This window comes from Kitasatospora sp. NPDC004723, assembly GCF_040609255.1.
Lineage (GTDB): Bacteria > Actinomycetota > Actinomycetes > Streptomycetales > Streptomycetaceae > Kitasatospora.
On the sequence record NZ_JBEXJT010000014.1, the window covers coordinates 1 to 57,671 of the forward strand.

The 57,671-nt window shown below is 74.2% G+C and carries 35 protein-coding genes (1 of these 35 running past the window's edge); 16 read left to right on the forward strand and 19 right to left on the reverse strand.

Features of this window, described 5'->3' with window-relative positions:
* Together ABZW10_RS16445 and ABZW10_RS16450 are read left to right on the forward strand one after the other, a co-directional pair.
* On the forward strand, positions 1 to 2,091 hold a 2,091-nt coding region (locus ABZW10_RS16445), incomplete at its 5' end, for a M28 family peptidase (RefSeq protein WP_355365271.1).
* A gap of 214 nt (positions 2,092 to 2,305) precedes the next feature.
* Positions 2,306 to 3,580: a cytochrome P450 gene (locus ABZW10_RS16450; RefSeq protein ID WP_355365643.1), complete on the forward strand. Its 1,275-nt coding sequence runs from the start codon at positions 2,306 to 2,308 to the stop codon at positions 3,578 to 3,580.
* A gap of 44 nt (positions 3,581 to 3,624) precedes the next feature.
* On the opposite strand, the gene ABZW10_RS16455 is transcribed toward ABZW10_RS16450, so the two are convergent.
* The gene (locus ABZW10_RS16455) at positions 3,625 to 4,083 is read right to left on the reverse strand and encodes a nitroreductase family deazaflavin-dependent oxidoreductase (RefSeq protein ID WP_355365274.1); all 459 of its coding nucleotides are present in this window, start codon (positions 4,081 to 4,083) and stop codon (positions 3,625 to 3,627) included.
* A gap of 185 nt (positions 4,084 to 4,268) precedes the next feature.
* Between ABZW10_RS16455 and ABZW10_RS16460 the strand changes: the two genes are divergently transcribed.
* Together ABZW10_RS16460 and ABZW10_RS16465 are read left to right on the forward strand one after the other, a co-directional pair.
* On the forward strand, positions 4,269 to 4,889 hold the full coding sequence (locus ABZW10_RS16460; protein WP_355365277.1) for a DJ-1/PfpI family protein: 621 nt from the start codon (positions 4,269 to 4,271) through the stop codon (positions 4,887 to 4,889).
* A gap of 203 nt (positions 4,890 to 5,092) precedes the next feature.
* A complete protein-coding gene (locus ABZW10_RS16465; protein WP_355365280.1) occupies positions 5,093 to 5,536 on the forward strand; it encodes a hypothetical protein in 444 nt (147 codons plus the stop codon).
* Between the two features lie 115 nt (positions 5,537 to 5,651).
* Here the strand turns inward: ABZW10_RS16465 and ABZW10_RS16470 are convergent, their stop codons facing one another.
* Together ABZW10_RS16470 and ABZW10_RS16475 are read right to left on the reverse strand one after the other, a co-directional pair.
* Complete coding sequence (locus tag ABZW10_RS16470; RefSeq protein ID WP_355365283.1) at positions 5,652 to 6,326, reverse strand: response regulator transcription factor; 675 nt, start codon at positions 6,324 to 6,326, stop codon at positions 5,652 to 5,654.
* Positions 6,327 to 6,438: 112 nt separating this feature from the next.
* Positions 6,439 to 7,713: a histidine kinase gene (locus tag ABZW10_RS16475; protein WP_355365286.1), complete on the reverse strand. Its 1,275-nt coding sequence runs from the start codon at positions 7,711 to 7,713 to the stop codon at positions 6,439 to 6,441.
* Positions 7,714 to 7,879: 166 nt separating this feature from the next.
* Here ABZW10_RS16475 and ABZW10_RS16480 point away from each other — a divergent pair, with 166 nt between their 5' ends.
* The 4 genes from ABZW10_RS16480 (at position 7,880) to ABZW10_RS16495 (ending at position 10,709) form a co-directional block, all read left to right on the forward strand.
* Positions 7,880 to 8,812, forward strand: coding sequence for an ATP-binding cassette domain-containing protein (locus ABZW10_RS16480; RefSeq protein ID WP_355365289.1), 933 nt, complete (start codon positions 7,880 to 7,882; stop codon positions 8,810 to 8,812).
* A complete protein-coding gene (locus tag ABZW10_RS16485; RefSeq protein ID WP_355365292.1) occupies positions 8,802 to 9,563 on the forward strand; it encodes an ABC transporter permease in 762 nt (253 codons plus the stop codon). The genes ABZW10_RS16480 and ABZW10_RS16485 overlap by 11 nt, the downstream gene beginning before the upstream one ends.
* A gap of 274 nt (positions 9,564 to 9,837) precedes the next feature.
* Positions 9,838 to 10,275 (forward strand): hypothetical protein, encoded by a 438-nt coding sequence (locus tag ABZW10_RS16490; RefSeq protein ID WP_355365295.1) that lies wholly within the window; start codon positions 9,838 to 9,840, stop codon positions 10,273 to 10,275.
* The gene (locus tag ABZW10_RS16495) at positions 10,272 to 10,709 is read left to right on the forward strand and encodes a hypothetical protein (RefSeq protein WP_355365298.1); all 438 of its coding nucleotides are present in this window, start codon (positions 10,272 to 10,274) and stop codon (positions 10,707 to 10,709) included. The genes ABZW10_RS16490 and ABZW10_RS16495 overlap by 4 nt, the downstream gene beginning before the upstream one ends.
* 85 nt (positions 10,710 to 10,794) lie before the next feature.
* Here ABZW10_RS16495 and ABZW10_RS16500 read toward each other — a convergent pair whose 3' ends face one another.
* Entirely contained in the window at positions 10,795 to 13,098 is a 2,304-nt protein-coding gene (locus tag ABZW10_RS16500) for a transglycosylase domain-containing protein (protein ID WP_355365301.1), read from the reverse strand.
* Between the two features lie 233 nt (positions 13,099 to 13,331).
* On the opposite strand from ABZW10_RS16500, the gene ABZW10_RS16505 reads away from it, so the two are divergent.
* Entirely contained in the window at positions 13,332 to 14,276 is a 945-nt protein-coding gene (locus ABZW10_RS16505) for an ROK family protein (protein WP_355365304.1), read from the forward strand.
* A 259-nt stretch (positions 14,277 to 14,535) separates the two neighbouring features.
* Here ABZW10_RS16505 and ABZW10_RS16510 read toward each other — a convergent pair whose 3' ends face one another.
* The 3 genes from ABZW10_RS16510 to ABZW10_RS16520 form a co-directional block, all read right to left on the reverse strand.
* Positions 14,536 to 15,153, reverse strand: coding sequence for a thioesterase family protein (locus ABZW10_RS16510; protein WP_355365307.1), 618 nt, complete (start codon positions 15,151 to 15,153; stop codon positions 14,536 to 14,538).
* Positions 15,150 to 15,455 (reverse strand): hypothetical protein, encoded by a 306-nt coding sequence (locus ABZW10_RS16515; RefSeq protein ID WP_355365310.1) that lies wholly within the window; start codon positions 15,453 to 15,455, stop codon positions 15,150 to 15,152. The genes ABZW10_RS16510 and ABZW10_RS16515 overlap by 4 nt, the downstream gene beginning before the upstream one ends.
* 259 nt (positions 15,456 to 15,714) lie before the next feature.
* Positions 15,715 to 16,707, reverse strand: coding sequence for a DUF6528 family protein (locus ABZW10_RS16520; RefSeq protein ID WP_355365313.1), 993 nt, complete (start codon positions 16,705 to 16,707; stop codon positions 15,715 to 15,717).
* A 157-nt stretch (positions 16,708 to 16,864) separates the two neighbouring features.
* Here ABZW10_RS16520 and ABZW10_RS16525 point away from each other — a divergent pair, with 157 nt between their 5' ends.
* Positions 16,865 to 19,255: an excinuclease ABC subunit UvrA gene (locus tag ABZW10_RS16525; RefSeq protein ID WP_355365316.1), complete on the forward strand. Its 2,391-nt coding sequence runs from the start codon at positions 16,865 to 16,867 to the stop codon at positions 19,253 to 19,255.
* Between the two features lie 55 nt (positions 19,256 to 19,310).
* Here the strand turns inward: ABZW10_RS16525 and ABZW10_RS16530 are convergent, their stop codons facing one another.
* Positions 19,311 to 20,684, reverse strand: a complete 1,374-nt coding sequence (locus ABZW10_RS16530) for an FAD-binding oxidoreductase (RefSeq protein WP_355365319.1) — start codon at positions 20,682 to 20,684, stop codon at positions 19,311 to 19,313.
* 268 nt (positions 20,685 to 20,952) lie between these two features.
* Positions 20,953 to 21,435, reverse strand: coding sequence for a cysteine/serine endopeptidase inhibitor (locus ABZW10_RS16535; RefSeq protein WP_355365322.1), 483 nt, complete (start codon positions 21,433 to 21,435; stop codon positions 20,953 to 20,955).
* Between the two features lie 130 nt (positions 21,436 to 21,565).
* Between ABZW10_RS16535 and ABZW10_RS16540 the strand changes: the two genes are divergently transcribed.
* The 4 genes from ABZW10_RS16540 to ABZW10_RS16555 all read left to right on the forward strand — a co-directional run bounded on the left by ABZW10_RS16540 (position 21,566) and on the right by ABZW10_RS16555 (position 24,861).
* Positions 21,566 to 21,823 (forward strand): hypothetical protein, encoded by a 258-nt coding sequence (locus ABZW10_RS16540; protein WP_355365325.1) that lies wholly within the window; start codon positions 21,566 to 21,568, stop codon positions 21,821 to 21,823.
* Between the two features lie 254 nt (positions 21,824 to 22,077).
* Positions 22,078 to 22,713, forward strand: coding sequence for a 4'-phosphopantetheinyl transferase superfamily protein (locus ABZW10_RS16545; protein ID WP_355365328.1), 636 nt, complete (start codon positions 22,078 to 22,080; stop codon positions 22,711 to 22,713).
* Positions 22,714 to 23,015: 302 nt separating this feature from the next.
* Positions 23,016 to 23,573, forward strand: coding sequence for a hypothetical protein (locus tag ABZW10_RS16550; RefSeq protein ID WP_355365330.1), 558 nt, complete (start codon positions 23,016 to 23,018; stop codon positions 23,571 to 23,573).
* Positions 23,574 to 23,604: 31 nt separating this feature from the next.
* Positions 23,605 to 24,861 (forward strand): histidine kinase, encoded by a 1,257-nt coding sequence (locus ABZW10_RS16555; protein WP_355365332.1) that lies wholly within the window; start codon positions 23,605 to 23,607, stop codon positions 24,859 to 24,861.
* Positions 24,862 to 24,889: 28 nt separating this feature from the next.
* Here ABZW10_RS16555 and ABZW10_RS16560 read toward each other — a convergent pair whose 3' ends face one another.
* Together ABZW10_RS16560 and ABZW10_RS16565 are read right to left on the reverse strand one after the other, a co-directional pair.
* A complete protein-coding gene (locus ABZW10_RS16560; RefSeq protein ID WP_355365334.1) occupies positions 24,890 to 25,549 on the reverse strand; it encodes a hypothetical protein in 660 nt (219 codons plus the stop codon).
* Between the two features lie 163 nt (positions 25,550 to 25,712).
* A complete protein-coding gene (locus ABZW10_RS16565) occupies positions 25,713 to 26,690 on the reverse strand; it encodes a polysaccharide deacetylase family protein (protein ID WP_355365336.1) in 978 nt (325 codons plus the stop codon).
* A 192-nt stretch (positions 26,691 to 26,882) separates the two neighbouring features.
* On the opposite strand from ABZW10_RS16565, the gene ABZW10_RS16570 reads away from it, so the two are divergent.
* Complete coding sequence (locus tag ABZW10_RS16570; protein WP_355365339.1) at positions 26,883 to 28,493, forward strand: CehA/McbA family metallohydrolase; 1,611 nt, start codon at positions 26,883 to 26,885, stop codon at positions 28,491 to 28,493.
* 278 nt (positions 28,494 to 28,771) lie between these two features.
* Positions 28,772 to 29,215, forward strand: a complete 444-nt coding sequence (locus ABZW10_RS16575) for a hypothetical protein (RefSeq protein ID WP_355365342.1) — start codon at positions 28,772 to 28,774, stop codon at positions 29,213 to 29,215.
* Positions 29,216 to 29,466: 251 nt separating this feature from the next.
* On the opposite strand, the gene ABZW10_RS16580 is transcribed toward ABZW10_RS16575, so the two are convergent.
* The 8 genes from ABZW10_RS16580 to ABZW10_RS16615 all read right to left on the reverse strand — a co-directional run.
* Entirely contained in the window at positions 29,467 to 30,081 is a 615-nt protein-coding gene (locus tag ABZW10_RS16580) for a sigma-70 family RNA polymerase sigma factor (RefSeq protein WP_355365345.1), read from the reverse strand.
* Between the two features lie 252 nt (positions 30,082 to 30,333).
* Positions 30,334 to 31,860, reverse strand: coding sequence for a S8 family serine peptidase (locus ABZW10_RS16585; RefSeq protein WP_355365646.1), 1,527 nt, complete (start codon positions 31,858 to 31,860; stop codon positions 30,334 to 30,336).
* Between the two features lie 83 nt (positions 31,861 to 31,943).
* Complete coding sequence (locus ABZW10_RS16590) at positions 31,944 to 35,321, reverse strand: right-handed parallel beta-helix repeat-containing protein (protein WP_355365348.1); 3,378 nt, start codon at positions 35,319 to 35,321, stop codon at positions 31,944 to 31,946.
* 87 nt (positions 35,322 to 35,408) lie between these two features.
* Positions 35,409 to 36,923 carry a hypothetical protein gene (locus ABZW10_RS16595; RefSeq protein WP_355365351.1) on the reverse strand — a complete coding sequence of 505 codons (1,515 nt, stop codon included), beginning with the start codon at positions 36,921 to 36,923 and terminating at the stop codon, positions 35,409 to 35,411.
* 106 nt (positions 36,924 to 37,029) lie between these two features.
* Positions 37,030 to 56,262, reverse strand: coding sequence for an EndoU domain-containing protein (locus ABZW10_RS16600; RefSeq protein ID WP_355365354.1), 19,233 nt, complete (start codon positions 56,260 to 56,262; stop codon positions 37,030 to 37,032).
* Between the two features lie 57 nt (positions 56,263 to 56,319).
* Positions 56,320 to 56,634, reverse strand: coding sequence for a hypothetical protein (locus ABZW10_RS16605; RefSeq protein WP_355365357.1), 315 nt, complete (start codon positions 56,632 to 56,634; stop codon positions 56,320 to 56,322).
* On the reverse strand, positions 56,627 to 57,067 hold the full coding sequence (locus tag ABZW10_RS16610; RefSeq protein WP_355365360.1) for a YbaB/EbfC family nucleoid-associated protein: 441 nt from the start codon (positions 57,065 to 57,067) through the stop codon (positions 56,627 to 56,629). Before ABZW10_RS16610 ends, ABZW10_RS16605 begins: the two co-directional genes overlap by 8 nt.
* Before the next feature lie 81 nt (positions 57,068 to 57,148).
* A protein-coding gene (locus ABZW10_RS16615; protein WP_355365363.1) for a hypothetical protein crosses the window boundary here: on the reverse strand, positions 57,149 to 57,671 show its end. The gene runs 1,652 nt beyond the window's last position; the window shows 523 of its 2,175 coding nt (coding positions 1,653–2,175); its start codon lies beyond the right edge, outside the window; its stop codon occupies positions 57,149 to 57,151.

The window sequence follows — 57,671 nt, forward strand, 5'->3', positions numbered from 1 at the left end:
AACCAGCCCGCCCCGTACGACAGCCCGGACTACCTCGTCGGCGAGATGATCAACCTCGTCGGCAGCGGCCCGATCCGCAACATGTACAACCCCTCACTGGTCAGCAACAACCCCAACTGCTACTCGGCCTCGATCCCGAGCACCGAGGTGCACGCGGCCGCCGGCCCGCTCAACCACTGGTTCTACCTGCTCGCCGAGGGCTCCAACCCGGGCGGCGGCAAGCCCACCAGCCCCACCTGCAACAGCTCCAGCGTCACCGGCGTCGGCATCAAGGACGCCGGCCGGATCTTCTACGGCGGCATGCTGCTCAAGACCAGCGGCATGACCTACAAGCGCTACCGCACCACCACCCTGACCGCCGCCAAGAACCTCGACCCGAGCTGCAACCTGTTCAACCGCACCAAGGCCGCCTGGGACGCCGTCAGCGTCCCCGCCCAGACCGGCGACCCGACCTGCACCGGCCAGGTCAGCGACTTCTCCCTCGCGCTGAACCCGGGCTCCGGCCAGGTCCAGCCCGGCTCCTCGGCCACCGCGACGGTCGGCACCCAGGTGACCCAGGGCAGCGCCCAGAGCGTCAACCTGACCGCCTCCGGCGCCCCGAGCGGCGCGAGCGTCAGCTTCAGCCCGTCCTCGGTGCAGACCGGCGCCTCCGCCACGATGACCGTCTCCACCAGCGCGACCACCGCGCCGGGCAGCTACGTCATCACGGTCACCGCCACCGGCCAGGCCACCCACACCGCGCAGTACACGCTGACGGTCGGCGGCGGCAACCCCGGCGGCAGCGCGCCCGACATCAGCGTCACCAACGTCCAGGCGCACCTGGCCCAGCTCAACAGCATCGCCTCGCAGAACGGCGGCAACCGGCGCACCGGCACCAGCGGGTACAGCCAGTCGCTGGCCTACGTGAAGGCCAAGCTCCAGGCGGCCGGCTACCAGGTCAGCGAGCAGACCTGCGGCACCTGCAGCTACACCGCCAACAACCTGATCGCCGACTGGCCCGGCGGCCCGTCCGACCAGGTCACCATGTTCGGCGCGCACCTGGACGGCGTCAGCGCCGGCCCGGGCATCAACGACAACGGCTCCGGTTCGGCCGTCCTGCTGGAGAACGCGCTCGTCCTCGCCCAGCAGAACCCGACCCTGACCCGCCACGTGCGGTTCGCCTGGTGGACCGGCGAGGAGCAGGGCCTTCAGGGCTCGCAGTACTACGTGAGCCAGCTCAGCTCCGCCCAGCGCAGCGCCATCAAGGGCTACTACAACTTCGACATGGTCGGCTCGCCCAACGCCGGCTACTTCATCAACAACGTCAACTCCACCACCTCGGCGCCGATGAAGGCGTACTGGGACTCGCTGAACCTCCAGCCGGAGGAGAACGTCGAGGGCCAGGGCCGCTCGGACGACGCCTCGTTCCAGTCCGCCGGCATCCCGACCTCGGGCTACGCGGCGGGCGCCAGCGCCACCAAGACCTCGGCCCAGGCCGCGAAGTGGGGCGGCACGGCGGGCCGCGCGTACGACTCCTGCTACCACTCGTCGTGCGACACCACCAGCAACATCAACGCCACCGTGCTGGACCGCAGCGCCGACGGCGTCGCCTACACCCTCTGGAAGACCTCGGTCGGCGGCGGCCCGAACCCGGGCAACGACTTCTCGGTCTCGGTCAACCCCGCCACCGGCAACGTCAAGCCGGGCGCTTCCACCACCGCCACGGTGAGCACCCAGACCACCTCCGGCTCCGCCCAGACGGTGAACCTCGCCGTCTCCGGCGCGCCGGCCGGGGTGACCGCCTCGGTCAGCCCGTCCTCGGTGCAGTCCGGCGGCTCCGCGACGCTCAGCATCGCGGTCGGCTCGTCGGTCCCGAACGGGACGTACAACCTGACCGTGACCGGCACCGGTTCGGTCTCCCACACCAGCAGCTACTCGCTGGTGGTCACCTCCGACCCGGGCCCCGGTGGCGGCACCTGGACCCCGGGCACCACGTACCAGGCGGGTGACGTCGTCACCTGGAACGGCGTGAGCTACCGGTGCCTCCAGGGCCACACGGCCCAGGTGGGCTGGGAGCCCAACATCGTCCCGGCCCTCTGGCAGGCGATCTGAGCGGACCGGATCGTCTCCGGGACGGGATAAGGGCGGTGCCGCGGTTCGTCGAGGGGGACGGGCCGCGGCACCGCCGCACGTTCGGGCGGCGGTTCGGCGGGAGCGCGGCGGGAGCACGGCGGCTGACGTAGAGTCGGCGCGGGCCGTCCGTCGCCGACCGAGGAGAGCTGCTGTGACCACGACCGCGAACCCCGGCTCATCGCCCGCAGCGCCCATGCCCGAGCTGGCGCCGGCGGAGGTCGCCCGGTGGCGCGCCGAGGAGGCCGAGCTGATCGAGCTGCTGACCCGCACCCGGCAGCGGCTCGGCGGCGTCGCCGCGTTCCGGATCGGCCCGCGGCCCACCGTCCTGGTCACCGACCCCGAGGCCGTCCAGCACGTGCTCGGCCGGCACCCCGAGCGCTACGTCAAGCGCTCGCACCGCGCCCGGATGCTCGCCGGGGACGGCGTGCTCTCAGCGAGCGGCGACGCCTGGAAGCGCCAACGGCGCATGCTACAGGCCCAGTTCACCGGCCCAGGGATGCGCCGCTACGAGCAGCGGATCGCCGCCGCGGCCCGCCGCACCGCCGACCGCTGGGCCGGGTACGCGCAGAGCGGGGAGCGCGTCGACATCGGCGAGCAGATGCGCCACTTCGCCCTCGACACCATCTGGCGCGCGCTCACCGGCCACCCGCTGGACGCCGCCACCGAGCGCGAACTCGACCGCATCCCCGTCGTCGTCGCCGCCCTCCCCCAACTGCCCGACGGCGCACGGGCCCACGACGCCGTCGCCGGCGACCTGGCCCGGATCGACGCCGTCGCCCACGCCGCCGTCGACGCCGCCCGCCGCCGCGAGGACGGCCCCGACGGCCCCGGGGTGCTGCGCGACCTGCTCGACGCCGCCGAGCACCACCCCGAGTACACCGACCGGCTGATCCGCGACGAGCTCGTCACCCTGCTCGTCGCCGGCCACGAGACCACCGCCACCACCCTCACCTGGCTGTACCTGCTGCTCGACGCCCATCCCGACGCCCGGATGTGGGCCCTCGCCGCCGGCCCGGAGGGCTCGCCCGAGCGGCGCGAGGCGGTGCAGGCGCTGGTCAGCGAGACACTGCGGCTCTACCCGTCCGCGTGGATCCTCCCCCGGCACGCGCTCACCGACGACACCCTCGCCGGCCACCACGTCGAGGCCGGCACCGACCTGCTGGTCTGCCCCTACCTCACCCACCGCGACCCGGCCCTGTGGCCCGACCCCGAGCGCTTCGACCCCACCCGCTTCACTCCGGGCGGAACCCGCCCCGCCCACCTCGGCGCCTACTTCCCCTTCGGCCTGGGCGCCCGCGCCTGCCTGGGCACCCAGTTCGCCCTCCGCGAGTCCACCGCCCTGCTCGAACTCCTGCTCCCCGCCCACACGGTGGACTTCCGGAGCACCCCGGCGGGCGCCGTCTGGGGCATCACCGTCCGCCCCGACGGCCCGACCCCGGCGGTCCTGACGGCAGCCGCCGGCGGCTGAGCAGCACAGCAGGGACACCGACGGGGCCCTCGCCGGCGGCGGGGCTACGCCGGGCCGGCCGGGTGCCCGGGTTCGAGGACGAAGACCGGGATCACGCGGTCGGTCTTCTCCTGGTACTCGGCGTACGGCGGGTACGCGGCGACCGCGCGCCGCCACCACTCGTCCCGCTCGTCCCCGGTGATCTCACGGGCCGTCATGTCCCGGCGTTCCGGGCCGTCCTGGAGCTCCACCCCCGGGTTGGCCTTGACGCTGAAGTACCAGTCCGGGTGGCTCGGGAAGCCGCCCTTCGAGGCCACCGCCGCGTACCGCCCCCCGTGCTCCACGCGCATCACCGGGACCTTGTGGATCCTGCCGCTCTTCGCGCCGCGCATCGTGACGATGACGACCGGCAGGCCGGTGTCCCGCAGCGTCGTGCCCCGGGTTCCGCCCGAACTCTCGTACAGCTCGACCTGCTCGCGCACCCACTGCGCCGGACTCGGCTCGTACTCGCCCTCAAGCGGCATGACCTTCACTCCATCATCGTGAGCGGACTGCCTCAAGTGTGACGGCAAAGCGCCGGTGCCGCACCCGTTCCGGTGTCCGTGCAGGTCGCGGTGGTCACTGCAGCCAGCGGCGGCGACGTCGGGCGCCGCGTCCTGCTCGACGGCTGACGGACGGGCCCGACCGGTCGGTCGCTATGCTGCGGAGCATGGACATCGTGATCCCGCTCTTCGAGGGCTTCGAACCGCTCGACGCGATCGGACCCTACGAGATTCTCGCGCTCGTGCCCGGTGCCACCGTCCGTTTCGTCACCGCCGAACCCGGCCTGGTGCGGGACACGTTCGGCGCGCTGCCGGTGCAGGTCCCGACCGCGTACTCCGAGGTGGAGCGCTGCGACGTCCTGCTGATCCCGGGCGGGGGCGGCATCCGGCCCATGCTCGCCGATCCCGCCTTCCTCGACTGGGTGCGCCGGATCCACGCCGGCACCCGGTTCACCACCTCGGTCTGCACCGGTTCCGTGGTGCTGGGCGCGGCCGGTCTGCTGAAGGGCCTGACCGCGACCACGCACTGGGCGGCGACCGCCGAACTGGAGTCCCACGGCGCCGTCTACACCGCCGACCGGGTGGTCCGCCACGACCGGCTGATCACCGCGGCCGGGGTCTCCTCCGGCATCGACATGGCCGTCCGGCTGGCCGCCCTGCTCACGGACGAGGTCACCGCCCAGGCGATCCAGCTCTGCACCGAGTACGACCCGCAGCCCCCCTTCGACACCGGCTCGGTGGAGAAGGCCCCGGCCGAGGTGCTCGCCCGCGCGCAGGAACTCGGCTAGGCGCCGCCGGACCCGCTGTTGCGCCCCTACGGCGCGCAGCGGGAGCGCGCGCCCCGGGCGCACGCCCACACCTCTCCCGCCGAGGAGGCGTAACGCGGGCGGCGGGTGGAACAGTGGGAGACCGGGAGCGGCGGCCGCGTCACACGCGCCGCTCCCCCCGACCGCTGTCCCGCAAGCCCCACCGTTCGCACAAGGACGTGCCCATGAGCGACGACCCCGCCGGCCTCGCCGTCACCGACCAGATCAGGGCCGCGGGCGATCACGCCGAACGCCTGCTCATCGCCTCGGGACGCCCCGCCCCCGTCCGGACCACACCCGACCGCGCCGCGCCGTGGTTCCACGAGACCCGGGCGGTGATGCTCCGCGCCGAGGCGGACGGCACCCTGCGCCACTGCGACCACCTCGCCGCCCCGCAGCCGACCGCCATCCTGGCGGAGGCGGCGGACCGGCTGGTCTGCTGGGACTGCTACACCAGGGCGCAGGCCCTGCGCAGCTGCCACATCTGCGGCGGCCCGGCGGGGACGAAGTCGCTGTACGGCGGCGTCGAGGCGGTGATCCGCGGCCCGGCGGCCGTCTACTCGCGCGTCGTCTGCCGGTCCTGCGCCGAACCGGCGGGCCCCCGCGGCACCTTCGGCAACGGCGGCTGACCCGCGGGGACGAGCGCGCCCGGGGCGCCGGGAGGCTTCCTCCGAGCGCCCCCGTGCCCACCGGATCTCCCGTGGAACGGCGCTGACGTGCCGTCCGGGACGCGGCGCGGACCGGTCAGACCCGGTGGCGCGGGGTGAGCAGGCCGCTCTCGTAGCCGATGATCACCAGCTGGACCCGGTCCCGGGCGTCCAGCTTGTCCAGCAGATGACCCAGGTGCGTCTTCACCGTCGCCGCGGAGACGTGCAGTTCCTGCGCGATCTCCGCATTGGACCGCCCGGCGCCCACCAGTTGGAGCACCTGCCGCTCCCGGCCGGTCAGACCGTCCAGCGCGGGCGGCGGACCGGCCGGTTCGGTGGCCGGATGCCGGCAGAACTCCGAGATCAGCCGCCGGGTGACGCTCGGCGAGAGCAGGCTCTCCCCCGCGGCCACCACCCGGATCGCGTGCAGCAGGTCGGCCGGCGGGATGTCCTTGAGCAGGAAGCCGACGGCTCCGGCCCGCAACGCCGCGAAGACGTGCGCGTCCAGGTCGAACATGGTGAGCATCAGGACGCGCACGCCCGGGTGCCGCTCACAGATCGTCCGGGTGGCCTCGATGCCGTCCGTTCCGGGCATCCGCACGTCCATCAGCACCACGTCGGGCCGCTGCTCGGCGACCAGCGCGATCGCGGCGGCCCCGTCCGATGCCTCGCCGACCGCGGTCAGGCCGGGTTCGGCGTCGATCAGCATCCGGAAGCTGCCGCGCAGCAGCGCCTGGTCGTCCACCACCAGGACACGGACGGGCTCGGTCACACGGTCCTCCACACGATCGTCGTTCCACCCCGGCCGCGGGGCGATGGGCAGCGCAGCCGTCCGGCCGGTCCGGCGCGCTCCGGACCCGGGCGGTCCGGAGCGCCGGTCCTGGTCAGGGCTCCTGCCCCACCGGCACCAGGGCACGGTAGGGCAGGTCGGCCCGGACGGCGAAGCCGCCGCCGGCCAGCGGCCCGGCCTCGAAGCGTCCGCCGAACAGCTCCACCCGTTCCCGCATGCCGATCAGACCGTGGCCGTGGCCACTCCGGTGCCCGGCCGCCTCGTCGCTCCCGTGCCGGGCCGGGTGCCCGCCGCCGCGGCCGGAGCGCCGGGCACCGCGGACCGCGGCGGCGCCCTCGTCGGTCACCTCGATCCGCAGCTCCCGCCCGTCGGCGACCAGCTCGACCCGGCAGCGGGTCGGCCCGGCGTGCTTGAGCACGTTGGTCAGGGCCTCCTGCACCACCCGGTACGCCGAACTCTGCACACCCTGCGGCAGGTCGGCGGTTCCCTCGGTGCGCAGGTCGGCGGTGAGCCCGGCCGCGGTGGCACCGGCCACCAGCTCGGGAAGCGCGGCGAGCCCGGGCGCCGGCCGCAGTCCGTCCAGGCCGTCGGCCTCCGGTCCGGACTCGCCGGCCCGCAGGACGCTGAGCATCTGCCGCATCTCGCTCAGCGCCGAGCGGCTGGAGGTCTCGATCACCCGCAGCGCGTCGCCCGCCCCCTCCGGGTGGGTGGCCAGGAGGTGATTGGCCACCCCGGCCTTCACCGCGATCACCCCCACGTGGTGCGCCACGATGTCGTGCAACTCCCGGGCGATCCGCAGCCGTTCCTCCGCCACGGCCTCCACGGCAACCCGCCGGGCCGATCGGGCGGCGTGCGCGCGCCGTTCGCGGACCGCACGGCCCAGCACCCAGGCCATCCCGGCCACGGCCAGGCCCGCCAGGTGGAGCACGAAGTCCTGCCCACCACCGCTCGGAACGCCCGAGACCAGGAGCAGCAGCAGCACACCGCCGCTCACCGCGCCGATCGCGGGGGTGGGCACCCGCCGGACCGGACTGGTGACGGCCACCTGGTAGAGCGCGAAGGCCACCCCGAGGAACGGCTCCCGGACGGTACCGGCCGCCGAGGCCACCACCGAGGCAGCCGTGACCACGGCGCAGACCGCCGCCGGGCGGGCCCGGCGCAGGACCAGCGGCAGTCCCATCGCGGCCGCGAGGGCGAGCCGGACCGACCATCCGCCGTGGGAACTCCACGCCGGCCCCGGCAGGGCCAGGAAGAGCGCCGTCAGCGCCACCGCCACCAGGCCGTCGGCGGTCGCCAACTCGCCTCGGCTCAGCGGGCGGACAGCGCCGTCGCGGTACAGCGTCCGCCAGGGAGGGGGGAGTCGGGCCATGCGCCCACCGTATCCGCCCGAACGGGCCTGCGCCTCGGCCCCGGGAATGACCGACCGTGGTAGGAGACGGCGGCGGTGGAGCCCGCCGTCTCCGCCTCCCGGTGGAGGCCGTGACTCGGAGCGCCGGCCGATGTGCCGCGGCACCGCCGCACGGCAGCCTGCCGTCGTGATCGAACTACGGCAACTGACCAAGCGCTATCGCGACACCGTCGCGATCGACGGGCTCACCTTCACGGTCCGGCCCGGCCGCGTGACCGGCTTCCTGGGCCCGAACGGGGCCGGCAAGTCCACCACCATGCGGATGATGCTCGGCCTGGAGCGCCCCGACGAGGGCGACGTCCGCTACCACGGGAAGGCCTACCACGAGCTGTACGAGCCCCTGCGGCACGTCGGCGCGCTGCTGGAGGCCAAGGCGCTGCAGAACAGCCGCACCGCGTACAACCACCTGTTGTGGCTCGCCCGGACCAACCGGATCGGCCGCGCCCGGGTCCACGAGGTGCTCGCCATGGTGGGCCTGGAGTCCGTCTCCTCCCGGCGGACCGGCGGCTTCTCGCTCGGCATGGGCCAGCGGCTGGGCATCGCCGCGGCCCTGCTCGGCGACCCGGAGGTGCTGCTGCTGGACGAACCGGTCAACGGCCTCGACCCGGAGGGCGTGCGCTGGATCCGCACGCTGCTCCAGGGGCTGGCCGGCGAGGGCCGCACGGTCCTGGTGTCCAGTCACCTGATGAGCGAGATGGCGATCACCGCCGAGCACCTGGTGGTGATCGGGCGCGGCAGGCTGCTCGCCGACACCAGCACGGACGACTTCATCGCCGACAACTGCCGGCCCCGGGTCCTGGTCCGCACCTCGGAGCCGGACCGGCTGCTGGGCGTCCTGGACCACGCCGGGCTGACGGCCTGCCAGGAGGAGCCCGGCACCGTGGTCGTCGACGGCACCGGAACGGAGCAGGTGGGTCGGATCGCGGCCGAGGCCGGGCTCGTCCTCGGGGAGCTGGCCACCCGGACGGCCTCGCTGGAGGACGCCTTCCTCCGGCTCACCGGCGACGCCGCCGAGTACCGGAGCGAAGCCTTCACGGGAGGGAACCGTCATGTCCTCTAACGCGGCGACGGCCGTGGTCCAGGCCGAACTCACCAAGATCAGGACGGTCCGGTCGACGGTCGTCCCCCTGCTCATCACCCCGGTCGTCAGCATCGGGATCGGCATCCTGAACGGCGCCTCGGCCCGCTCGGCGATCGACAGCGGCAACGACCCGCTCCTCGCCGACTTCGATCCGGTGGAGGCCGGATTCGTCGGCATCGAGATGGGCCAGCTGGCGATGATCTCCTTCGCGGTCCTGCTGGTCTGCACCGAGTACGGCAGCGGCATGATCCGCACCTCGCTGGCCGCGGTGCCCCACCGCGGCCTCTTCTACCTCTCCAAGATCGTCGCCGCCGCCGCGGTGGCCCTGCTGGTGGCCGTGCCGACCGCACTCCTCTCCTTCTTCGCCGCCCAGGCGGCGCTGGGCCCGCACGGCATCGGGCTGAGCCACCCCGGGGCGCTGCGCGCCGTGCTCGGGGCCTGCCTCTACCTGACCCTGATGTGCCTGTTCGCGCTGGGCCTCGCGATGATGCTGCGCAGTACGGCGCTGGCGCTCTCGCTGTCGTTCACGTTCGTCTTCGTGCTCTCTCCGGTGGCCAGCGTCATCCCGGCGCTGCGCACGGTGGCCCGCTATCTGCCCGAACACGCCGGCGCCCAGGCCATGAAGGGCGATCCGGCCCTCAGCCCGGTGACGGCCCTGCTGGTCGTCGCCGCCTGGGCGGCGGCGGCCCTGCTGGCCGGCCATCTCACGCTGCGCAGCCGCGACACCTGACCCACGGCCGCCGACGCGGCAGGCCGCTCCCACCCTCCGGTGGAAGCGGCCTGCGGCCTCGCGCGGGCGGTTGCACCGAGCACGAGCAGTTGCTCGCCGCCGTCCGCGCCTGCGCGCTCACCGCCCTGGCGAACGGCTGGGGGAACGGCGGAGCGGACCGCCCGCCCCCCAGGGTTCTGGGATGGGCAGCGACGCTCCCGGCCACCAGAATTGGCGTAGACCACTGGACCCCCACCGCCGGGCCCCCGCGGCGTCCGGCCGACCGGAGGCACGCATGCTGCGAAGACTCACCTGGCTCCTCGCCCTACCGACCCTCGTCCTCGCCCTGGTGACGGGGGTGGCGGTGGGCCCGGCCAACGCCGCCTACGAGCACGAGTTCCTCACCGGCTACGGCCAACTGGTACCACTGCCCGCCCCCGTGACCCCACCCCAGCAGTGCACCACCCGCCAGCTGCACCTGAACCCCGGCACCTACGCCTGGACCCTCAGCACCCCGGGCGGCTACGCCCCCAGCGAGGACATCCAGGTCCAGGACGGCGACTACACCTGGAGCATCTGCGTGTTCCCGCGCGCCACCATGTGGGGCGCGTTCACCCGTCTCAGCAAGGTGGGCGGCGGAGCGTACTGGGAGCGCCAGACCTCGTTCGACATCTCCCGTACGTACACCTACTACTGGGAGTCCATGCTCTACAACTGGGGGCCGCTCAAGTGAAGTCGCGCGCGATCACCCGCATCCTCGCCCTGCCGGCCCTCGCGCTGGGCCTGCTGGCCGGCCCGGCGGTCGTCCCCGCCAACGCCGTCACCGAGCACGAGTTCATCACCGACTTCGGGCAGGTGGGACCGCTGCCCGCCCCGGTGACCCCGCCCCAGAAGTGCACCTACCGGCGGCTGCACCTGGACGCCGGAACGTACTCCTGGACCCTCAACAGCCCGGGCGGCAGCGCGCCCGGCGAGGACATCCGGGTGAACGACGGCGACTACGACTGGTCGCTCTGCGTCTACCCGCTCTCGCTGGTCTACCAGATCGACACCAAGCTCCAGCCCGTCGGGCAGAGCGGCTACTACGTCAAGATGAACACCTTCTCGACGTCCTTCGTGCACACCGCCACCTGGGGCTCCGCCCTCTACCGCTGGGGTCCGCTCTAGCCTGCCGCGACGCGGCGCCGCCGCCGCGTCGCGGACGCCCCCCGCCCGGGACGGACGGGGGGCGTCGGCGTACGGCGACCGGCCGTCAGTCCTGGTCGGTCGACGGTTCGCCGGTCGGTGCGGTGGACTTGCCGCCCGACGGCGCCTTGGACCTGCCGCCGTTCGGCGTCGCGGCCCGGCCGCCGGACGGGGCACCGGAGGGCGCACCGGACGCGGCACCGGTCGGCGAGCCCGTGGCGCCCGGGGTGGCGCCCGGGTCCGGCCTGGGCGCCGGGTCGGGGATGTCCGCCATCGGCATCGACTGCTTGGGCGCGCCCCGCAGCGCCTGGTTCATGGCGTCGCGCCAGATCGGGCCGGGCCCGTCCGCGCCGAACACCTCGGTGTGGTACTTGCCGTTGATGGTGATGTTGCGCATCTCCACACCCCCGGCGGGGCCGCCGAGCCAGACCGAGGTGGCGAGCTGCGGGGTGTAGCCGCTGAACCAGGCGGCCTTCTTGTGGTCGGAGGTGCCGGTCTTGCCGGCGATCTGCCGGTCGCCCTCCAGACTGAGCGCCGAACCGGTGCCGCCGCTCTCGGTCACCCCGTTCAGGATGGTGTTCAGCACCCGGGCGGTGTTCTCCGAGAAGGCCCGGTCGCAGCGCGCGGGCGGGACGTTGACGTCCGTGCCGCCGACGGTGGTGATCTTGTTGACGGCGACCGGGGCGCAGTACTTGCCACCGGCGGCGAAGGTCGCGTAGACGTTCGCCATGGTCAGCGGGCTCACCTCCTCGACGCCCAGGGCCATCGCGGGGACCTCGTCCAGCGCCTTTCCGCTGGCCCGGGAGGTGATGCCGAGCTTGTTGGCCATCTGCTTGACCGCGCAGAGGCCGATCTCCTCCTCCATCTGCACGAAGTAGGTGTTGACCGAGAGGGCCATCGCCTGCTTCAGCTGGTACGGCCCCTTCTCGCTCGCGGACTCGTTGGGCACCGCCACCTTGGGCTTGCCGGTGTTCTTCCAGGTGCCGTCGCAGGTCTTCATCGTCGGGTAGTCCATCTTGTTCGGCGAGGAGTACTCCTGGGTCGACGACAGCCCCGCCTCCATGGCCGCGGCCGCGACCACCGGCTTGAAGGTGGAGCCCGGCTGGAAGCCGTTGCCGCCGCCCATCGCCGCGTCCACGTTGAGGTTGACGACGGTCTGGTTCTTGGCCGGCTCCAGGCCGTACGGGCGGGTCTGGGCCATCGCCAGGATCTTGCCGGTGCCCGGTTCGACCATGGTGGCGGCGGCCGAGACGCTGTCGGTGACCCGGACGTTGGAGCTCACCGCGTTCTGGGCGGCGGCCTGCTTCTCCGGGTCGAGGGTGGTGTAGATGTTCAGACCGCCCTGGTCCCAGAACTTCTTGCGCTCGGCCGCGGTGGCGCCGAACACCGGGTCCTGCTTGACCACGTGCCGGATGTAGTCGCAGAAGAAGCCCATGCCCGCCTGGGCGGTGATGCAGCCCCGCTGCGGGTCCTTGTACTTCAGGCCCAGCGGGGCGGCCTTGGCCTCCTTGGCCTGCTCCTCCGTGATGTGCTTGTTCTCCAGCATCTTGTCGATCACGGTGTTGCGGCGGTTCAGCGCGGCCTGCGGGTGCGCCTTCGGGTCGTACTGCGAGGGGTTCTGCACCAGGCCGGCCAGGGTGGCGGCCTCGGCGACGGTGAGGTCCTTGTCGGACTTGCTGAAGTAGCGCTGGGAGGCGGCCTCCACGCCGTAGGCGCCGTTCCCGTAGTACGTGATGTTGAGGTAGTTGGTGAGGATCTGCTCCTTGGTCAGGTCCTCCTCCAGCTTGATCGAGACCTTCAGCTCCTGGATCTTGCGGCCCAGGGTCTTGCGCATCGCCTCCCGGACGGCGTCCTGGTCGTCGCCCGCCTTCTCGATGTTGACGTTCTTCACGTACTGCTGGGTCAGCGTCGAGGCACCCTCGGAGGCGGTGCCGCTCTCCGCGTTCTTGCTGATCGCGCGCAGCACGCCCTTGAGGTCGACGGCGCCGTGCTCGTAGAAGCGGGCGTCCTCGATGTCGACCTGCGCCTGCCGCATGTACGGCGACATCTGCTCGGCGGCGATGACGGTGCGGTCGCGCTCGTAGACCTTGGCGATCAGCCCGCCCTTGGCGTCGAAGACCTGGGTCGCCTGGGTGAGCGGCGGGGTCTTGAAGTCGTCCGGGATGTCGTCGAACCCCTCGGCCGTGCTCTTGGCGGTCAGCCCGAGCGCGCCGGCGGCGGGCAGGGCCATGCCCGCGAGCAGCACACCGGACACCACGCTGACGCCCAGGAACGTCGCGCTGTGGCGGACGTACCGGAGCGGCGACTTCCGGGAAGGTCCGGTTGCTTCGCCGTCGGCCCGGTCCTCGGTCGGGAGAAGATTCGATTCCATACTTCCTGGATGTCGTGGAGGTTGCGAATCGTTGCACGCATACGCGAATTTCCGCTCCGGTTCGGGCAGGAACAGCCCAAAAGGGCACATCCGGGCCGCTTCCGGCTGCCCCGGCCCCCGGTTCGGGCCGACGGGCCGGCGGCCCCGCGCCGCGCTCCGCCGGTCCGATCCTGTTTGCTGTCCCTGTCCGACCCGCTCGCCCGCACCTTCACCCCCGCCCGGAGCCACCCGCCATGACCGCACCCTCGCCCACTGCCGCCGGCCCGCTGTTCGCCGCCGTCGACATCGGCGGCACCAAGATCGCCGGGGCGCTCGTCGACTCCGCCGGAACGCTCGCCGACCGCGTCCGACTTCCCACCCCGGCACAGGAGTCGGGCAGCAAGGTGCTGGCCGTGGTGCACCGGGTGCTGGACCACCTGGCGGCCGCACCGCGCTGGGCCGGGGTCACCGCCGTCGGCATCGGCAGCGCCGGACCGGTGGACCTCGCCCGCGGCACGGTCAGCCCGGTCAACATCCCCGGCTGGCGGGAGTTCCCGCTCACCGCCGAGGTCGCCGCCCATCCCGCCGTCGGCGCCCGCCCGGTGTCGCTGGCCGGCGACGGGGTGGCGATGGCCGCCGCCGAGCACTGGCGCGGCGCGGCCCGCGGCGCCGACAACGCGCTGTGCCTGGTGGTCTCCACCGGGGTCGGCGCGGGCCTGGTGCTGGACGGGGCCGTGCGCCCCGGCCCCAGCGGCAACGCCGGCCACCTCGGCCACATCACCGTCGACCTGGACGGCGAACCGTGCCCGTGCGGCTCACGCGGCTGCCTGGAAGGCATCGCCGGCGGCACCGCGATCGCCCGCCGGGCCCTGGCCGGGGGCTGGCGGCCCACCGGGGACGACCGCTCGGCGCGCGCGGTGGCCGAGGACGCGCTGGCCGGGCACCCGGTGGCGCTGGCCGCCTTCGACCGGGCCGCCAGGGCACTGGCCGCCGGGATCGCCGCCACCGCCGCCCTGGTCGACCTGCGGCGGGTGGTGATCGGCGGCGGGGTGGCGACGGCCGGCCCGGTCCTGTTCGAGCCGCTCGCCCGCCATCTGGACCGCTACGCCGCGCTGCCCTACGTCCGCGGGCTGGACGTGCGCCGCGCCAGACTCGGCACCGACGCCGGACTGATCGGCGCTGCCGCGCTCTGCCGCTGACCGGCCCGGGCACCCCGGTCCGGCCGGCCGGTGGCCGACGGCACCTGATCCACGTCCGAATTCCCCGCCACTGCCGCCGGGTTCAGCCTCCGACGGCTCCGCCCCCAGTGCGCCCCCAGGTCCGCCCCGTCCCCGTCCCCGTTCCCGCCCTCGCGCTCGTGCTCGCCCTCGCGCTCGCCCTCGTTCGCCGCCCGCACAACCAAGCAGGATCCTGCCCCAGCAGGATCCTGCCGCTCATCGATCGGGGTCGCGGCGGGGGTCAGCGGACGCGACGCCCGTCCGGAATCACCGGAACGCCCCTGGTGAGGGCAGCGGGGTTCGACGGGCGCCGACGGGCCGGGTGGTGCCCGGAGGACGCCGCGGACAACGACCCACGGGGCGCGGCGAACGCCACCCGGGGCGGTACCACCGGAGCCGCGTCGTCGGCGAGGAACCCGGAGAGGAACCGTCGCTCCGACGGGCTGAGCGTGCGGGAGCGGCCGGAGACCGCATCCCTGGCGACCACGACCGTCCGCGCCCGCATGAACGTGTTCGCGTCACGACACACCTTGACCACCACGTGCGCGGAACTGCGCCCCAGTCGGGCGACCGTCAGCCGCACCAGCAACGGTTCCGGCCGGTGGTACAGCTGCTCCAGATAATCGATCTCGTGCCGGGCGATCAGGAATCCGGACGGGAATAGGGATTCCCGGACGGCGACCGGGTGGTGGCAGCACAGGTCGTAAATTCCCTCCTGAACGTAGGAGACCAGCCGGGCGTTGTTGATGTGCCCGTTCTCGTCGACGTCGCTCCACCGGGTGGGACAGACCACCACGTGTGCGTCGACGTCCACCAGGGGTGCGTCGACGTCCACCGCCTGGGTGGCTGCCGCGTTCACCGCTGCTCTGCCGTGGAACCGGTGAGCAGCAGCGCCCGGCGCAACCGCGCGTAGTAGACGGCGTGTTCGGACGCCATCCGGGCCGCGGTCCAGCCTTCCTCGGCCGCTTCGGCGGCGGCTTCGACGACCAGGCTGTCGAGCACGCCGTCGACCGCCCGGCACAGATCGGCCACCGCCGAGAGGCGGTTGGCGACCTCGGCCCCGCCCGCGGCGTGGCGGGCCGGGAAGGCCGCGAGCGATTCCAGTGCGAGCCGCAGCTCGTCCACGGTCTCCGACCGTGATTCCGAAACGAAATTGCGCACAGTTCTCTCCCTGAATGGGTAGGGCATTTCTGGATGGTGCGGACCCGCTGAGCGGGCTCGGTTTCCCCCGGCGCCATGGACGCTATCCCAGCCCGGGGCGCTACCGGGAGGTATACGGAACCAGAGCGGAAACTGACCACTATTGGAGTAGTTTGGCGTTGCATAAAATCAGCCGCATCCTCCGAATGCCAGCCCGGCCGGTCCCGTCCCCCGCCCCTCCCGCCGCCCCTCCCCCCGGTCCTGCCACCGACCCACCGGGTCATCGCCCGATCCCCCAACTGGTCCACCAGCGCGCCTTGTAGAGGTGCGTGCCGGGCAGACTGCGGCTGCCGTCGGGGCGGTGCAGGGTCAGCACCGAGGTGCACCAGGTGCAGGGGCCGGCGTGGTCCGGGGCGGTGGTGAGCAGCCGCCCGGTGCCGGGTTCGTCGCCCACGCTCTTGATGTCCCGCTCGGCCTCCTCGCCGCCCAGCCGGATCCGGGTGAAGCGGTCCGCCGTCGGGTCGAAGCGCCACAGGTGCTCCCCGGTGCTCACCCAGAGCCGGCCGGGCTCGGCGAGCACCGGCGACAGGTCGTGGCCGCCCGGCTCGGGCAGCGGCACCGCGCGTTCGACGCCGAGCAGCGGCGCGGCCGCGGTACCGCCCACCCGCAGTGCGGTGAGGGTGTCGTCGCCGAGTGCCCAGAGCAGCCCGGCGCGCCCGTCCCAGTGCACCCCGTGCGCGCCCGGCAGCCGGTACTCGGCGTGCGCGGTGGTGCGCGGGCCGAGGGAGGCGGCGTACAGCCGCACCCAGCCGCCGGTGGAGGCGGCGACGGCGACGTTGCCGTCGGGGAGGAGTTCGGCGCTGTGCGGGTTGGCGTGCTCTCCGGTGTCCGTGGCCCACGCGGTGGCGCCGGTCGCGGTGTCGACGACGGCGGCCAGCCCGCCGGAGGCGGTGACCAGCAGGTACCGGCGGCCGTCCCGCACCCGGCTCTTGGCCTCGTCCGGCGCCCCCCAGCTGCGGTGCGGGTCGAGGTCGTCGAGGTCGCCGGCGGTGTCCGCGGACCACGACCAGACCACCGGCTGCCGGTCCGGGCCGCGGTAGGCCATCAGCTCGTCCGCGCTCTGCACCACCAGCACCCGCCGCGAGGCCTGGTCCACCACGGCCACCGCCCACCCCGGCCGCACCCCGGCGGCCGTCGCCGGCACCGCGCCGGCGCCCACGGCCAGGGCCGCCAGGCCGGCCGTCGTCCGCCACAGCCGTGCCCGCTTCGACACCGCCGGCACCTCCCGTCGTCCGTCCCCCGCAACCACCGTGCGGTGCGGGCCCGCCGGCCGCCAGCGCGCGGCATCCGACCGGCGTAAGCCCCCCGCTTGTCGTACCCGGCTGGTTAGATCGGAAGCTGCGGGCACGGCGAGAGGAACCGGAGAGACGATGAGCACGGGCACCAGGAACGGCGCGCAGGCACCGGAGCCGCACGCGGCGGACACCCACGACCTGATCCGTGTGCACGGCGCGCGCGAGAACAACCTCAAGGACGTCAGCATCGAGATACCCAAGCGCCGGCTGACGGTGTTCACGGGCGTCTCCGGCTCGGGCAAGAGCTCCCTGGTGTTCGACACGGTCGCGGCGGAGTCGCAGCGGCTGATCAACGAGACCTACAGCGCGTTCGTCCAGGGCTTCATGCCGTCGGTGGCCCGGCCGGACGTGGACGTGCTGGACGGCCTGACCACCGCGATCATCGTCGACCAGCGGCGGTTGGGCGCGGATCCGCGCTCCACCGTGGGCACCGCGACCGACGCCAACGCGATGCTGCGGATCCTGTTCAGCCGGCTCGGCCGGCCGCACATCGGCTCGGCCAAGGCGTTCTCCTTCAACGTCGCCTCGATCAGCGGCGCGGGCGCGGTCACCGTGGAGCGCGGCGGCCGGACGGTCAAGGAGCGGCGCAGCTTCACCATCACCGGTGGCATGTGCCCGCGCTGCGAGGGCCGGGGTTCGATCTCCGACATCGACCTCGCCCAGCTCTACGACGACACCAAGTCGCTCGCCGAGGGCGCGATCACCGTGCCCGGCTACACCGGGGACGGCTGGATGACGCGGGTCTTCAGCGGCTCCGGCTTCCTCGACCCGGACAAGCCGATCCGCGACTACAGCGAGCGGGAGCTGCGGGACTTCCTGCACCGCGAGCCGACCAAGGTGAAGATCGGCGGCATCAACGTCAGCTACGAGGGGCTGATCCCGAAGGTCCAGAAGTCCATCCTGTCCAAGGACCGGGAGGCGATGCAGCCGCACATCCGGGCGTTCGTCGACCGCGCGGTGACCTTCGCCTCCTGTCCCGAGTGCGACGGCACCCGGCTGACCGAGGCCGCCCGTTCGTCCAAGATCGGCGGGGTCGGCATCGCCGACGCCTGCCGGATGCAGATCAGCGACCTCGCCGCGTGGGTGCGCGGCCTCGACGAGCCCTCGGTGGCGCCGCTGCTCGCCGCGCTGCGGCAGACGCTGGACTCCTTCGTCGGGATCGGCCTCGGCTACCTCTCGCTGGAGCGGCCGGCCGGCACCCTGTCGGGCGGCGAGGCGCAGCGGGTGAAGATGATCCGCCACCTCGGCTCCTCGCTCACCGACGTCACCTATGTCTTCGACGAGCCCAGCACCGGTCTGCACCCGCACGACATCCAGCGGATGAACGGCCTGCTGCGGCAGCTGCGGGACAAGGGCAACACGGTGCTGGTGGTGGAGCACAAGCCCGAGGTGATCGCGATCGCCGACCACGTGGTGGACCTCGGCCCGGGTGCGGGCTCGGCGGGCGGCACGATCTGTTACGAGGGCGCGCTGGAGGGCCTGCGCTCGGCGGGCACGGTCACCGGCCGGCACCTGGACGACCGGGCCTCGGTGAAGAAGGCGGTGCGCACACCCACCGGCAAGCTGGCGGTCCGCGGCGCCCGCGCGCACAACCTGCGGGACGTCGACGTGGACATCCCGCTCGGCGTGCTGGTCGCGGTCACCGGCGTGGCCGGCTCCGGCAAGAGCTCGCTGGTGCACGGCTCGATCCCGGCCGGGGAGGGCGTGGTGTCCGTCGACCAGAGCCAGATCCGCGGCTCGCGGCGCAGCAACCCGGCCACCTACACCGGTCTGCTGGAGCCGATCCGCAAGGCGTTCGCCAAGGCGAACGGCGTGAAGCCGGCCCTGTTCAGCGCCAACTCCGAGGGCGCCTGCCCGACCTGCAACGGCGCGGGCGTCGTCTACACGGACCTGGCGATGATGGCCGGCGTGGCCACCACCTGCGAGGACTGCGAGGGCCGGCGCTTCGACGCCTCGGTGCTGGAGTACCGCTTCGGCGGCCGGGACATCAGCGAGGTGCTGGCGATGCCGGTGACCGAGGCGGAGGCGTTCTTCGCCGCCGGCGAGGCCCGCACGCCCGCCGCCCACCGCATCCTGACCCGCCTGGTCGACGTCGGCCTCGGTTACGTCAGCCTCGGCCAGCCGCTGACCACCCTCTCCGGCGGCGAGCGGCAGCGCCTCAAGCTGGCCACCCACATGGGCGACAAGGGCGGGATCTACGTCCTGGACGAGCCGACCACCGGCCTGCACCTGGCCGATGTCGAGCAGCTCCTCGCTCTGCTGGACCGCCTGGTCGACTCGGGCAAGTCCGTCATCGTGGTCGAGCACCACCAGGCCGTCATGGCGCACGCCGACTGGATCATCGACCTGGGCCCCGGCGCCGGCCACGACGGCGGCCGCGTCGTCTTCGAGGGCACGCCGGCCGAGTTGGTCGCCGCCCGCTCGACCCTCACCGGCCGGCATCTGGCGGAGTACGTCGGCGCCTGAGTGCCTCCGTTCCCCGGGCCGGCCGGTTCTGCCCGCCGGCCCGGGGCTTCTGCGTCTACCGCCCGGCGATGGTGTCGGCGAGGCGGGCGAGGGGGGAGGTGGTGGCGCGGCGGCGGGCGGCCTCCTGGCGGTCCGCGGTGTGGTAGGCGGCGTAGAGGGCGTGCACGCCGAGCCAGCGCAGGGGTTCGGGCTCCCAGCGGCGGACGGTGTGGCCGACCCAGGGCAGCCGGGTGAGTTCGGTGTCGTGGCCGAGGACGAGGTCGCGCAGGGTGCGGCCGGCGAGGTTGGTGGTGGTCACGCCGCTGCCGACGTAGCCGCCGGCCCAGCCGAGGCCGGTGCGGTGGTCCAGGTCGACGGTGGCGCACCAGTCGCGGGGCACGCCGAGCACCCCGGCCCAGGCGTGCTCGATCCGGGCGGTACGGGCGGCTGGGAAGAACTCGTGCAGGATCTCGCGGAGTTGGCGGATGGTGGCGGGCTGGGTGGCGCCGTCGGTGTCGGTCCGGGAGCCGAAGCGGTAGGGGACGCCGCGTCCGCCGAGGGCGATCCGGTCGTCGGCGGTGCGCTGGGCGTACATGTAGGCGTGGGCGAAGTCGCCGAGCACCTCGCGTCCCTCCCAGCCGGCCTCGGCCCAGAAGGACGGCGGCAGCGGCTCGGTGGCGATCATCGCCGAGTTCATCGGCAGCCAGGTGCGGCGCTCCCCGGCGAGGCCCGAGGTGAACCCCTCGGTGGCGCGCAGCACGTAGCGGGCGGTGACGGTGCCGTACGGGGTGACCGCCCGGGGCTTGCGGCCGCCGCGGATCCCGGTCACCGGGGTGCTCTCGTACAGCTCGACGCCCAGCCGCTCGACCGTCGCCGCGAGGCCGGCGGCGAGCTTGGCGGGCTGGACGCGGGCGCCGTACGGGCTCCAGACCCCACCGAGGGTGCCGGCGACGCGCAGCCGTTCGGCGGTCTCGCCGGCGCTCAACTCGTGGACGCGGTCGGGTCCGTAGCTGCGTTCGGTCTCGGCGAACTCGCGCAGCCGGGCCAGTTGGGCGGGGGTGCGGGCGACCTCCAGGACGCCGCCGCGCACCAGGTCGGCGTCGATGCCCTCGGCGTCCAGGGTGTCGGCGACCTCGCCGACCGCCGCGTCCATCACCCGCTGCATCGCGGCGGCGCCGGCCCGGCCGTGACGGCGGGCGAAGGCGCCGCGACCGGCGAAGCCGTTGTAGAGCCAGCCGCCGTTGCGTCCGGAGGCGCCGTAGCCGCAGAAGCGCTGTTCCAGCACGGCGATCCGCAGTCCGGGGTCGGCCTTCTTGAGGTGGTACGCCGTCCAGAGGCCGGTGTAGCCGCCGCCGACCACGCAGACGTCGACCTCCCGGTCGCCGGGCAGCGCCGGCCTCGGTTCGGGCAGCCCGAGCCGGCCCCACCAGAAGGACACCCCGCCGTTCACACCCCTGCCACCGGATCCCACGGACCCCGACCTCCACTCGCGTTGATCGTTTCCCGGGACGGTACGCCCGCGTGCCGTTCGGGAACCACCGACAGCCTGGAAGAATCCGCGCCCCGGCCCAGGCAGCCTGTCAGGCCGGCGGCCGTTCGAGGACCTCGCCGGCCGTCCACCCCTTCGCCGGTCCTGTGGCGCCGGGTGCGCGGGGCCGGTTCCGCCCGCCCCCGCCGACCGTCGCGGCGGGGACGGGCAGGGCGTCGCGGGGCGGGCGTCAGCCGAGGGTGGAGGCGGTGACGGGCTCGCCGATCGGGATGGTCCGGCCGGCCAGACCGGTCTTGACGAACTGCCAGGTCAGGCCGTTGATCACGCCCTGGCCGAGGGGCGCGAGCCTGGCGAAGGCGGGCTGACTGAGGTCGATGTGGGTGGAGTCGCAGGACGGACACTGGTCCTTGACGGGGACGGTGAGGGTCTTGCCCTGGTAGCTGACCTTGACCGAGATCCCCTGGCAGACCGGGTCGTTGTTGGGGTTGGCGGTGGTCCACCAGGTGTGCGAGACGGCGACGAGCAGTTGGGTGGCGGCATTGATCTGGGTGCCGCAGGCGCCGTAGCCGGCGTCGTTGTAGTAGGTGGCCTTGCCGGTCATGGGTTTGTTGATCGGTATCGCGGCACTCGCGGTTCCGGCGCTCAGGGCGACGATCGCGGCGGCGGCCAGCGGAACGCCGGCCAGGATCCGCAGCTTCGGGGCAACGCGCATGTGGGCCCTCCCAGTCGGGTCGATGGGAAGGACGGTAGGCGGGATCGGAACGCATGGTACAGACATATGACATGTTGTCATGAACACAATCCGAGAATCTTTACCCGCACGACCGAAGGGGGGACGATACGTGACCGCACCACTCCCCCGCGCGTTCAGCAGGGCACCCGCTCCCACGCCCTCGGAGGCCCCCGTGCGCACCCTCGCCCTGCTCGTCGTCCTCACCGCCGCGCTCACCGGAGCCCTTGCCGGACCGGTCGCCGCCGCCCCGGAGGTCCGGGAGGTCAACCAGGGTTACAGCATCCCGGTCGGCGCCGTCACCGACCTCGGCGCGCTGCCCGTGCTCGGCGGGCTCGGCCTGGACTTCGCCCGCCTGCTGGGAGCCTGACGAACCCCGGCCCCGGACCTCGAAGGGCCCGCCCGGACAGGCTCCTTCCGCTACAGCGGCGCCCTGCGGGCCGTCACCTACCTGCCCGGCGACCCCGCCCCCGACGACCCCGAGACCGTCGCCCGTGCGCTGCGGGAGGCCGCCGCCGCCTTCGAACAGCCGATCAATCAGCCGATCAGTCAGCCGATCGGCGCGCTATCCTCCGGAAGGCTCGTGGCGTCCGCCACCCGTCGTCCGTCCTGTCCGGGGGAACAGTGATCAGCGAACTCCTGCCCGAAGCCGTCGTCGTCGAGACCGCCTACTCCGACCCGCCCGAGGCCCGCCTCGAACCCGAGGAGCAGGCGGCCGTCGCGCGCGCCGTCGAGTCCCGCCGCCGCGAGTTCACCACCGTGCGCCACTGCGCCCGGCTCGCCCTCACCCGCCTCGGGGTCCCCTACCGCCCGCTCCTCCCCGGCCTGCGCGGCGCCCCCGGCTGGCCCGACGGCGTCGTCGGCTCCCTCACCCACTGCGCCGGCTTCCGCGCCGCCGCCGTCGCCCGCGCCGAGCACGTCCTCTCCCTCGGCATCGACGCCGAACCCGCCCTCCCCCTCCCCGAGGGCGTGCTCGACGCCATCGCCCTGCCCGCCGAACAGCAGCGCGACGCCGCCCTCACCACCGCCCACCCCGACACCCCCTGGGACCGCATCCTCTTCAGCGCCAAGGAATCCGTCTACAAGACCTGGTTCCCCCTCACCCAGCGCTTCCTCGACTTCTCCGAGGCCGACCTCACCCTCCACCCCACCGGCACCTTCACCGCCACCCTCCTCGTCCCCTCCCCCCTCCCCACCCTCACCGGCCGCTGGCGCGTCCACAACGGCCACCTCGCCACCGCCATCACCGTCCTGCGGTAGCGGGCCGTGTTCAGCCCGCGGCCGGTGAGGGTGGGGAGGCGCTCGGTCATGCGGTTCAGCCTGTCAGCGGCCCCGGGGGGACAGAAGTGCGCGCACTCACCGAGGGTAGTGAGCATTCCCATGGGAGGCCCGTGACAAATGTCATGACGGAGCATCACCACATGGGGGCGGAAGCGGGAGTCCGCAGGTCGGGGCAGAGGTGGGGCCGGAGACTCATGCTCCTGGGACAACGCTGGAGGGAGGGTGGTGGTACGTCGCCCGCAGGGCTGGAGTGCGGGCGGAGATGATCACGAGGTGTCACTATGAGTAGCCATTCTGTGAGCGAGGTTCCCGCGCTGGCGGTCACCGTGCACACGAAGGAGGACGGTGGCTCGGCCGGCGATCTGCTGGGGCACGGGCTGCTGACCAGTACGGCGACCGTGCTGGTGCCGGATCCGGTCGAGGCGCTGGCCAACCCGTGGCGGAGATTCGTCGCCCGGATATCGCGCTCGCCGGGGGACGGGGCCGTGGAGGTTCCGGTCGGCGGCGTCAGTGTGGCGGCGCTCGACGGGGACGGGATCACCACGGCGGCGGCGGTGCTGACGCTGGTCTGGGCCGAGCCGTTCGCGGTGGCGGCCGTGCAGGTCACCCGGGCGCAGTTGGCGGACGCCCTGCTGCGCAACCACGGTGACCAGTGGGCGACGTACGCCGAGCTGGGGTTCCGGGTGGTACCGCCGGAGAAGGACGGTCCTCCGGACACCTGGTGGCTCGGGGCTCCCGAGTCCACCGTCGGGGTCGCGGGGAGTGCCGGCGGCTACGCGGGAGGCACCTGTTGCAGCAGCCGGCTCTGCTGCAAGGCGCCGCAGACGGCAGCGGACTGATGGCGGCGGTGGCGTGATGGTGGCGGCGGCGGTGGCGCAGGGGCAGGCGCAGGCACAGGTGCAGGTACAGGGCCGGGCGCGGCGGCAGGGGGCGGCGCGGTGGCTGCGGTCGGTGTGGCTGCAGGACACCGCGCTGGCCGTGGCGGCGGTCATTCCGGAGCTGTTCTACTTCGGCACGTTGATCGCCCCGTGGGCGGACTGGCAGCAGCGGATGTGGATGCTGCTGCTCGCCCTCGCCGAGGTGCTGGCACTGGTGGTGCGGCGCCGCCGACCGCTGGCGGTGTTCGCCACCGTGTGGGTCATCGCGGTCACCTCCGACCTGCTGTCGTGGGCGAACACCATCGACTACACCCCGTGCTTCGGCCTGCTGATCGCCCTCTACACGGTGGCCGCGCAGTACCGGCGGCCGGTGGCGCTGGGTGTCCTGGTGGCGAGCCTGATCCCGATGGGGATGGCGATCGCCGAGACGATCGGCGATTACGAGGGCCCGCGGACCACCCCCGTCCTGGTCGCGAACATCGCGTTCTACGCCCCGGTGACGCTGGTGGTGTGGGGGTTCGCCCGGTGGAGCCTGGCGACCAGGACGGAGGCGGAGCGGCACCGGCAGGAGGTCGCCGAGGCACGGTTGCGGGTGACCCAGGAGCGGGTGCGGATCGCGCGGGAGCTGCACGACATCGTCGCGAACGCCGTCGCGGTGATCGTCATGCGGGCGGAGACGGCCCGGGCCACGGCGCTGGAGGACCCGGCCTGCTCCGAGGCGTTCGCGCACATCGAGGACCTCGGCCGGTCGACGATGGCCGAGCTGCGGCACATGCTGCGGCTGCTGCGCGGCTCGGACGCGGCCACCGAGGACGGCTACAGCCACGGGCTGGGCGATCTGGAGCAGCTGCTGGCGGACGTCCGCAAGGCCGGCGTCCGGATCGCGCTGGAGATCCGGGGCACGCCGCTGCGGGTCGACGACAGCGTCGGTCAGACGGCCTACCGCCTGGTCCAGGAGGCCGCCACCAACATCACCAAGCACGCCGGCCCGGGGACCCGCGCGGTCGTGCGGATCACCTGGGACCGGGCGCTGCTCATCGAGGTGGTGGACGACGGTGCGGGGCGCCCGCCGGACGGGGAGCGCGAGGAGGGCCGGGAGCTGTCGACCGGGCACGGGCTGCTGGGGCTGCGCGAGCGGGTGGCGCTGTACGGCGGGCTGCTGAGCGCGGCCCCGTACGGGCCCGGGTTCCGGGTGGCGGCGGCACTGCCGGTGTCCACGGCGGCCGGTCCGGCACCGGTACCGCGGTGACACGGCGGCCGGACCCGGGACCGGCGGGTCAGCAGCCGAGCCGGACCTGGGCGGCGCGGCGCAGCGTTCCGGCGGCCTCGGTCTGGGCGCAGCGGACGATGCCGTTCTCCACGGACCCGTAGGTGATGAACGTCCCCGTGGTACCGCTGCCCGGGACGGCGCTGACCCACTCGCCGGTGTCGGGGCCCGTCCGGACGCAGACGTACTTGACGTACTCGCCCAGGACCTTGCGGGTCCCCCGGTAGAGGCCGTAGCGGTCGGGCTGGTTGTAGCTCCACGTGGTGGTGAGGGTGGAGCCGCCGGTGGACGAGGTGGTCTTCTGGACCGGGAAGCCGACCCAGGCCTCGGCCTTGAGGAGGATCTCGCTCTCCGCGGCGGTGATGGTCGGGTTGCCGTCGACGGAGGTGGTCACCGAGGCCACCCGGGGCAGGGCGTCGGTGCGCGTCCCGGATCCCGCGCCGACGACGACCATCGTGAGGTAGTCGGTGACGACCGGGTCGACCTGGGTGTGGATCACATCCACCCAGGGGGCGTCCACGGCGGGGTTGCAGCTCGACCGCAGCGAGCGGGTGTCGGCGTGGGCGGTGGCGGCCCCGACGCCTCCGAGTTCCAGCAGGGCCAGGGCCGTCATGGCGGCGGCCGCGGTCGCGGCGGTGCGGCGGCGGCGCGGGCTGTGGGCGGGGGTCATCCGTACTCCTCCGTCGGTCGTGAACCGGGCCGGGCGCGGGCGCGCCCGGGCGGACGTGCGCGGGGGTTGCGCGGGGGTTGCGTCACGCATCCTCACCGAGACGGCGGGGGCGCCGGTATCCCAGATTTGTTGGGTGGTTCGTTCCTTCAAACGGAACGTCCGCCTACCGGAAGGCGTCGGAGAGGCGGGTGAAGGTGCGTCCGGCGGCCAGGAGGGCGGGGAGGGCGGCGGCGACGCCGCGGGCGGTGCCGGAGGCGGGCCGGTTCATGTGGGCGATGACGATGCCGCCCGGCTCGGCGTCGGCCAGCTCCTGCTGGACCTGGGCGGCGGGGAGGGTGGCGCCGCCGTCGGCGTTGGTGCTGAATCCGGCGATCCGCTGGCCGAGGTCGGCGGCGATGCGGGTGGCGACGTCGTCGTAGTGGGCGGTGCCCGAGCGGAAGAAGCGGGGCGGGCGGCCGAGGAGGGCGGTGAGCTTGGCGAGGTTGCCGGCGACCTCGTCGTAGACCTCGCCGGGGTCGCGGGTACCGGCGATGCCGTACGCGGAACGGCCGGTGACGGAGAGGGGGCGGTGGGCGGTGCCGTGGTTGGCGATCTCGAAGAGGGGGTCGGCGGCGAGGTTCTCGAAGACCTCGGGGTTGGCGTCGATCCAGCGGGCGTTGAGGAAGAGGGTGGCGGGGACGGCGTGGGCGCGGAGGGTGTCGATCAGAGCGGCGTCGTAGCCCGAGCCGCCCGAGCCGCCGCAGGCGTCGAAGGTGAGGGCGACGGCGCGGGCGGCGCCGGGGAGGGTGGTGAGCACACCGGGGACGTCCAGGCCCCAGGTGGTGGGCGCGGCGTCGGCGTAGCGGGCGGTGACGGCCGCCCGGGTGGGCAGGGTGGTGGCGGGCGCGGAGGCCGGCGGGGAAGCCGCTGCGGAGGACGCCTCGGCGGAGGGAGAAGGGGTCGGGGAAGGGGCCGCGGACGGCGGCTCCGACGCGGAGGGCGCGGGCGAGGACGGGAGCAAGGGCGGGGCCGAGGACGGCGGCGACGCTGTCGGCGGCCGGGTGGTCGGCGACCGGGTCGGCGGCGCGCCCGGAGTGGGCGCGCAACCGGCCAGCGCGGTGCCGGCCGCGGCCGCCAGGAGGGTCCGCCGACTGAGTGCCATGAAAGCTCCGAACCTGTCCGTCCGTCAGAGATCACCGATCCACGCCCCTCCATTCAGGGCCTCCGCGCCCGCCCGTGCAAGCCGACGCGGCCTTCACGGGGCTGCCGCACGACCGTGGGGCCCGGCTCACCCGGGGTTCACCGGGGAGGGTACGAGACTCCGCTGACATCCCGGCGAGAGCGGAGGCTTCCGATGGCTGAGGACATGCACGAGGACGGCAAGGCGCGGCCGGCCCGACGCGGACTACTGGCGGCGGGCGCGCTCGGGGCGGTGGCGGCGGCCACCGCGACCGCGGGCGTCGCCCGGGCGGCCGACGGCGAGACCGCCAACGGCGCGGCGGGCGGCGGCGCGGCGGCCGGCAGCGCGGCGGGCACCGAGCGGACGATCACCCTGACCGGCAAGCTGCCGACCGGCGCGCCCGACTTCGTCCACCTCCCCTTCGACGTCCCCGGCGGCGTCCGCGAGATCGCCGTCTCCTACCGGTACGACAAGCCGACCGTCCCGCCCGGCACCCCGGGCAACTCCTGCGACATCGGTCTCTTCGACGAGCGCGGCACCGAGCTCGGCGGGCGCGGCTTCCGCGGCTGGTCCGGCGGCTTCCGCACCGAGTTCGCGGTGAGCCGGGAGCAGGCCACCCCCGGCTACCTGCCCGGCCCGGTCCGTCCGGGCCGCTGGCACGTCGTGCTGGGGCCGTACCAGGTGGCGCCGCAGGGCCTGGAGTACCGGGTGGACGTGACGCTGCGGTTCGGCGCGCCCGGGGGCGAATTCACCCCCGCCTACCCGCCGGAGCGCGCCCGGGGACGCGGGCGGGCCTGGTACCGGGGCGACTGCCACCTGCACACGGTGCACTCCGACGGGCGCCGCCAGCCCGCCGAGGTGGCCGCCGGCGCGCGCGAGGCGAAGCTGGACTTCATCGTGTCGACCGACCACAACACCACCTCCTCGCACGGCGTGTGGGGCCCGCTGGCCGGACCGGACCTGCTGATCGTGCTCGGCGAGGAGGTGACCACCCGCAACGGCCACTGGCTGGCGCTGGGCCTGCAGCCGGGCCAGTTCGTCGACTGGCGCTACCGCTCGCGCGACGAGGCCTTCCCCCGGTTCGCCCGCCAGGTGCGGCGGCAGGGCGGCCTGGTGGTGCCGGCCCACCCGTACTGCCCGTACGTCGCCTGCCAGTGGAAGTTCGGGTACGAGGACGCGGACGCCGTCGAGGTGTGGAACGGCCCGTGGACGTACGACGACGAGTCGGCCGTGGACACCTGGGACGCCCAGCTGGCGGTGGCGCTGCGCGACGGGCGGTCCTGGCTGCCGGCGATCGGCAACAGCGACGCGCACAGTGTCCCGCAGGTGATCGGCTCGCCGCACACCGTGGTCCTCGCGGAGGACCTGAACCGGGACGCCGTGCTGGCGGGCCTGCGCGCCGGCCGCAGCTGGCTCGCCGAATCGGCGGCGGTCCAGCTGGACTTCACCGCGACCGGCAACGGCCGGCAGGCCGGGATCGGCGAGGAGCTGGCCGTTCCGGCGGACGCGCCGGTGGATGTGCGGCTCGCCGTCTCCGGGGTGCCGAACGGCACGGTGCGGTTCCTGACCGACGAGGGCCAGCTGCACCAGGAGTCGCTGCCGGCCGACGGCGCGGGCACGGTGGTGTGGCGGACCACGGCCTCGCTCGCCGCGTTCGTCCGGGCCGAGGTGCGGCACCCGAAGGCGGACGGGACCCCGGGCCGGGGCAACTCCATGGGCCCGGACCTGCCGTGGGGGCCGATGGCGGCGCTGACCAATCCGATCGTGCTGCGGACCCGGAGGTAGCGGGGAGGCGGCCGGGAAGCGGGGGGACGGCGAGGGGACGGCGGGAGGTCCGGGGAGGGGAGGACTCCGGGGTGTGCGGTGGACTAGGTTGATCTCCGACAGCAGTCAGTCGATATGACGAGACGGTCGGCTGTCCGTCGTATGGCCGGATTTGCCCGCGCGCTCCGGCCGTCCCGCCCCGGCCCCCCGTCCGTCCCCGGCCCGTGAAGGGATCAGCAGCTGTGAACCGTACGACCGTAGGTGGGCCGGAGCTCGGGGGCGGACGGGGGGCGGGCAGTGTGGTCGTCCTCTCCGACCCGGCCGCCGGTGCCGGGAGCGGCGCGGTCGCCCCGCTGGTCGCGGACGCGCTCTTCCCGAGCGTCCACCTGCGCGCGGAGGACTTCCGGCGGGCGGTCCGGCAGGGCTACGTGGAGGCGGACCGCCCGGAGGCGCGGCGGCAGAACGTGACCGCGCTGGCGGCCACCGCGCAGGCCGCGTTCGCGTTCGCCTCGGGCGGCTACCAGGTGGTGGTGGAGGGCTCGGTCGCGCCGACGGCGCTGGACGCCTTCCGCCGGGAGAGCCGGGCGACGGGGGCGGCGCTGCACTACGTGGTGCTCAACGGGGGCGCGGTCGCCGGGGGCGCGGTCGCGGAGGCGGACGGCGCGGGCGGCGACGACGCCGAGGCCACGGCCGACACGGTGCTGGCCGGACTGCGGCGGGGGGCCTACCTGCTGGGGTGGTGACCCGGCGTCGAACGCGGAACGCGAAAGGCGGCCCGCCGGTCCGGGGGTGACCGGCGGGCCGCCGCTGCGGCCGGTCGCCCCGGTGTCCGCCGCTCCCACAAGGGCGGAGACCCGGGCGGCCGTTGGCCCGGCGCTCGCCCGGGGGACGAGCGCCGGTGGCGGTGCCGCCACCCTGGACTACGGGTGGCGGGGCGGGAACGGTTCACGCCGTTCCGCTTCCGCGCTCTCGGGGCGCCCTCGCGGGCGGGCCGTCACCCGGCGCCGGCCATGCCGTGGGCCTCCAGGATCGGCCGCAGGGCGCGGACGGCGTAGAAGTTGCGGGACTTGACCGTGCCGACCGGCACCCGCAGCACCCGGGCCGCCTCCACCATCGACCGGCCGTTCATGTGCAACTCGACCAGGACGTCCCGGTGGTGGGGCTGGAGCTCGGCCATCGCCGCCGCCACGTCCTGGGCGACCAGCACCTCGTCGTACGGGTCGTGGGTACCGGCGTGGTCCTCCGGGGCCTCGTCGGCGACCTCCTGGGCGCGGGCGGTCTGCATCCGGTAGTGGTCGATGGCGATCCGACGCGCCACCGTGAACAGCCACGGGCGGCTGTGCTCGGGACCCCGGTGCATGGCCGCCGGGTTCTGCCAGGCGCGCAGCAGGGTCTCCTGGACGATGTCCTCGGCCTTGCCGCGGTCGCCGCTGGTCACCCGGAGCATCGCGCGCAGCAGGTAGCCGCCGTGCAGCCGGTACAGCTCGGCGAGGGTGTCCTGGTCCAGGGTGGGCCGGGCGGACCGGTCGGGCCGGGTGGCCGCCGGGGCGACGGGCCCCCGGGCGTCCTCGGTGGTCGTCCCGGCGTGGGCGGTAGCGTCGATGGCCACGGCTGTTGAGCCCCTTACGACATTCGTCATTCGTCGGCACCCCGGTCGTGCTGCGGGACCTGGGGCGATCGCTGTCTCGGCGCGGGGGCGGGCCACGGCGGGCGAGCCGCTCTCCCGGGCGCTGCCACGCTTGCAGCCGCCGCCAACGGCGGGCCAACGCGGGGCCGCCGACGACGTTGGCGTGACGTTGGGGGCGCGTTCGGGGGCGCCGACGGGCGCTCGCGGGCGTCGGCGAGCCGCCGCGGGGGGCCGTCACTCCGGGCGGCGGCCGTCCCGGTCCCGGCCGGCGCGGTTCCGCCCGGCGCGCACCGCGGCCGCGGCCAGTCCCACCAGCGCCGCACCGCCCAGGCTCACCCCGGCCAGCGCCGACGCCAGCCGCCGGGCCGAGGGGTCCGCCGGCGGCGGAACGACGACCGGCTCGGGGGACGGCGGTGTGCCGGCACCGGCCGGCCCGGCCCCGGACGGACCTCCGGCGGCCACCGCCGTCACCGGGTCCACCGTGCCCCAGCCGACGGTCTGATCGGGCAACTCCGTACCGGGCCGGTAGGCGGTGGTCCGCAGCCGCTCGGCCAACTGGTCCACGGTCAGCGACGGCGACCGGCCGAGCACCAGCGCCGCCGACCCGGCCACCAGCGCGGCGGCGTAGCTCGGTCCCGAGGCGATGAACGAGCCGCCGCCCGGTCCCGCGGCCACCAGCCCCTCGCCGGGGGCCACCAGGTCCACCCGCGAGGCCCGCCCGCCGGCGGCGCCGGACGACGGGGCCTCGGGGGCGGCGGACGCCGAACGGTCCGCCGGGGCACCGTCGGCTCCCAGCGCGGCCACCGCGAGCACGCCCGGATACCCGGCCGGATACACCGGGGCCGCCACCGACTGGCCGTCCGGGCCCGCCGGCGCGACCAGCAGCATGCCCTTGGCGGTGGCGTAGCCGACCGCCTCGGCCAGCGCCGGCGCCGCCTCCGCGATCGGCGCCGCGACCACCGCGATCCGCGCACCGCCGTCCGCCGCCGCGCGGATGCCGCGGGCGAGCAGGTCGGCATTGGTGCTCCCGGCGTCGTCGGTGACGGCCACGGACAGCACCTTCGCCCCGGGCGCGATGCCCGCCGGACCGCCGTCGGCCGTCCGGCGGCCGGCGATCAGGCTCGCCAGGAAGGTGCCGTGTCCGACGCAGTCCCGGCCCGCGTCGCCCTCGCCGTGCAGGCGCGGCCCGAGCGTCAGCCGCCCGGCCAGCGCCCCGGTCCCGGCCCCGGCCGAGGCCTCCACCCCGGACCCGATCACCGCCACCGTCACCCCCTCCCCCCGGCTCGACGGCCACACCGCCTCCGGCCGCAGATACGCCTGTGCCCACCCCGCCCGCTCCGCCACCCGCCCCGACGGCTTCCGGCACCCGTTCTGCCGCACATCGGACAGGGTCTGCCCCATCGCGGGAATCTCCGCCGCCCCGCCGGCCGGCGCCGGCGACCCCACCGCCCGCACCGGCCCCGAAGCCACCGAGGGACCCGCTGCGGCGGAAACGACCGACCCGTCGGCGGCGGCCGGCAGGGACCGCGCCGAGGAGACGAGCCCGGCCGCCACCGGCCGAACCCGTCCCGCCACAGCAGAAGAACGCGCCCCGTCAGCCACTGGCCCGGCGGCCGTGGACGGCGCGGGCGGGGCCGTCCCGTCGGCCGACCGCACGGACGACGCCGAGGGCTCCGGCACGACCGGCCCGGCGGACGCCGAGAACACGGGCGCGCCACCGGCAACCCGCACGGCCGCCGCCGAGGGCGCGGGCACGGCCATGCGCCCCACGGCCGGGGCAAGGGCGGTCAGGGCCGCGAGGCCGGCTGCCGCCGCGGCGGCGCCGGGGCGGGTGCGGGTGGTGGTCACGTGGGGCTGCCGGGGCGGTCCAGGGCGATGTCCTCGGGCAGCAGGAGGCTCAGCTCCGACAGGTCCGCGACGTCCAGGCGGCTGAGACGGCCGGCCTGGCGGGTGATCATGCCTTCCAGGGTCTGCCGGGCGAAGCGGCCGTTGCCGAAGGTGCGGTCGCGCGGGACGGCGGCGAACAGGTGCTCCAGGGTGGCCAGGGTCTCCGGGGCGCACGTGTACCCGGCGGACTCGGCGTGGTTGCGGACGATGGTGACCAGCTCGGCGTCGGCGTAGTGGCCGAAGTCGATCTGGCGGGAGAACCGGGAGGCGAGGCCGGGGTTGGAGGACAGGAAGTGCCGCATCTCGTCGTCGTAGCCGGCGACGATCACCACCACCTCGTCGCGGTGGTCCTCCATCAGCTTCATCAGGGTGTCCACGGCCTCCTGGCCGAAGTCGCCGCCGCCCCCGTGCCGGGGTGTCAGGGTGTACGCCTCGTCGATGAACAGCACGCCGCCGCGGGCCCGGTCGAACGCCTCCTTGGTGAGCTGGGCGGTGTGGCCGACGTAGCGGCCGACCAGGTCGGCGCGGGCGGTCTCGACGAGCTGGCCGCCGGGCAGCACGCCCAGTTCGGCGAGCAGCCGCCCGTAGAGCCGGGCGACCGTCGTCTTGCCGGTGCCGGGCGGGCCGGCGAAGACCAGGTGGTGGCTGATGGTGGCGGTCGGCAGCCCGGCCTCCTCGCGGCGGCGGACCTGGCGGATCAGGTTGACCAGGTCCTCGACCTGGGCCTTGGCGGCGGGCAGGCCGACCAGTGCCCGCAGCTCGGCGAGCGGTTCGGTGCCGTCGGCCTCCTTGACGGGCGGTTCGAGCTCCACGCCGACGTCCTCGGGGACGAGCAGCGCGAGGTCCTCGTCGCTGATCTCGGCCTGCTCGGCGAGCCGGGTGGCCTGCCGGTCGACCATCTCCTCGAAGACCTTGCGGGCCGACCGGCCGTTGCCGAAGTCCTCGCCGCGCGGCATCCGTTCGAAGAGCACGGTGAGCGCCGCGCCGGTGCCCTCGGCCAGTTCGTAGCCGTGCCCGCCGGCGGCGCGTTCGACGATGGTGACCAGCTCGTCGACCTCGTAGTTGGCGAACTCGACGGTCCGGCTGAACCGGGAGGCGAGGCCGGGGTTGGAGGCCAGGAAGTCGCCGATCTCGGCGGAGTAGCCGGCCACGATCACCACGATGTCGTCGCGGTGGTCCTCCATCAGCTTGACCAGGGTGTCGATCGCCTCGCGGCCGAAGTCCGGGCCGGAACCGGAGCCGGACCCGGCCGAGAGGGTGTACGCCTCGTCGATGAACAGCACGCCGCCGAGCGCCTGCTGGAACACCTCGGTGGTCTTGATGGCCGTGCCGCCGATGATCGAGGAGACCAGGTCGGCCCGGGCCACCTCGGTCAGGTGCCCGCTGCGCAGCACGCCCAGCTCGGCGAGGATGGCGCCGTAGAGCCGGGCGACGGTGGTCTTGCCGGTGCCGGGCGGGCCGGCGAAGACCAGGTGGCGGCCCATCGGGAGGGCCGGCATGCCGGCCAGTTCGCGGCGGCGGGCCAGCTTGTTGAGGTTGACCAGGGTGGCCACCTGCTCCTTGACGCCGGCCAGGCCGACCAGCGACTCCAGCACCTCCAGCGGGCCGGGCGGCGCCGCCGGAACGGGCGGGCGGGCGGCTTCCGCGCCGGGTCCGGCGCCGGGCCCGGCGTCCCCGGCGGGGGCGGGCGGACCGTCGGTGCGCCCGGTGCCGTTGCCGGTGGCGGCGGTGGCGGTGCCGTGCGCGTCGGGCAGACCGTTCTCCTCGCTGGTCAGCTGCTCGACGGCGAGCCGTTCGTTGGGCGCCGTCTGCCGCAGGCCGGAGCCGCGGTTGCGGGCCAGGGTGCAGCCGGTGAGCCGGACCGCGTCGGTGGAGTCGAGGCGCACGCCGTCGCCGATGTTCTCGACCGCGTCGACCTGGGCCAGGACGGCCCGGCCGCCGGCGCCGATCCGCACGCCGTGCCGGCGGTTGCCGTGGGTCCGGACCCGGGTGCAGGTCAGCTCGCCGCCGTCGTCGACCGCGAGGCCGTCCTCCCCGGAGCCGATGACCTCGCAGTCGCGCAGCGCGGCCCGCCCCACCTTGCCGACCAGCACCCCGGTGCCCTTGGCGCCGCGCACCACGGCCGCGCCGAGGAAGGTGTCCGCGCCGTCGGCGATCCGCACCCCGGCGCGTCCGGCGTCCACCACCTCGACGCCCTCCAGCCGGCCCCGGCCGTCGCGCAGCGCCTCGACGCCGTCGGCGCCCGCGCCGGTGACGGTCAGGTGCCGCACCCTCGGGTTGGCGCCGCCGCCGATCGACAGGCCGGGGCCGGTGACGTCCCGGACCTCCAGCCGGTCGATGTCGGCGGCGCTCTCCTCCGCGAGTTCGACGCCGGCCGCACCGCAGTCCCGGACGACGGTGCGGGTGAACACCGGTCCGGCGGACTCCCCGACCCAGATGCCGGTGCCCTCGGCGCCGGACACCTCGCACTGCTCGAACTTCCCGCGCGAGCGGCCGGTGATGTGGATGCCGTGGCCGGCCGTGCGGGCGGTGGTGCAGCGCAGCAGCTCGGGGTCGGTGCCGCCGGCCAGCGCGATGCCGTGCCCGGTGGTGGCGCTGACCGTGCAGTCCTCCAGCACGACCCGCGCGGCGGAGCTGATGTAGACGCCGATGGTGGTGTCGCGGACGGCGGTGCGCAGCAGCCGGGTGGTGGACCGTTCCTCCAGCGCGACGGCGGGCTTGTCGGTGACCGAGATCTCGCAGTCCTCGAAGGTGCCGCGGGCCTCGCCGTTGGCGCACACGCCGTTGCCCCGGGCGTCGCGCAGCACGCAGTTGCGCAGCAGCGGGTTGGCCCGCTCCCCGACCACCACGGCCGAGCTGCCGAGGTGCTCGATCACGCAGTCCTCGATCACGCTGGTGCCGGTGGAGGTCTCGACGATGCCGGCGCCGGCCGGGTTGGTGACCCGGCAGTCGCGCATGGCGAGCGAGCCCTGCTGGCGGGTGAGGACGGCCGTCCAGGAGCTGCCGACCACCTCGCAGTCGGAGAGCGCGGCCTGCCCGCGCGGCACGTCGACGGCGGGCAGTTCCTCGTCCTGGCCCTGCACGACCAGGCCGGTGAGCTGGACGGCCTCGGCCACCACCTGGACGACGCAGCCGCGCCGGGCGGTGATCCGGACGCTGCCGCGCGGCTCCTCGGCGGTGATGGTGACCATCTTGGTGATGACCAGGTTCTCCTCGTAGCGGCCGGGGCGGACGGAGATCACCGCCCCGCTGCGGGCCGCCGCGAGTGCGTCGCCGATCGTGCGGTACGGGCCGCCCCGCTGCTCCGGGCACACCGTCAGCACATGGCGCGACATGGCCTTCCTCTCCTGGGGGTCTTCATCGGTCGTCGGGGGACGGGCACGGACGGGGCGGGGCAGGGGTGGAGCGGAGGCGGAGGCGCGTCAGGAGGCGGTGCAGTCGGCGCGGACGGCGGAGGCCGCGAGGTGCGCCTTGTCCGTGGCGGTGCCCGCCCAGTCGAGGCCGCGCGAGTGCAGCATCACGGAGATCTTGCCGCCGGTGACCGCGAAGGTCTTGTCGGCGGTCACCCAACTCCCCCGGCTGGCAGTCTGGTTGACCGAGAAATCGCCGATGGTGCCGCTGTTCGGCGTGGAGCTGTTCTGGACGGTGTAGTAGGCGGGAGCGCCGCCGACCGCCTTGAGGTCGGAGTTGTTCGGGACGTAGACGGAGATCCTGCAGGTACCCGTCGCGACCGGGGCGGTGGAGAACGTCCAGACCACCGCGTTGCTGCCGTCGTCCTTGGTCGCCGAGCCGGACATCGGCATCGACACGTACTTGCCGTTGCAGCCCGAACCGCTGTACCCACCGGCGGAGTTGGTGACCCAGCCGGTGGTGCCCTGCTCCCACCAGCCGTGCTGGGCGTAGGCGACGGAGGAGGTGCCGCAGTTGGAGCCGCCGATGGCGCTGTAGGTCGCCTTCGCGGCGGCGGGCGGCGGGGCCGGCTGCTGCGGGGCCGAGGGCTGGGGGGCGGGCTGCTGGGGCGCCGGCTGCTGCGGGGCGGGTTGCTGGGGCGCCGGCTGCTGCGGCGCGGGCTGCTGCGGCTGCTGGGGGGCCGGCTGCTGCGGCGCGGGCTGGTTCGGAGCGGGCTGCTGCGGCGCGGGCTGCTGACCGGCGGCGGGCTGCTGCACCGGCTTGCCGCCCCCGTTCGGCTGCTGCGTCGTCCCGTTCGCGGGCGACTTGCCCGCCGGGGCCGTCCCGCCGCCCGGCTGGGCGCCCGGGTTCACCGGGACTCCGGCCGTGCCGCCGCCCGGGGCGAGGCCGGGGACGGTGCCCGTCGTGTTCGCCGGCGGGGTGGCGGCGGTGGCCGGGTTCTCCCCCGTCGCGGCCGGGTCGGTGGGCGCCGGGGTCGGGGCTCCGGTCACCGGCGGGTCGGTGGGCGCGGGCGGCACCGGGAGTTCGCCGATCTCCGGACCGTCGACGAGCTGGTGGTCCGCCTGGTTCACCCCGCGGCCGTCGCCCTTCTTGTCCTCGGTGCGGTCGGGGCCGTCGGTGAGCAGGAACGGCAGGCCCATCAGCACCACGCCGGCCGTGGCCGCCGCGACCAGTGCGGGCCGCTTGAACCGCCGGCGGCCGGACGGCTCGACGGGCTCGACGGCCTCGGGGTAGTCGGCCTCCCCGGACAGCGGTTCCAGGCCCCCGGGTTCGGCACCCGGCCCGTAGCCGGGGTCGGGCGCGGCGGCGGAGCCCGGGTCCGCCGGGGTCACCGGTCCGTACTCCGGCACGGCGACCTGCTCGGTCGGGGCCTCCGCCGTCCCGGTCCCGGTTCCGGAGGCGGCGGCGACGGAGGCCTGCGGGCCACCGGACTCGGCCGGCCCCTCCTCCATCTCCCAGTCCATCGACGGCAGCTGGATACCCGCCGCCCCACCCCGAGTCCTGTTCCCGCCCGTACTCGTGCTCACCACAGCTCCTCGGCCTCGCATGCCGTCCCCGGTCGACGGGACCACCCGGCCGACAGGACGTCGGGTGCTCCCAATCCGTAGCTACGGCCGGGCCCGGCCGTACGGTTCACCCGTCCTGTTCGGACCCGGACCCGGACCCGGTCGGCGTCAGGGCGGCGAAGATGTCGTTCTCCAGGTTCTCCGGGTTCTCCGTACTCTCCGGGGTCTCCGGGACGTCCGGCAGCGGCTTCCGGTTCAGCTCGGGGTCCGGCGGGCCCAGCAGGTCCGAGTCGACCGAATCGTTGTCCGAGTCGTCCCCCGGCCGTGGGCCCGGGAACCGGTGGAACTCCTCCTCCTCGCCGTCGTAGAGCCGCGCCGTCCACCAGGAGACGCCCGACGCATCGTGCGGGTGCAGGACCTCCGGCACTTCCAGCAGCTCCGAGTCGTACCCGCCCCGGTACGACGGGGCCGTCACCCACGACTCGTACGACACCTCCTGCGGGTGCTCGCCCGACAGGTCCTCCGCCACGGTGACGGACGACTCCTCGACCGGCAGGACCGGCCGTCGGCGCGGGGCGCGTAGCGACGGCCCGATGCCCGGCAGCCAGCCGTCGGTCTCCTGGAGCAGGTCCGGCGTGTCGTCGGACAACCCGTTCCGCGACGACAACGACTCCGACGTCGTGGTCTCGTCCTCCGAGATCTGCCACCGCTCCGACGTCGGCACGTCCTCCACCGTCCGCACCTGCGGCGGGACCTGCTTCGGCGGACCGGCCTGCTCCGTGGTCGTGTGCTGTTCTTCCGGCTCGTTCTTCACCGGTACCCGCCGCACCGGCGGGGTCTGCACCGGCGGGATCTCCACCGGCCGAGTCCCCACCGGCAGGTCCTCCCCCGCGTCGCGCGACGGCGGTCCGACCCGGAACCTGCGGATGCCGCCCGAGGAGTGGACCGGCTCGGACCCCTCCGCCCGCGCCACCGGGGCCGCGGTGGCCTGGATGACCACCTCCACCTCGTGCGGCGACGTGCGGAGCACCTCGCGCAGCCTCCGCTCCAGCCGGTCGGTCTCCCGCCCGGCCCGCTCCGCCGACACCTCCAGGACGATCTCGACCCTCCGCGGCCCGTCGCCCTCGGCCTGGAGGAGCTGCCGCCGGACGTCGGCGAGCAGCCGGTTCATGTCGCCGGCACTGTGGGCGTCGACCGCCAGACGGATCGTCGGGTCCTCCCCGGCGGCCGGCTCGTGCAGGCTCAGGTCCACGGGCTGGTGAGGGCCCGGGGCGTCCCACCGCGCGTTCACGTCGGCCGCCGACAGGTCGAGGTCCTCACCGACGTGCTCGGCCAGCTCCTGGAGGCGGCGCCGGTCCTCCGCCGGCACCGGCCGGCCGTCGAGCACCCTGCGGAGGTGGTCGAAGGCGCCGCCGGAGGACTCGTCCTCGGCGAGGTGGAGCAGCCGGTCGAGGCCCCGCAGCCATCGCACGGCCCGGTCCCCGCCGACGGTGAGCGAGCCGGCGAGCAGCTCCCGGGCGGCGTGGCCGACGCCCAGGATCCGGGCTCGGTCGGCCGGGACGTCCGGGTCCAGCCCCAGCGCGTCCGCCACCGTCACCACCGCCGTCTCCGGCGCACCGTGCAGGCGCAGTTCACCGTCGCGCGCGTCGTCGTGGAAGCGCAGGTAGCCGCCGGACGGCACCTCCGTGTCGCCCTTGACGCTGTCGACCGGGATGTCGATCTCGATCGCCATGAGCTCCTTGCGGGCCAGCTTCTGCTCACCCCGGTGGTAGGTCACCTCCACCTCGGCGAAGCCCTGGTAGCGCGCCGTGTCGGTCTTGATCTTGGCGTTGTTCACCAGCTGGCCGCCCTCGCCGGTCGCGAGGTCGGTCCGGTGCTGGTAGGCGCCGTCGAGGTAGCCGCCGCCGCGGCCGCCGACGAACTCGTGGAGGTCGCCCTTGGCCCCACCGGTGACCCGGCCCGCCAGCTGGACCGTGCGCTGGGCGTTGACGCCGTCGGTGACCGCGGTCGTATTGGTCGGGTTGGACTCCGACTCGGCGTCGGTCCTCAGGAAGTCCAGCTGCTTGATCTTCACCCTGACCTCCACCCGGACGTCGCCGGCCAGGTCGGTCGGCCCGATCAGGAGCGTGGAGTTCCCCGGGCCGTTCAGGAGCGTCGGCTCCCCGGCCTTCGGGGCCTGACCGGCGCCCTCGGGCCGAGTGGCCGGAGTCGCCGGGGTGACCGGGGAGACCGGGGTGAGCGGAGCCAGGGGGGTGAGCGGGGTGCTGAGGCGGCTCGCCAGCGCCACCGGGTCGATCATCCGGTTCACCATGCCCCGGACCCGGTCCCAGGTGTCCGGTCCCAGGAACTCCTCCGCGCCCTCCGTCAGTTGCCGCCGCGCGTCCGGCCCCATGCCGACCGCGCGCACCACGTCGGTGTCGACCAGCCCGTGCGTCCACACCCGGTCCGGCGGGATCCGGACGACGCCGCTCCCCGGCCCGTGATCGGCCAGCGCGCGCAGGGCGGCCCCGCGCGGCGCGGTCGCGGAGTCGAAGACGTTGCCCGCGTTGGGTGTGTTCCCGGCCGGCGCCTGCGTCCTGGTCTCGGCGATGTCGATGACCGTCTCCATGCCGACCGGGCGCCGGAAGTAGGCGTGCTTGGTGGCCATCACGAAGGGGGGTTCGGTACCGATCGGCTCCTTCCACTCGACCCGGAAGTGCAGGTCCGCGAGTCCGGTGAAGATGCTCGCGTTCTTGGGCTTCACCTTGGTGGTGTTGCCGGAGCCCGCGCGGTTGGACCAGGTCTCCTGGGTGTCGTGGCCGGTGGACCCGGTCAGCGAGCCGCCCGCGTACCAGGGGCCGCCGGAGACCCCGACCGTCGCACGCAGCTGGTGGCCGGAGCCCGTGCCGCCGCCGGTCGCGCCGTCGGCCGCCGAGTGGGTGTGCTCGGTCTGCGTGCCGGTGTTGAACTCGGTGGTCGTGGTGGTGCCGGTGTGGGCGAGCCTCCTGACGGACGCGCCGATCCGGATGGTCACGCCGCCGTCGGAGACCACCAGTTCGCGGCCGGACATCATGGCCTTGAGCTGGTCGTGCAGGGTGTTCGGGGTGAGCACGTCGTAGAGCTTGTGCCGCAGGTCCGACCGGCCCAGTCCGTCCAGCCACTTGACGAGGTTGCGCCCGCCGAACTCCCCCGGGTCGCCGGCCCCGCGCAGGACGGCCTTGCCGAAGTCGAGCGGCTTCGGGCCGGTCCGCGCGCCGTCCGGCACGAACACGTTGGTGATGACGTCGGAGGAGCCGAGCAGGTGCGTCTGCCAGATGCGGTCCGGGACGGCGCGGGGTGCCTCGACGGTGCCGTACTGCGGGGTGACGACCTCCGTCTTCATCGTGATCGGTCCGAGTTTCGTCGTGCTGGGGATCAGGCCGCCCGTCCAGCCGCGGATCTCCACCTCGAACACGGCGTCGGCGTCGGACACGGCGGCCCGCGAGACGTTCTTCGCCCGGTTGACGACGCTGCCGGCGGTCTCCAGGGCGATCCCGGTCGCGGAGTCCCGGCGGTAGGAGTAGTCGACGGTCAGCGTGGTCTTGCCGTCCGTGCCCGGCTTGCCGGTCAGCCCGACGGTGCCGGTGGTGCGTTCCCGCTCGTCGTACGACACGCCGTGGCCGGTCCGGTTCTGCGTACCGACCTCGATCTCGGCGTCGTTCACCTCGCGGCGCAGCAGGGGGGCGTCGTTCAGCCTGGCCCGGACGAGGACCTCGGCCGACCAGCCCGGCCCCCCGACCGGCACCTTGAGCACCCCGCCCCGGGTGAGCTGGGAGAGGTTGGCCTGGAGCGTCTTCGGCCCGAGCTCCTCGGCGAGGGTCCGCTCCAGTTCCCGGGTCACACCGCCGCGCACGACGAAGCGCTTCTGCAACGCGTCGCGGACCTCGCTGAGCAGCTGTCCACCGCCGCTGCGCCCGTCCTCCAGTTCCTTGAACGAGACCACGCTGGAGGCGCCGAGCTCGTTGCGCGGCAGGACGGTCCGCGTCTCCGTCACTGCGGCGGCCTTCGGGGACCGCACGCTGAACTCGGTGCCGACGTCCCCGACGACCTCGTGCGACGCGCCGCGGCCCTCCAGGGTCACCGTGAACCTCACCGTCCCGCGGTGGACGTTCTGCGCGTCACGGATCTTGCTGTTCCCGTAGAGCTTGTCCGCGGCGGAGTCGCGGGAGCCGACGCGGGCCCGCTCCTGGAGGCCGAGGCCGGTGTTGCCGTAGGGCGGGTTGTCGGCCACCGGGAAGGTGACACCACCCTGCTTGACCTTGTGCTTCCCGCTCTGCCGGCGCTCGGAGCTGAACGTGCTGGTCTCGTTCTGGCGGCTGAGGTCGGCGTTGTTGCTCTGCCGCACGAACTCCGAGTCCGTGAGGGTGGCCCGGATGGTCACCTTGAGGTTGCGTCCCAGCGCCGCGTCCTTGAGCACGCCCGGCTTGCTCTGGTCGAAGGAGTTCAGCTCGAACCCCTCCCCGCGGGTCATCGCGCTGAGCCGGGACGCCAGCGCGGGCTGGGTGACGAGCTGCATCACCTCGTCCCGGACGTCCGGCCACAGGCGCCCGTAGTAGTTCTTTCCGGCCCGCTCCAGGTCGGCCCGCAGCTCCCCGACGGAGCCGAGGTCACGGACGACGGTGGACTCCGGCAGGAGGGTGCCCGTGAGCTCGTGCTCCGACGCCGGCCGCGCCTGCGCGTCGGTCCGCGGTGTCGTCCCCGGCGGTACCGCCGGCGGCGTCGCCAGGTCCGACTGGGGCATCAGCGTGCGGAACCCGACCGGTACCTCGACGACGTCGCCCAGCTGCCGGTCACCGTCGTGGACCACCACTTCCAGGTAGCCGTCGCCGTCGAGCATCGCCCCCGGCTCCTTGGTCTTGGTGGTGACCGCGGTCTCCAGCGTCCGGCCCGAGATGTGGATCGAGTCCGAGCCCTTCCGGATGCCGTAGGCACCGCCGACGTTGCGGTCGTCGACGCCGAGCCGGCCGCCGCCCTGGAGCTGCCAGAGCCCGCTCAGGACCTTCCGCTTGAGCCTGGTCGTCACGGAGCCCGCGCCGGTGTTGAACTCGGTCTCCTTGGTGAGGGCCAGCAGGTTCAGCTCGCGGCTGGCGGCCTTCACCTCGATCCGCAGGTCGCTCCCGGGGATCCGCAGGACGACGGACTCGCCGTTGGTCATGCCCTTGAAGTCCTGCTGGAGGCGCTGGTAGCCGAACTCGGCCACCAGCCGGTCGGACAGCGTCGCGGCGTCGCCCTTGAACGCCGCCCGGACGTCGGCGTGCCGGGCCAGCAGGTCGACGACGCCCGCCATGACCTGCCGCTGGACGGGCCGGCCGGGCGGGGTGTTCAGTTCCTGCAGCTCCACGCTCCCGCCCGCGTCCTCCCCCGGCGCCGGGCGCAGCCGCGGCAGGCCCTTGGCGTGCACGTCCAGCATGACGTGGGACAGGTGCAGCCTGGCCTGGGTCCGGTGGCCCTCGGCGAAGTTCTCCGGCCAGGCCTGGTGGCCGGGATCGGCGTCCCCGGCGGAGGCCCGGGTCTCGCGCTGCGGGATGCCCACCTGGACCGGCGTCGCCAGGACGTTCCCGGCCGTCGGGTCCAGCCGGCGGGAGAGGTCCTCGGTTCCGCGCCGGCCGGTCGGCTGGTACCCCACCTCCAGGAGCAGCCTCCCGTCGAACATCTCGGTGACCTCGGTGGTCTTGGAGCGGGAGAAGAACCGCGCCCGGGTCGTCAGCCCCTCCCAGGACATCAGGTCGCCCTGGACCCCGCCGGAGCCCTGGATCCGGAAGAGCTTGAAGAAGTCGAACCGCCCCTGGAGGCCGAGGCCGAGCCGCTTGCGTCCGCCGCGGGTCGTGCCGAGCGTCACGATGCGGTCGCTGCCGCCCTCGTACTCGAACTTCGCCTTCGCCTTCTCCTTCGCCCGGTGCACCAGGTCCGCCACCTCGCCGCGGACGGTGACGGTGCCGTGCCGGGCGTCGGTGCCGACCGGGATGTGCAGGACCTCCCCGCGGGAGAGGGCCGACACCTGGGCCCGCAGGCCGGAGTCGCTGAACAGGCTCTCGGCGAGCGTGCGGGCGAGCGCCTGCCGGTTGACGGTCTCCGGCGGGAGGACCTCGCCGATCCGGGCGGCGAGGTTGCCGACCAGTACGGAGTTCGGCTCACCGAGGCTGGTCACCATGTGCGAGCCGGAGAGCATGCCGGACTCGGTGACGGCGCGCGGGGGCAGCAGTGGCGCCCGCTCCTCGGCCTTGGGCAGGACCGGCAGCACGACGTCCTCACCCTTGGGCGGGGCCGGGATCTCCTGGATCTCCGACTCCTCCTTGGGCTTGACCACGAGCTCCGTGTCGTCGCCGCCCTTGGTCACCGGCCCGGTGTTCTCCTCCTCGGAGCGGACCAGCGGCGCCCGGGTGCCGGAGCCCTGCCCCTGCTTGCCGGACTCGGCGTTCTCCATCTCCTTGATCTGCCGCAGGATCTCCGGCATGTCCTCGTCGGACACCCGCGTCGTGGACGCGCGCTTGTCGCGCACCGGGTGCTCGCGCACGTCCTCGCCGTCGCCGGCCGGCCGCGGGGCCTTGCGCTTGCCCGCCGTCTTCTCCTGGAGCCGCTGCCGCTCCTCCTCGGTCGGCTCCTCCTCCGACGAGTCCTCCTCGTCCCGCCGGCGGAGCCGCTCCCGCTCCTCGGCCTCCAGCCGCTCGGACTCGCGTCGTTGCACCTCCAGCCGCTCCGCCTCCAGCCGCTCGGACTCGCGTCGTTCCGCCTCCAGCCGCTCCGCCTCCAGCCGCTCGGACTCGCGTCGTTCCGCCTCCAGCCGCTCCGCCTCCAGCCGCTCGGACTCCCGCTCGGCCTGCTCCCTGCGGAGCCGGTCGAGCCGCTGCTGCTCCTGCCGGTGCTCCGCGGCGGCGACGGTCGAGTAGCCCTCCTGCTCGGTGTGGTCGAGCGTGATCCGGCGGCCGTTCGCGGGGCCGAACTCGGAGACGGTCGTACGGTCGTTGCGGACGTCCACCAGGGTGACCCGCAGGTCCAGCGCGGCGGCCGTGAGCACGGCGAAGGCGTCACGCACGGCGCGCGGGTCGCGCACGGAGTCCCAGCCCTGCTCCCGCCAGGCGGCGATCTCCCGGTGGAGGTCCTCCACGAAGACCGGCCAGTCCGCCACCTCCTCGCCCAGCCGGCCGGCCCACGCCGCGTACAGCTCATAGGCCTCCCTGCCCAGCTCGGGGTTCTCCCGGAACCGCTGCTCGACCAGCTCGCGCAGGGCCCGCTCGGCGCCGGCCGGGTCGGCGGCCAGCCGCGCGGCCTCGTCCGCGCCGAGCAGCCCGGTCAGCAGCCGCGGATCGTCCTCGACGAGCGCGCGCAGCATCGGCGCGCCGGCCGGCTCCTCCTCCGGCCGGACCGCGTTGCGCCCGCCGGGGGCGCCGTTGTCGGCCGGGGTGGAGTGCTGCCGGGATCCCTCCTGACCCGGCTCGCCCCAGACCTCGGCGATCCGGCCGCCCTCCCGCCGGACGTGCACGGTGACGCCGCCGGCGGTGCCGTGCAGCACGCCGTCGGCCGGCAGCTGACCGGTCCGTCCGGCCCGGTCGAGCACGACGCCCGCCGCGTAGCGGACGTCGTCGGCCGCCCACTCGCGCGGCAGTCCGGGCCCGCGCGGATCGTTCCAGGCGCTCTCGGTGAAGTGCGGCCGGAGCGTCCTGACATCGAACTGCGGCACGACGGGCGGAAGTTGCTCCCCGGGCTGGCGCGGACCGGGCTCGCGCAGCGCCGCGGGGCCGGTGGTCGGCAGCACCCGGTCGGAGTAGCTGGTCACCGGTCCCGCCAGGTCGAACAGCTGCCGCAGCGCGCCGCCGGGCCGGTTCCAGCCGAACCCGGGCAGCAGCTGGCCCACCAGCGTCGAGACGGTGGACCCGGCGGCCTCCTGCGCGGTGAGGCTCCGGAAGGCGCCCGCGGGCTCGGCCACCGGCACCACCGTGACGTTGACCAGCAGCGGCTGCCGGCCGCGGTTGCCCTGGGCCCAGGCCTGCTGGACGTCCTGGTTCACCCGGTCGGTGAAGGCGCGCACCTGCTGCTCCGTCACCCCCTCCTGCGGGCTCACGTGCAGCGGGACGGCGATGTCCACGCCGTGCTGCCCGGAGTTGAAGAGCACCCGCCGGACGATCAACCGGCCCGTACCGGCGGCGATCTGCCGGGTGGCGCCGGTGGCGATCACCTGCTGCTGGTCCCACGCCTCCGTGTGGGCGCCGGGCTGGAGGTCAGTGGGCCGGTAGGCGAGGTGCCGGCCGTCGCGACTGATGCCCTCGATGCGGACGCCGTCCGCCTCGCCGATCCAGCGGTAGGTCCGCTCGTCGATCCGGACCCGGTGGAAGGCCGAGGCGTGCGCGGACTCGACGGCCTGGAGCACGCCCGTGCGGCCCCACTCGCGCGGGAACATCGTGCGCACCGAGCTGCCCTGCGGTTCGAACCAGTGGTTGCGGAACTCCGAGAGCGGCGCGTCGGGGGCGACGGTCGCGTCGAGGAAGCGCACCCGGGCCCGGTAGGTGCCGTTGACGTGGGGGGCGCCGCGCTCGATCACCTCGACGCCGCGCAGCCGGTGCCAGGTGGCGAGGTCCACGGTCGAGCGCGGCGCGAACTCCTGGTGCAGACCGGTGAGGGACTGCCGGTCGCCGTAGCGGGAGACGTCCTGCGCCCGCTGCCCGTAGCGCAGCAGGCTGTCGGGCCGCGCGGGCGCGTAGTCGAGGTCCGGATCGCGCGGCGGCAGCGGGTCCAGGTCGGACAGGCCGTCCCAGGGCGTGGCCGTCCGCCGGGGGCGGGTCGGCGGGGCGGTCGGGGCCGGCGGCCCGGCCGGTTCCGGCTGGGTGTCGGAGGGCCGGAAGGACAGGAAGCGGTCGCCGTGGAGCTCGCCCTCGATGCGCACGCCGGCGTACTCACCGGTCCAGCGGTGGCGTCCGCCGCCGGCCGGGACCACCGCGTTGTGCCGCAGCGCGTCGAGGTAGGCCTGTTCGGCGGCGTAGACGGCGTCGTCCTCGGTCCAGTTGCGCGGGAACAGCCGCCGCCGCTGGGCGGTGTCGGTGGTGAGCAGGTCGCCGGCGGCGCTGCTGGTGCGGACGTCGGCCGAGCGGCGCGGGCCGGGCGGTGCGGCCTCGTACTCGACGTGCAGCACGCCGTTCGGGTGCTGCTCGACGAGCGCCGACGGCCGGCGGCGGTCGGAGCCGGCCGGCGGCAGCAGGTGGCCGCCCTCGGTGCGGCGGTCGCCGTACAGCGAGGACTGCCGGGCGTCCAGGTCGAAGGAGGCCCGGGGCGGCAGTGGCCGGCCGTCGGGGGCGAGGTGGGTGGAGGGGAGCCGGGACGGCTGGGTGCCGAACACCTCGTCGATGGCGGCACCCAGCTCGCGCAGGTTGCGCGGGGCCAGGGTCGGGACGGCGTCGACCCGCTGGGGGCCGATGCCGGCGAGCTGGTCGGCGGAGATCCGGCCGTGTTCGACCCGGTCGGAGCCCATCATCCCGGCGTCGGTGTAGACGGTGTGCCGGTTCTGGTGGCGGCGGTACTCGTCGTCGAGCCCGAGCAGGTGGCCGAGTTCGTGGGCCAGGGTGTCCGGGGTCGATTCGAGGGACCAGGTCTCGTTGTCCTCGTGGAGCCTGCGGCTGAACAGGTCGACGATGTGGACGTGGTGGTTCACGTCGGCCGAGTGGTCGACGAACTCGGGCCGCACCCGCAGCACGTCGCCGTTGGGCAGCCGGTGGCCGGTGTTGTACGCCTGGTTGACGCCCTCCCAGACCCGGTCGATCACCTGGCCGATCTGCTCGTCGGTGAACTGCTCGACGGGGGCGTCGTAGCCGTAGCCCTCCTCGATGCCCTCCTCGGCCGGTTCCCGGCGGATGTGGATGCGCACCACGATCTCGGTGGCGGGGTCGCCGTTCTCCAGGAAGCCGCGCCGCACCTCGTAGCCGCGCAGGTAGGAGGCGGAGACGGATCGCCGGAAGAGGTCGAGCGGGGCCCGGACCTCGCGCGCCGCGGTGACCTGGGCCAGCTCGGTCTCGGCGGGGTCCACCAGCATGGTGAGGTCCTCGCCGTGGTCGGTCCCGGCCGGGGAGGACTCCCGCTCGGACAGCATGTCGGTGTCGTGGCTCGCGGTGTCGTGGCTCGCGGTGTCGTGCCGCTCCGCGCCCTCGTCGGCGATGCGCACGACGGTCTCGCTGTCCGGGCCGTGGTGCGTGGTGTTCCCCTGCTGGTCGGTCACCTCCAGCCGGACGTGCAGGGCGTGCGCCAGCACTGGGGCGAGCGCGTCGCCGAGCCCGGCGTCGTGGGTGCCGTCCGAGGCCGCCAGGGCGTGCCGCAGGGCGCGCAGCTCCTGGGCGGTCGCCGGGTGCGACGCGAGCCCGGGGCGGAAGGCGGTCAGCACCTCGGCGGGCAGGTCCTCGGGGCGGGTCCGCTGGAGGTACCCGGCCGCCTCGGCGGCCATCAGCCGGAGCGCCTCCGGGCGCCCGGTGCCCGGCGGGAGGCCGTGGTGCGCCAGCAGGGCCCCGACCAGTTCGGGCGCGGCGTCCGCGACGGCGTCCAGCAGCGGGTGGCCGTCCGGCGGCGTGAGGTGGGGCGCGGCCGGGGCGGGGGTGATGGCGGGAGACGGGGCGGTGTCCACCGCGATCGGCGGGACGTGCAGCTGCGGCAGGTCCCGCTGGTCGCCGACGCCGCTGACCAGGACGATCCTCCCGTCCACCACGTGGACGGCGAGCTCGACGCCGCCGAAGGAGCCCCGGACGACGTCGGTCACGGTGGCGCCGTGGCGGGCGTCGTGCGCGTCGAGGAGCTGGACCGCGGCCCACCGCGCGTCGCGGGCCGTCCACTCCCGGGGCAGGCTGTGCTCGACGGGCAGGTGACGCGGATCGACGGCGAGGGCCTCGGGGGTGAACCGCTCGTCCAGGCGGCGCAGTTGCAGCGCGGTCTGCTGGTCCCAGCCGGCCAGCACGGCGGGCGGGCGCTCGTCCGGCCGCAGCGGGCCGGGTTCGCGCAGGTCGGCGGGGACGCGGGGGGCGCCCTGCTGGGCGACCAGGTCCGCGAGCGGGGTGGTGAAGTCGTTCAGGGCGTCGGTGATCCCGTGGAACACGTGCTCACCGGCCTGGACGGCCAGCGGGCCGAGGACGTCCGTGGCACCCGACACCGCGTCGGGGCGGACAACCGCCTCGGAGAAGACGTCCGGACGGCCGGGGGCGAAGTCCAGGACGACGGCGATCAGCCTCGGCGGCAGCCCGTTCGCGTCCGCGGTCTCCAGCACCCGCTGCTGGACGTAGTCGTTCACCCGGCTCTGGATCGCGTTCTCGGCGAACGCGAGCTGACGGGGTGTCAGTCGGCCCTCGGCGACCGTGCGTACGGGGACGGTGATCCGCAGGCCCTCCTGCCCGGAGTCGAACAGGACCCGGGAGACGGCGAGCGGGCGGTCGCCCATCCAGGTCACGGTGTCCGGGGAGGTGCGCAGCACCCGCCGCTGGTCCCACTCCGTCATGGGCTGGGTGTCGGTCGGGCGGTGGGCCAGGTGGGCGCCGTCGCGGGCGAGGCCCTCGATGCGGACCCCGTCGGCCTCGCCCACCCAGTAGTACGTCCGGCCGTCCTCCAGGTAGACCCGCTGCTCGGGCGGCACGCCGTCGTGCGCCTCGTCGACGCGGGTCAGCAGTTCCTCGGCCCGCCAGTGACGCGGGTACATGGTGCGTCCGCTTCCGCCGTCGGCGTTGCCGCGGAAGCGCCAGCGGGTCGGGAGCTCGGCGAGCGGGGAGTTCGGGGCGACGGTCGGGTCGAGGAAGGCCACCCGGGCGCGGTAGGTGCCGTTGTGGATCGGCGGGGTGGTCTCGACGACCCGCACGCCGTGCGCCCGGAGGGTGTTCGCCGGGTCCGCCACGTGGCCCGGGTCCAGCTCGTGGTGCAGGCCGGTGAGGTTCTGCCGGTCACCGTAGCGGACGATGTCCTCGGCGCGCTGGCCGAACGATCCGGAGCCCCGTCCCGGGTCGTCGGGGGCCGGACGGTGGGGGGCGCTCAGCGGGGGGTCGACGTCCGGTTGCCGGTCCGCCGGACGGAACGACAGGAACCGGTCGCCGTGGACCTCGCCCTCGATCCGCACCCCGTTGTACTCGCCGGTCCAGCGGTGGCGGCCGCCGTCGAGCGGCACCACGGTGTCGTGGGCCAGCGCGTTCAGGTAGGCCTGTTCGGCCGCGTACACCGCGTCGTCGCCGGTCCAGTTGCGCGGGAACATCCGGCGGTGGACCGGTGCGGTGGTCAGCAGGTCGCCGGCGGCGGAGAGGGTGTCCACCTGCCGGGCCCGGGGGACGGCGGGGGACGCGGAGAAGTCGGCGACCACGACGCCGTTGCGCTCCACCCGGACCACCCGCTCGGGCGCCGTCCGGTCGGAACCGGCGGGGGGCAGCAGGTGGCCGCCCGGGTTGCGGGTGTCGCCGAACAGCGAGGACTGCCGGGCGTCCAGGTCGAAGGCGGCCCGGCGCGGCAGTTCGTGGGTGTTCGGCAGCGTCTGCACGGGGCCGAGCGCCTGCTCGATGGCCGCGCCCAGCTCGCGCAGGTTCCGTGGCGTGAGCGCGAAGTGCATCGGGGTGCCGTCCGGGGTAACGCCGGCGTCCATGTCGACGCGGGCCCGGTCCTGGGCGGCCAGGGTGCCGGCCATCAGTCCGGCGTCGGTGTGGACCGGCCGGGGGCGGACCTCGTAGGAGACGGGCACGGGGTTGCCGTCCTGGTCGGGCACCTCCTCGTGGAGGCGCCGCTCCCGGTACTCGTCGGGGAGGCCGAACAGGTGGCCGATCTCGTGACCCAGGACGGGGCCCTCCGAGTCCAGGCCCCAGAGGTCGTTGTGCTCGCGGACGTCGCCGTCCAGGACGCGGACCTCGTGGTGGGCCCGGGCCGGGTCCTCGACGAACTCGACCCGCACCACCAGGACGTCGCCGTCGGGCAGCCGGTGCCCGGTGTTGTAGTACTCGTCCACGCTCCGCCGGGCACGTTCGCGCAGGTTGCCCAGTGCCTCGGTGTGGTCCTGGCCGGCCGGCAGCTGCGAGGTGTCGAGGTGGATGCGCACCACGGCCTCGACCGCCGGGGTGCCGTCGAGCAGGAAGCCGCGGGCGGCCTGGAAGCGCCGGTGGTGGGTGGAGGTGCTGCTGTGCAGCGCCGGATCGGTGGGCGCGGTGATCTCGACCGGGTCGAGGACCATCGCGAACCTCAGGTCGGGCGCCGGCGCCTCGTGGGCCGGGCGCGGCCCCGCCGGTGCCTCGTCCAGGTCCATGAGGAGCTCGGACTGCGTGTCCTGGTCCCCGGAGCGGCTGCCGGAGCCGTCCTCGGAGCCGTCCTCCCAGCCCATGTCCTCGTCGTCGGAGGACAGCATGAGGTCCAGCGAGTCGGTGGAGGACATGGACTCGTCGGCGTCCGAGTACAGGTCCATGTCCTCGTCCTCGTCGGAGCGGAGGCGGCCGTTCTGCGAACCGTCGCTCCCGGAGCCCTCGTCCGATCCGGGGAAGTGCGGCAGCACCTCGGTCTCGCCGGTGCGGTGGGCCGACCGGCCGGCGCCGCGCTCGGGGATCGGGACGGCGCGCTGGGGCGGCGGAACGTGGCCGTCCGCGACCGTGAAGTCGACGATCCGGCGGCTCCAGTCGCGCACCACCGTGATCTCGACGCCGGCGAACTTCACCCGGACCTGCGAGCCGCCGTCGTCGAGCGCGGTCTCGTTCCCCAGCGGGCGGCCCGCGTAGGCCGCGTAGAGCCTCTCCCCGGCCGTCCACTCCTCGGGCAGGCCCCGGCCGGCCTCGGTCCGCAGCGGGCCGACCTCACCCGGGGGCACCGTGATCGTGGTGAGGTCGGCGACGACGGCCGGGCGCCGGCCGGCTCCGGGGGCCACGGGCTCGGTGAGCGGGGCGGAGTTGCCCCGCACCCGGCCGCCGGGCTGGGTGTCCGCCGGGCGGTGGATCACGTGCCGGCCGTCCCGGGTGATGCCCTCGATCGTGACGCCGTCGCCGGTGCCGGTCCAGTGGACGGCGCCGTTCACGACCCGGTCGTCGGCCTGGTTGCGGGTCGCGTACGCCGTCTGGACGGCGTCCTGGATCCGCCCGGCCCGCCAGTGCGACGGGTAGAACATGGTCGACGGGTGGTCGGCCCGCCGGAACCAGCGGGAGGGGAACTGCGCCAGGTGCGCCCTCGGGGCGACGAACGGGTCGAGGAACCAGGCGGTGGCGCGGTAGGTCCCGTTGGGGTTGGAGTGGAACGAGCGGTTCCCGATCCTGACGCCCGCCCGGGCACCGGCGCGCTCCACCTTGGTGAAGCCCCCTTCCTGGGGCCCGCCGAGGTCCGGTTGGTGGTGGAACCCGGTGAGGGTCTGCCGGTCGCCGTAGCGCACCAGGTCCACCACCCGCTGCCCGAAGGCGTCCGGGAACGGGTGCCACGGCAGGTGCGGGGCCGGACCGAGCCCGCCCTGGTCGTCGGCCGGCCGGAAGGAGACGATCTCCGACACCTCGACCGGGCCGTCCGGCCGCTGCTCGGTGCGGACCTCGACCCGGCCCTCGATCCGCACCCCGCCGTACTCGCCGGTGAACGTCCAGCTGCCGGGGCGCAGTTCGGTGAAGGCGGGGGTCTTCTGGCGGCGGGCGTGCTGGTAGGCCTGCTCCGCCGCGTAGACCGCGTCGTCGGACGACCAGTGCTCCGGGAACATCGTGCGACCGCGGTCCACGGGCCGGCCGGCCGGCCCGAGCGCGAGATCGCCGGCCAGCCGGTGGTGGACCGTCGTCGCCTCGGGGGCCCGGCCGTCGAGCACCCGGAAGGTGCCGTTGCGGTTCTCCGACCCCGCGATCCGCTCCGGCCGCGGCCGGTCCGAACCCGGCGGCGGGAACAGGTGGCCGCCGCCGTCGCGCCCGGTGCCGTACAGCGCGCCGCGGCGGGCGTCCTCGTTCACCTGCGGCCGCGGCGGGTGGGTACCGCCCGGGGCGGGCCCGCGGTCGGCGCCGAACGCGGTGTCGATCACGGCGCCCAGCTGGCGCAGGTTCCGCGCCTTCAGGACCGGCCGCGGGTCCTCGTGGTTCTCGGTGCCGGGCGGATTGTCGGTGTCGAGCTTGGTCCGGCCGAAGCGGTCACGGGTGGTGGCGCCCATCATCCCGCCGTCGTCGTGGACCGCCCGGACCCGGCCGGGGCGGGAGAGCTCGCGGTACTCGTCCGGCAGCCCGAGCAGGTGGCCGACCTCGTGGACGACGGCCTTGGCCGGGGTGTCCAGGCCCCAGTTGAGGGCGTTGGGCCGCGGCTGCGTCGGGTGGACCTGCACGGTGTGGTGCGCTTCGCCGGGGGTGCGCACGAACGCGAGCTTCACCCGCAGCCGGTCGCCGCTCGGCAGCCGCTGGCCGAGGTCGTAGATCTCCGCCATCCCGGCGCGGGCGTTCTTGGCCAGGTCCTTGAGACCGTCCTTGGTGGCCCGCTTCGCCATGTCCAGGTCGCCGGTGTCCAGGTAGACCTTGACGGTCACCAGTGACTCGGTGTCACCGTCGGCGAGCCTGACCCGGCTCACCGAGAAGCGCTGGAGCCACCGCTCCTCCAGGCTGCGCTCGAAGGGGTCCGTCGGCGGAACGACCTCACGGGTCGCGAGCACCCGGTGCTGCTCCGGCGCGGGCTTGGTCAGCTGCTCGGGGAGGCGCTGGTCCGGCTGGGCCCAGAAGTCGGTGATCCGGCCGTCCTCCACCCGCACGGTGAGCTTCACCCCGGCGAACGCGCCGTGGCGCAGCGTGGGCGCGGCCGTGCCGCCGTCCGGCACCGGGCCGACCGGGACGCGGGCCGCGAAGCGCGCGACCACGCTCGCGGCGTACCGGGCCTCGTCGGCGGTCCACTCGCGCGGCAGGTGGCGGCCCTCGGTCGGGCGGTCCCACGCGTCGGCCGTGAAGAGCGCCCGCACCCCGTGCAGCATCGTCTCGCCGGACACGGTCTGCGGCGGCGCCTGCTGCCGCACTGCGGCCAGGACCTCGTCCAGGCCCGTTGCGGTCACGGCCTCGTGCAGCCGCGGCACGGCCTGCTGGAGGGCGAAGCCCTGGCCGGGGACGTAGTGGACCTCGGTGGCGTCGTCGTCCCGGGTGAACCTCAGCCCGAGTTCCACCCGGGTGGTGCCGTCCTGATGGCCGGCCAGCAACCGGCCGGCGGCCCGGTGCAGCTCGATCTGGGCCCGCGTGAAATCGGGCTGGGAGAGGTTCTCGGTGCCCCTCGGCCGGACCCGGGCGGTGAGCCGGACGACCTCCGTGCCGTCGGACATCAGGTCGCGGTGAACCGAGACCGGTCCGAAACCGGCCAGTTGCACCTCGGCTCCCCGGCCGACCGTCGCCGCCGTGCCGACGTCGTACCTCGGGTCCCGGACCGACTGGTACGGAGACGGGCGGTGGCCCATGAGGCTGCCGTCCGCCAGGTACATGCCCTCGATCCACACACCGTCGACGTAGCCCAGCTTGAAGGTGACGCCGTTCTCGACGCGCACCAGCTGGGTGCTCCCGAGCGCCTCGTCGACCCGGGCGGCGAGGTGGGCCTCGGTCCAGCCCTTCGGGTAGTAGACGGTTCCGGGGTCGAGCAGCGACCGGCTCCAGCGCGAGGGGAAGGCCGCGAGCGGCGCGCCCGACTCGACCGAGGGGTCCAGCTGCGCCTTGAAGACGCGGACCGTGCCGTTGGGCAGGGTCTCCTGCCGCTCGCCGTCCTGGAGGGCGGGCGGGCGCCGCGGGCCGCCCTTGAGCGTGCCGTCGGTCTCGGTGGGCTGCCAGGCGTTGTGCCGGGCGAGCGGCGCGGCGGCGTTCGCCGGGGCCGTCGTGGTGGCGGCGGCCGGCGGCGGCACGGGGGTGTCGGAGCCCGGGGGTGCCTGCGGGAGGACCTCGTCGTCGGGGGTCCGGGGCGGTGTCACGGTCTCGTCGGCCGGGTGGACGACGGGCGTGTCCCGGCCGAGCAGCACCGAGGCGATACTGCCGGTCTGCCGCGGGGTCCGGGGGGCGGGCTCCTGCACCACGTGCCGGCCGGCGTCGTCGGCCCCGGCTGGCGGGCGCGGTGCGACGGGCGGCTTCGGGTCCGGCTGGGGGACGGTGTGGTCGCCGGAGGTGGTGGTGACCGGTGCCGGTCGGCCGCGGTCGCCACCGGCATGGGCCGTCGCGGTCGCGGTGGCCGTCGCATGAGTGACGGTGGTCGTGGTGGTGCTGTCGCCCCGGTTCCGGGGGGCGCCCAGCCCGTCGCCGCCGGACTCGGTCGGCACGGGCGGCGTCGGACGCTGCCGGCCCGGGGTGCTCTTCCGGGGCGCCTCCTGGCCCGGCGCCTCCGCGGGCCTCCGCTCCGGCGGCTTCTGGTCCGGAGCCTTCTGCTCGGAGTCCTGCGGCCGGGGCTTCGGCGCGGCGGCCGCGGTGCCCTCCGACTCGACCTTGGCCGGCGTCGCGGGGGCGATCCCGTCCCCGGCCTTCGCCCCGCCCTTCTTGGGCGCCCCGCTGGAGGTCTCGTGGTCGGCCGGCACCAGGGTGTCGGTGCTCCCGCCGACGGTGCGGGTGAGCGTCTCGGCCAACGACAGGTGGTCGCCGCCGCGCTCCTCGGCCAGGAAGTCGACGTAGGGCAGCAGTTGCTGCATCCACTCGGCCACCTCGTGGTCGGCGGGCGGGGTCTTGATGTCCACGCCCGAGACGTGCGACAGGCCCTTCGCGACGTCCTCCAGCGAGTCGATCCGGAAGCTCTTGGCGAACTCGAAGGCCTCCGGGTGGCCCATCCGCGGCACCGGGAAGGGCACGATCTTGCCGGACGCCATACTCGCGAGCGCGGCGAAGCTGATCGGGTGGTAGAGCGGGAAGTGCTTGCCCGCGCCCTCCTTGACGGCCTGGAACTGGGTGCGCTGGACCAGGTCGGCGTAGCCGTGCATCAGCGGCGAGGTGCCGAGGTGCAGGACGTGGCCCATCATCGCGGTCATCATGCCGCCGACGAAGCTGCCCGCGGTGACGGTGAACTCGTGGTTCTCGCCGAAGATGAGGTTGTAGAAGCCCTCGCTGAGCACGTTCTGGGTGCCGGACTGGATGTAGTTGCCGAGCGCCAGTCCGAGCTGGAACATCTTGTTGCCCTGCGTCAGGCCGTCGGCGAGGTCCGGCAGGTGCTTGCCCAGCGCGGCGATCTGATGTTCCGTCAACGCCTTTCCGGCGTTGCGCTCCTGGGCGAGGACATCGCCGAGCGCCTCCTTGAGGCCCTCGCTGGCCGCGCCCCGGGACAGCACGCTCTGCTGGGCCTTGCCCACCCACTTCTCGGCGAACTTCTCGCCCAGCTCGCGGCCGAGCGCCGCGGCCTCCTTCTTCCCCAGCTGCTCGCCGAGGTGCTTGACGAAGGTCTTCTCCATCTCCTTGACGAAGGTGGCGCCGAGCGTGCCCTTGCCGGTCTTCCCGAAACCCGCCTGCAGCTGCTCGGCGGACGCCTCCATGAGGCTGCCGAGGTCCCGGGCGAACGCCGTGGCCTGCGCCTTCTTCAGGGCCTCGTCGGCGAGCCCCTTCGAGGTCTCCTTGCCGATCGTGCCGAGCGCGCCCTTCTCGCCGGACGCGGCGGCCGCCTCGGCGGCGGTCTTCAGCGTCCCCTTGAGGCTCTTCAGCTCGCCGTCGACCAGGTAGTCGGCGAGCTGGTCCGCGATCAGCCGGCCGCCGCTCTTGCCGAGCAGCCGTCCCAGCAGCTTGCCCAGGCCCAGGCCCAGCAGGTCGAGCGGGCCGCCGAGGACACCGCCGATGACGCCGAAGAGCACCGCCTGCTTGGTGTACTCCTTGTCGATCTCCTTGCGGTTGCCCTGGCCGATCTGGAGGTTCTGGATGATGCCGTCCATCAGCAGACCGCCCACGATGCCCGAGAAGGTGTGCATCGCGATGGTCTTGAGCAGGTACTTCATCAGGGCCGTCAGCGCGACCTTGGTGAGCAGCTTCTTGAGCACCAGTCCGGACAGGCTGGTGCCGAAGCTGAACGGCGCCCAGAAGATCGCCAGTGCGATCTCGACCAGCAGCTGCACCAGCTGGGCGATCGCCATCCACTTGGTGTACTCGACCGCGTTGGCCACGTCGCCGGCGCAGTCCGCCAGCGCCTTGGCGGTCTTGGCCGCCGCCGAGACGTAGTCCTCCCCGGCCTTCCCGCCGGTGCCGGAGCGGCCGATGAACGCGTTCATCTGGTACGCGAACGTGGTGGCGGCCTGGCCCTTGAACTGCCGGGCACAGGCGATCGCCACCTTCTCGATCAGCGCCCGCAGCTCCGGCAGCTCCTTGTGCAGCTGCTCGTAGGCGTCCCGCACCTCACGCAGGTCCCCCTCCTTGATCTCCGGCCAGGGCATGCCGGTGATGATCGTGAAGAACCGTGCGGTCGATTCGTTGACCTCGATCGAGGAGTGCGCCACGGGAACTGCCTGCCGTTTCCGGTTGTGCGTAGGGTCGGGCCGTCGGCTACGGGTGGATCAGAAGCCGTTGGCGAGGTCGTTCGCGTGGTCGCCGGCCCGGTCGAGGGTGACGGCGAGGAGCTCCCCGTTCTCGCCGACCGAGCCCACGGTGGAACCGATCCTCAGGAGCAGCTCGTAGAGGTTCTTGGTGCCGTCGTCGACCTGGGCGTGGTACTGCATGCCGATGTCGTCGTTGCCGCCGACGCTCAGGTTGATCTCGTTGATGTGCTCGGCCTCGGTGGTGAGCTGGGCGACGAAGCCCTTGAGCTCGAAGAACTCGGCGAAGCTCTTCCTGAGCATCGCCGTCTTCTCGGTGGTGTTCTGGCTAGCCACGGAACTCCTCCTGGCGGTCCGTCTTCTTCCTGCGCTCCTCGGCGTCGTGGCCCGGACGCATCGCCCAGAGCGGTTCGAGGATCTCGTCGAGTTCGGTGCCGCCGGTCATCGAGAGCCGCAGCGTCTCGCCGATCCCGTCGAAGCGCGAGATGCGCTCGGCGACCTGCTGGCCGACGTCGGCCCGGGCCTCGTTGAGGACGTCGGTGAGCACCTTGGCGAGCTCGGCGGGGGCCATGTCGCGGTAGTCGTTGGTGTGGAAGGTCATCGAGACGACCTGTCCCTGCGAGCCGACCTTGACGGTGACCATCCGGTCCTTGGAGGTGACCGAGCCGGTGAGCTCGTTCATCTCCTGCTGCATGGCCTCGGCCCTGGCCAGCTCGGTCTGCATGTCCGCCATCGCCTGGGCGATCTGGTCCGCGAACGGATTGCTCATGCGCTGTTCCTCGTCTCTCCTCGTGGTGGGTGCCGCCCCCGTTCGGCCCGGTCCGCCGGACGGGGCGGCACCCGGCTGCGGTCAGCGTCCGATGACGCCGTGCACGGCACCGGAGTCGGTGCCCCAGACCTCTTCGTCCTCGGCCAGCCAGGTCGTGCGGCGGCGGTCCTTGTCGTTGCCGGCGCCGCCCGCGCCGGCGCCGCCCATGCCGCCGCCCGGCATCATCGGCATCCCGCCGGACGTGGTGGCGGTCCCCCGGCCGGTCAGGGCGGCCTGCTCCTGGGCCGCGGCGCGGGCGGCCCGCTCCGCGGCGACGCGCTCGGCGTTGGCCTGGTCGACCGCGGCCTTGGTCGCGGACGGGTCGCCGCCCGCGGCCAGCGCCCGGTTGCTGAGGCCGCCGCCCATCCCGGCGAGCATCGGGCCGCCGCCGAGGCCGAGCGAGCTTCCGCCGCCCGGGCCGCCGGTGCCGAGGCCCATCGTGTTGTAGGAGAAGCCGCCGCTGCCGAAGCTGTTGGGCGTCAGCAGGTTGTCACCGCCGCCGCTGTCGTCGCCGCCCGCGGAGTAGCGGTCGGCCAGCAGCTGCCGGTACTGCGAGACGGTGTTG

Coding starts and splice junctions, on each gene's coding strand:
- ABZW10_RS16450 (WP_355365643.1), top strand. CDS start 2,306: ATGCCCGAGCTGGCGCCGGCGGAGGTCGCCCGGTGGCGCGCCGAGGAG.
- ABZW10_RS16455 (WP_355365274.1), bottom strand. CDS start 4,083: ATGCCGCTTGAGGGCGAGTACGAGCCGAGTCCGGCGCAGTGGGTGCGC.
- ABZW10_RS16460 (WP_355365277.1), top strand. CDS start 4,269: ATGGACATCGTGATCCCGCTCTTCGAGGGCTTCGAACCGCTCGACGCG.
- ABZW10_RS16465 (WP_355365280.1), top strand. CDS start 5,093: ATGAGCGACGACCCCGCCGGCCTCGCCGTCACCGACCAGATCAGGGCC.
- ABZW10_RS16475 (WP_355365286.1), bottom strand. CDS start 7,713: ATGGCCCGACTCCCCCCTCCCTGGCGGACGCTGTACCGCGACGGCGCT.
- ABZW10_RS16485 (WP_355365292.1), top strand. CDS start 8,802: ATGTCCTCTAACGCGGCGACGGCCGTGGTCCAGGCCGAACTCACCAAG.
- ABZW10_RS16490 (WP_355365295.1), top strand. CDS start 9,838: ATGCTGCGAAGACTCACCTGGCTCCTCGCCCTACCGACCCTCGTCCTC.
- ABZW10_RS16500 (WP_355365301.1), bottom strand. CDS start 13,098: ATGGAATCGAATCTTCTCCCGACCGAGGACCGGGCCGACGGCGAAGCA.
- ABZW10_RS16505 (WP_355365304.1), top strand. CDS start 13,332: ATGACCGCACCCTCGCCCACTGCCGCCGGCCCGCTGTTCGCCGCCGTC.
- ABZW10_RS16525 (WP_355365316.1), top strand. CDS start 16,865: ATGAGCACGGGCACCAGGAACGGCGCGCAGGCACCGGAGCCGCACGCG.
- ABZW10_RS16535 (WP_355365322.1), bottom strand. CDS start 21,435: ATGCGCGTTGCCCCGAAGCTGCGGATCCTGGCCGGCGTTCCGCTGGCC.
- ABZW10_RS16550 (WP_355365330.1), top strand. CDS start 23,016: ATGAGTAGCCATTCTGTGAGCGAGGTTCCCGCGCTGGCGGTCACCGTG.
- ABZW10_RS16560 (WP_355365334.1), bottom strand. CDS start 25,549: ATGACCCCCGCCCACAGCCCGCGCCGCCGCCGCACCGCCGCGACCGCG.
- ABZW10_RS16565 (WP_355365336.1), bottom strand. CDS start 26,690: ATGGCACTCAGTCGGCGGACCCTCCTGGCGGCCGCGGCCGGCACCGCG.
- ABZW10_RS16570 (WP_355365339.1), top strand. CDS start 26,883: ATGGCTGAGGACATGCACGAGGACGGCAAGGCGCGGCCGGCCCGACGC.
- ABZW10_RS16585 (WP_355365646.1), bottom strand. CDS start 31,860: ATGGCCGTGCCCGCGCCCTCGGCGGCGGCCGTGCGGGTTGCCGGTGGC.
- ABZW10_RS16590 (WP_355365348.1), bottom strand. CDS start 35,321: ATGTCGCGCCATGTGCTGACGGTGTGCCCGGAGCAGCGGGGCGGCCCG.
- ABZW10_RS16610 (WP_355365360.1), bottom strand. CDS start 57,067: ATGAGCAATCCGTTCGCGGACCAGATCGCCCAGGCGATGGCGGACATG.